The 57,671-nt window shown below is 66.5% G+C and carries 48 protein-coding genes (2 of these 48 running past the window's edge); 34 read left to right on the top strand and 14 right to left on the bottom strand.

Features of this window, described 5'->3' with window-relative positions; genetic code table 11:
• The 3 genes in view from betA to betI are tightly spaced (at most 32 nt apart) and all read right to left on the bottom strand, a layout consistent with a single transcriptional unit that may run on beyond the window.
• Positions 1 to 797: the 5' end (the start) of a choline dehydrogenase gene (gene betA, locus LGM71_RS09745; protein WP_059600265.1), read on the bottom strand. It extends 904 nt beyond the left edge of the window; 797 of the gene's 1,701 nt are visible here — the first part of the coding sequence; it begins with the start codon at positions 795 to 797; the stop codon falls past the left edge of the window.
• Positions 798 to 822: 25 nt separating this feature from the next.
• Complete coding sequence (gene betB, locus LGM71_RS09740) at positions 823 to 2,292, bottom strand: betaine-aldehyde dehydrogenase (RefSeq protein ID WP_124622160.1); 1,470 nt, start codon at positions 2,290 to 2,292, stop codon at positions 823 to 825.
• A 32-nt stretch (positions 2,293 to 2,324) separates the two neighbouring features.
• The gene (gene betI, locus LGM71_RS09735; RefSeq protein ID WP_059534154.1) at positions 2,325 to 2,909 is read right to left on the bottom strand and encodes a transcriptional regulator BetI; all 585 of its coding nucleotides are present in this window, start codon (positions 2,907 to 2,909) and stop codon (positions 2,325 to 2,327) included.
• A 721-nt stretch (positions 2,910 to 3,630) separates the two neighbouring features.
• Between betI and LGM71_RS09730 the strand changes: the two genes are divergently transcribed.
• The 8 genes from LGM71_RS09730 to fdhA all read left to right on the top strand — a co-directional run bounded on the left by LGM71_RS09730 (position 3,631) and on the right by fdhA (position 13,524).
• A complete protein-coding gene (locus LGM71_RS09730; protein ID WP_124622158.1) occupies positions 3,631 to 4,533 on the top strand; it encodes an alpha/beta fold hydrolase in 903 nt (300 codons plus the stop codon).
• A gap of 67 nt (positions 4,534 to 4,600) precedes the next feature.
• Positions 4,601 to 5,170, top strand: a complete 570-nt coding sequence (locus LGM71_RS09725) for a methyltransferase family protein (RefSeq protein ID WP_059685557.1) — start codon at positions 4,601 to 4,603, stop codon at positions 5,168 to 5,170.
• Between the two features lie 16 nt (positions 5,171 to 5,186).
• Positions 5,187 to 6,470, top strand: coding sequence for a glycosyltransferase (locus tag LGM71_RS09720; RefSeq protein ID WP_226114733.1), 1,284 nt, complete (start codon positions 5,187 to 5,189; stop codon positions 6,468 to 6,470).
• Positions 6,467 to 8,053, top strand: coding sequence for a DHA2 family efflux MFS transporter permease subunit (locus LGM71_RS09715; RefSeq protein WP_059600260.1), 1,587 nt, complete (start codon positions 6,467 to 6,469; stop codon positions 8,051 to 8,053). Before LGM71_RS09720 ends, LGM71_RS09715 begins: the two co-directional genes overlap by 4 nt.
• 10 nt (positions 8,054 to 8,063) lie before the next feature.
• A complete protein-coding gene (locus LGM71_RS09710; RefSeq protein ID WP_226114732.1) occupies positions 8,064 to 9,002 on the top strand; it encodes a glycosyltransferase family 2 protein in 939 nt (312 codons plus the stop codon).
• 8 nt (positions 9,003 to 9,010) lie between these two features.
• Positions 9,011 to 10,870, top strand: coding sequence for an efflux transporter outer membrane subunit (locus tag LGM71_RS09705; RefSeq protein ID WP_226114731.1), 1,860 nt, complete (start codon positions 9,011 to 9,013; stop codon positions 10,868 to 10,870).
• The gene (locus LGM71_RS09700; protein ID WP_226114730.1) at positions 10,870 to 12,060 is read left to right on the top strand and encodes an efflux RND transporter periplasmic adaptor subunit; all 1,191 of its coding nucleotides are present in this window, start codon (positions 10,870 to 10,872) and stop codon (positions 12,058 to 12,060) included. The genes LGM71_RS09705 and LGM71_RS09700 overlap by 1 nt, the downstream gene beginning before the upstream one ends.
• A gap of 267 nt (positions 12,061 to 12,327) precedes the next feature.
• The gene (gene fdhA, locus LGM71_RS09695) at positions 12,328 to 13,524 is read left to right on the top strand and encodes a formaldehyde dehydrogenase, glutathione-independent (protein WP_059600256.1); all 1,197 of its coding nucleotides are present in this window, start codon (positions 12,328 to 12,330) and stop codon (positions 13,522 to 13,524) included.
• A gap of 93 nt (positions 13,525 to 13,617) precedes the next feature.
• On the opposite strand, the gene LGM71_RS09690 is transcribed toward fdhA, so the two are convergent.
• Both LGM71_RS09690 and LGM71_RS09685 read right to left on the bottom strand, forming a co-directional pair.
• Positions 13,618 to 14,457 carry an ATP-dependent serine protease gene (locus tag LGM71_RS09690; RefSeq protein WP_226114729.1) on the bottom strand — a complete coding sequence of 280 codons (840 nt, stop codon included), beginning with the start codon at positions 14,455 to 14,457 and terminating at the stop codon, positions 13,618 to 13,620.
• An 8-nt stretch (positions 14,458 to 14,465) separates the two neighbouring features.
• Complete coding sequence (locus tag LGM71_RS09685; protein WP_124622143.1) at positions 14,466 to 15,887, bottom strand: PLP-dependent aminotransferase family protein; 1,422 nt, start codon at positions 15,885 to 15,887, stop codon at positions 14,466 to 14,468.
• 284 nt (positions 15,888 to 16,171) lie between these two features.
• Between LGM71_RS09685 and LGM71_RS09680 the strand changes: the two genes are divergently transcribed.
• Positions 16,172 to 17,584 carry a discoidin domain-containing protein gene (locus tag LGM71_RS09680; RefSeq protein WP_174906558.1) on the top strand — a complete coding sequence of 471 codons (1,413 nt, stop codon included), beginning with the start codon at positions 16,172 to 16,174 and terminating at the stop codon, positions 17,582 to 17,584.
• Between the two features lie 55 nt (positions 17,585 to 17,639).
• On the opposite strand, the gene LGM71_RS09675 is transcribed toward LGM71_RS09680, so the two are convergent.
• Positions 17,640 to 18,665: a GlxA family transcriptional regulator gene (locus tag LGM71_RS09675; RefSeq protein WP_226114728.1), complete on the bottom strand. Its 1,026-nt coding sequence runs from the start codon at positions 18,663 to 18,665 to the stop codon at positions 17,640 to 17,642.
• Between the two features lie 449 nt (positions 18,666 to 19,114).
• On the opposite strand from LGM71_RS09675, the gene LGM71_RS09670 reads away from it, so the two are divergent.
• From LGM71_RS09670 to LGM71_RS09620, 11 genes are all read left to right on the top strand, one after another.
• On the top strand, positions 19,115 to 20,389 hold the full coding sequence (locus LGM71_RS09670; RefSeq protein ID WP_059600252.1) for a serine hydroxymethyltransferase: 1,275 nt from the start codon (positions 19,115 to 19,117) through the stop codon (positions 20,387 to 20,389).
• Between the two features lie 43 nt (positions 20,390 to 20,432).
• Complete coding sequence (locus tag LGM71_RS09665; protein WP_034186088.1) at positions 20,433 to 21,404, top strand: dipeptidase; 972 nt, start codon at positions 20,433 to 20,435, stop codon at positions 21,402 to 21,404.
• 139 nt (positions 21,405 to 21,543) lie between these two features.
• A complete protein-coding gene (locus LGM71_RS09660; RefSeq protein WP_006488993.1) occupies positions 21,544 to 22,077 on the top strand; it encodes a DUF5943 domain-containing protein in 534 nt (177 codons plus the stop codon).
• Between the two features lie 74 nt (positions 22,078 to 22,151).
• Positions 22,152 to 24,215, top strand: a complete 2,064-nt coding sequence (locus LGM71_RS09655; protein ID WP_059600250.1) for an NADH:flavin oxidoreductase — start codon at positions 22,152 to 22,154, stop codon at positions 24,213 to 24,215.
• A 2-nt stretch (positions 24,216 to 24,217) separates the two neighbouring features.
• Entirely contained in the window at positions 24,218 to 26,143 is a 1,926-nt protein-coding gene (locus LGM71_RS09650; protein ID WP_124622137.1) for a (Fe-S)-binding protein, read from the top strand.
• A gap of 4 nt (positions 26,144 to 26,147) precedes the next feature.
• On the top strand, positions 26,148 to 27,317 hold the full coding sequence (locus tag LGM71_RS09645; RefSeq protein WP_175816071.1) for an electron transfer flavoprotein subunit alpha/FixB family protein: 1,170 nt from the start codon (positions 26,148 to 26,150) through the stop codon (positions 27,315 to 27,317).
• On the top strand, positions 27,314 to 28,099 hold the full coding sequence (locus LGM71_RS09640; RefSeq protein WP_226114727.1) for an electron transfer flavoprotein subunit beta/FixA family protein: 786 nt from the start codon (positions 27,314 to 27,316) through the stop codon (positions 28,097 to 28,099). The genes LGM71_RS09645 and LGM71_RS09640 overlap by 4 nt, the downstream gene beginning before the upstream one ends.
• 52 nt (positions 28,100 to 28,151) lie before the next feature.
• A complete protein-coding gene (locus LGM71_RS09635; protein ID WP_226114726.1) occupies positions 28,152 to 29,393 on the top strand; it encodes an aromatic ring-hydroxylating oxygenase subunit alpha in 1,242 nt (413 codons plus the stop codon).
• Between the two features lie 30 nt (positions 29,394 to 29,423).
• Complete coding sequence (locus LGM71_RS09630) at positions 29,424 to 30,572, top strand: hybrid-cluster NAD(P)-dependent oxidoreductase (RefSeq protein ID WP_226114725.1); 1,149 nt, start codon at positions 29,424 to 29,426, stop codon at positions 30,570 to 30,572.
• Positions 30,573 to 30,712: 140 nt separating this feature from the next.
• The gene (locus tag LGM71_RS09625; RefSeq protein WP_059692033.1) at positions 30,713 to 31,576 is read left to right on the top strand and encodes a glycine betaine ABC transporter substrate-binding protein; all 864 of its coding nucleotides are present in this window, start codon (positions 30,713 to 30,715) and stop codon (positions 31,574 to 31,576) included.
• A 225-nt stretch (positions 31,577 to 31,801) separates the two neighbouring features.
• Entirely contained in the window at positions 31,802 to 33,457 is a 1,656-nt protein-coding gene (locus LGM71_RS09620; protein WP_174906551.1) for an APC family permease, read from the top strand.
• Positions 33,458 to 33,607: 150 nt separating this feature from the next.
• Here LGM71_RS09620 and purU read toward each other — a convergent pair whose 3' ends face one another.
• Both purU and LGM71_RS09610 read right to left on the bottom strand, forming a co-directional pair.
• Positions 33,608 to 34,495, bottom strand: a complete 888-nt coding sequence (purU, locus tag LGM71_RS09615; protein WP_059685599.1) for a formyltetrahydrofolate deformylase — start codon at positions 34,493 to 34,495, stop codon at positions 33,608 to 33,610.
• A 262-nt stretch (positions 34,496 to 34,757) separates the two neighbouring features.
• On the bottom strand, positions 34,758 to 35,684 hold the full coding sequence (locus tag LGM71_RS09610) for a choline sulfate utilization transcriptional regulator (protein WP_124622127.1): 927 nt from the start codon (positions 35,682 to 35,684) through the stop codon (positions 34,758 to 34,760).
• Between the two features lie 202 nt (positions 35,685 to 35,886).
• On the opposite strand from LGM71_RS09610, the gene betC reads away from it, so the two are divergent.
• From betC to LGM71_RS09590, 4 genes are all read left to right on the top strand, one after another.
• Complete coding sequence (betC, locus tag LGM71_RS09605; RefSeq protein WP_226114724.1) at positions 35,887 to 37,422, top strand: choline-sulfatase; 1,536 nt, start codon at positions 35,887 to 35,889, stop codon at positions 37,420 to 37,422.
• 45 nt (positions 37,423 to 37,467) lie between these two features.
• Positions 37,468 to 38,436, top strand: a complete 969-nt coding sequence (gene choX / locus LGM71_RS09600) for a choline ABC transporter substrate-binding protein (protein ID WP_226114723.1) — start codon at positions 37,468 to 37,470, stop codon at positions 38,434 to 38,436.
• A gap of 256 nt (positions 38,437 to 38,692) precedes the next feature.
• Entirely contained in the window at positions 38,693 to 39,832 is a 1,140-nt protein-coding gene (locus LGM71_RS09595) for a porin (protein ID WP_059534205.1), read from the top strand.
• A gap of 196 nt (positions 39,833 to 40,028) precedes the next feature.
• Positions 40,029 to 41,252 carry an MFS transporter gene (locus LGM71_RS09590; RefSeq protein ID WP_124622122.1) on the top strand — a complete coding sequence of 408 codons (1,224 nt, stop codon included), beginning with the start codon at positions 40,029 to 40,031 and terminating at the stop codon, positions 41,250 to 41,252.
• A 6-nt stretch (positions 41,253 to 41,258) separates the two neighbouring features.
• Here the strand turns inward: LGM71_RS09590 and LGM71_RS09585 are convergent, their stop codons facing one another.
• The 5 genes from LGM71_RS09585 to LGM71_RS09565 all read right to left on the bottom strand — a co-directional run bounded on the left by LGM71_RS09585 (position 41,259) and on the right by LGM71_RS09565 (position 47,318).
• On the bottom strand, positions 41,259 to 41,621 hold the full coding sequence (locus tag LGM71_RS09585; protein ID WP_059600237.1) for a YbjQ family protein: 363 nt from the start codon (positions 41,619 to 41,621) through the stop codon (positions 41,259 to 41,261).
• 117 nt (positions 41,622 to 41,738) lie between these two features.
• Positions 41,739 to 42,992, bottom strand: coding sequence for a M20/M25/M40 family metallo-hydrolase (locus LGM71_RS09580; protein WP_226114722.1), 1,254 nt, complete (start codon positions 42,990 to 42,992; stop codon positions 41,739 to 41,741).
• Between the two features lie 80 nt (positions 42,993 to 43,072).
• Positions 43,073 to 44,785 (bottom strand): M36 family metallopeptidase, encoded by a 1,713-nt coding sequence (locus tag LGM71_RS09575; protein ID WP_226114721.1) that lies wholly within the window; start codon positions 44,783 to 44,785, stop codon positions 43,073 to 43,075.
• A gap of 483 nt (positions 44,786 to 45,268) precedes the next feature.
• On the bottom strand, positions 45,269 to 46,213 hold the full coding sequence (locus LGM71_RS09570) for a GlxA family transcriptional regulator (protein ID WP_151047593.1): 945 nt from the start codon (positions 46,211 to 46,213) through the stop codon (positions 45,269 to 45,271).
• A gap of 142 nt (positions 46,214 to 46,355) precedes the next feature.
• Complete coding sequence (locus LGM71_RS09565; protein WP_226114720.1) at positions 46,356 to 47,318, bottom strand: helix-turn-helix domain-containing protein; 963 nt, start codon at positions 47,316 to 47,318, stop codon at positions 46,356 to 46,358.
• 241 nt (positions 47,319 to 47,559) lie between these two features.
• On the opposite strand from LGM71_RS09565, the gene LGM71_RS09560 reads away from it, so the two are divergent.
• The 9 genes from LGM71_RS09560 (at position 47,560) to LGM71_RS09520 (ending at position 54,346) form a co-directional block, all read left to right on the top strand.
• A complete protein-coding gene (locus LGM71_RS09560; RefSeq protein ID WP_226114719.1) occupies positions 47,560 to 48,717 on the top strand; it encodes an amine dehydrogenase large subunit in 1,158 nt (385 codons plus the stop codon).
• 7 nt (positions 48,718 to 48,724) lie between these two features.
• Positions 48,725 to 49,279, top strand: coding sequence for a MauE/DoxX family redox-associated membrane protein (locus LGM71_RS09555; protein ID WP_059600231.1), 555 nt, complete (start codon positions 48,725 to 48,727; stop codon positions 49,277 to 49,279).
• On the top strand, positions 49,276 to 49,911 hold the full coding sequence (gene mauD / locus LGM71_RS09550) for a methylamine dehydrogenase accessory protein MauD (protein WP_226114718.1): 636 nt from the start codon (positions 49,276 to 49,278) through the stop codon (positions 49,909 to 49,911). Before LGM71_RS09555 ends, mauD begins: the two co-directional genes overlap by 4 nt.
• Positions 49,912 to 49,950: 39 nt before the next feature.
• Positions 49,951 to 50,496, top strand: a complete 546-nt coding sequence (locus tag LGM71_RS09545) for a methylamine dehydrogenase light chain (RefSeq protein WP_059534225.1) — start codon at positions 49,951 to 49,953, stop codon at positions 50,494 to 50,496.
• Entirely contained in the window at positions 50,493 to 50,993 is a 501-nt protein-coding gene (locus tag LGM71_RS09540) for a c-type cytochrome (RefSeq protein WP_226114717.1), read from the top strand. The genes LGM71_RS09545 and LGM71_RS09540 overlap by 4 nt, the downstream gene beginning before the upstream one ends.
• Positions 50,994 to 51,052: 59 nt before the next feature.
• Entirely contained in the window at positions 51,053 to 51,517 is a 465-nt protein-coding gene (locus tag LGM71_RS09535) for a c-type cytochrome (RefSeq protein WP_226114716.1), read from the top strand.
• Positions 51,518 to 51,781: 264 nt separating this feature from the next.
• Positions 51,782 to 52,159 carry a RidA family protein gene (locus LGM71_RS09530; protein WP_226114715.1) on the top strand — a complete coding sequence of 126 codons (378 nt, stop codon included), beginning with the start codon at positions 51,782 to 51,784 and terminating at the stop codon, positions 52,157 to 52,159.
• 249 nt (positions 52,160 to 52,408) lie between these two features.
• Entirely contained in the window at positions 52,409 to 53,536 is a 1,128-nt protein-coding gene (locus LGM71_RS09525) for an aminotransferase class V-fold PLP-dependent enzyme (RefSeq protein WP_226114714.1), read from the top strand.
• A 240-nt stretch (positions 53,537 to 53,776) separates the two neighbouring features.
• Positions 53,777 to 54,346, top strand: a complete 570-nt coding sequence (locus tag LGM71_RS09520) for a YdeI/OmpD-associated family protein (protein ID WP_226114713.1) — start codon at positions 53,777 to 53,779, stop codon at positions 54,344 to 54,346.
• Positions 54,347 to 54,613: 267 nt separating this feature from the next.
• On the opposite strand, the gene LGM71_RS09515 is transcribed toward LGM71_RS09520, so the two are convergent.
• Complete coding sequence (locus LGM71_RS09515) at positions 54,614 to 56,914, bottom strand: NADP-dependent malic enzyme (RefSeq protein WP_059600336.1); 2,301 nt, start codon at positions 56,912 to 56,914, stop codon at positions 54,614 to 54,616.
• Between the two features lie 135 nt (positions 56,915 to 57,049).
• Here LGM71_RS09515 and LGM71_RS09510 point away from each other — a divergent pair, with 135 nt between their 5' ends.
• Positions 57,050 to 57,671 carry the 5' portion of a LysR substrate-binding domain-containing protein gene (locus LGM71_RS09510; RefSeq protein ID WP_226114712.1) on the top strand. It continues 350 nt past the right edge of the window, so 622 of the gene's 972 nt are visible here — the first part of the coding sequence; it begins with the start codon at positions 57,050 to 57,052; the stop codon falls past the right edge of the window.

Genomic DNA, 57,671 nt, shown 5'->3' with positions numbered 1-57,671 from the left:
TGCGGCGACGCGATCGCGCCGCTGCACACGAGCACTTCGCGGCGCGCATGCGCGGTCGCGCGCTCGCTGCCGCGCAGGTACGTGACGCCCGATGCGCGCTTGCCGTCGAACAGGATGCGGTCGGCGAGCGCGTGCGTGACGATCTCGAGGTTCGGCCGCACCTTCGCCTGGTCGAGATAGCCGCGCGCGGTGCTCGCGCGGCGGCCCTTCGGCGTGACGGTGCGGTCCATCGGGCCGAAGCCTTCCTGCTGATAGCCGTTCAGGTCGTCGGTGCGCGGATAGCCGGCCTGCACGCCCGCATCGACCATCGCCTCGAACAGCGGGTTCACGCCCGGCTTGCTGGTCGTGACCGACACGGGGCCGTCGCCGCCGTGATAGTCGTTCGGGCCGACGTCGCGCGTCTCGGCCTTCTTGAAGTACGGCAGGCAGTCGAGATACGTCCAGTTCTCGAGCCCCTTGTGCGTCGACCAGTTGTCGTAGTCGAGCGCGTTGCCGCGGATGTAGCACATCCCGTTGATCAGCGACGAGCCGCCGAGCCCCTTGCCGCGGCCGCATTCCATCCGGCGGTTGTCCATGTGCGGCTCGGGGTCGGTCTCGTAGGCCCAGTTGTAGCGACGGCCCTGCAGCGGATAGGCGAGTGCCGCCGGCATCTGCGTACGGAAGTCGAAGCGGTAGTCGGGGCCGCCCGCTTCGAGCAGCAGCACCGTGACGTTCGGATCTTCCGTCAGGCGCGTCGCGAGCACGTTGCCCGCGGAACCGGCGCCGCAGATGATGTAGTCGTATTCGCGTGTCGTCATGACGGTCAGTCTCCTTTCGTGATCCTTAAAACACCGGGTTGTAGCGGCCGAGCTCGACCTGCACCGACTTGATTCGAGTGTAGTGCTCGAGCGTCGTGATGCCGTTCTCGCGTCCGACACCGGATTGCTTGTATCCGCCAACCGGCATCTCGGCCGGCGATTCGCCCCACGTGTTGATCCAGCAGATGCCGGCTTCGAGGCGGTGGATCGTGCGATGCGCGCGCGACAGGTTCTCGGTCACGACACCGGCCGCGAGGCCGTAGTGCGTGTCGTTCGCGCGGGCAATCACTTCGTCTTCCGATGCGAAATCGAGGATGCTCATCACCGGCCCGAAAATCTCTTCGCGGACGATCTTCATGTCGTCGCGGCAGTCGCCGAACACGGTCGGCGCGACGTACTGGCCGCTGCCGAAGTGGCCGTCGGTCAGGCGCGTGCCGCCCGCGAGCAACTTCGCGCCTTCGGCCTTGCCGCTCTCGATGAAGCCGAGCACCTTGTCGAGCTGCGCGGCCGACACGAGCGGGCCGAAGTTGGTGTCGGCGTCGGTCGGCTTGCCGACGCGAATGCGCTTCACGCGTTCAAGCACCTTCTGCGTGAACGTGTCCTTCACCGAGCCGTGCACGAACACGCGCGTGCCGTTGGTGCAGACCTGGCCCGAGCTGAAGAAGTTGGCGGTGACCGCGATGTCGGCGGCGCGGTCGAGGTCGGCATCCTCGAACACGATCAGCGGCGACTTGCCGCCGAGCTCCATCGTCACTTCCTTCAGCGACGATGCGCCGGCGAGCGACATCACTTTCTTGCCGGTCTCGACGCCGCCGGTGAACGACACCTTCGCGATGTCCGGATGGCCCGTCAGCAGCGCACCGACCGAACCGTCACCCTGCACGACGTTGAACACGCCGGCCGGCACGCCGGCTTCCGTATAGATTTCCGCGAGCTTCAGCGCGGTGAGCGGCGTGACTTCGCTCGGCTTGAACACCATCGCGTTGCCGGCCGCGAGCGCGGGCGCCGTCTTCCAGCACGCGATCTGGATCGGGTAGTTCCATGCACCGATGCCCGCGCACACGCCGAGCGGTTCGCGGCGCGTATACACGAACGACTCGGCGCGCAGCGGCACCTGCAGCCCCTCGATCGCGGTCGCGAGGCCCGCGTAGTATTCGATCACGTCCGCGCCCGTGACGATGTCGACCGCGAGCGTCTCGCCGATCGGCTTGCCGGTGTCGCGCGTCTCGATCGCCGCGAGTTCGTCGTTGCGTTCGCGCAGCAGGTCGACCGCGCGGCGCAGGATGCGCGAGCGCTGCATCGCGGTCATCGCGGCCCATTCGCGCTGGCCTTCCTGTGCCGATGCGACCGCGCGGTCGACGTCGGCCGCGCTTGCCTGCTGCACCTGTGCGAGCAGTTCGCCGGTGGCGGGGTCGAAGGTGTCGAAAGTCTTGCCGCTGGTGGCGTCGACGTAACCGCCGCCGATGTAGAGGCGCTGCAAACCGTATACGGACATGAGGATCTCCTTGAGGGCGACTGCGTGACGCGTCAGTCTGACGCGAGGAGCAGGTCGATGTAATTGTGGGCGAGCTTCAGTGCAGCCCGTGTGTCGATCGGGCCGCCGGCGAGCGCACCGCGCAGCCACAGGCCGTCGATCAGCGCGGCGAGGCCGCTGGCGGCTTCCCGTGCCTTCGCGCGCGGCAACGCCTTGGCGAATTCCGCGCACAGGTTCGAATGGAGGCGCCGCGTGTTGACGTGCTGCAGGCGCTTGAGCATCGCGTCGTGCATGCTCTGCGACCAGAACGCGAGCCAGGTCTTCATCACGGGTGCGCTGACCTGCGTGTCGTCGAAGTTCGCGGCGACGATCGCGCGCAGCCGGGACCGCGGGTCCTTGCGTGCCGCGACGCGGCGGCGCGTGGTGGCCGCCCACAGATCGCGCAGCACGTGCCGCATCGTGGCTTCGAGCAGGCCGTCCTTGTCGCCGAAGTAATGGCTGACGATACCCGTCGAGATGTTCGCGCGCTGCGCGACCGATGCGAGCGTCGTGCCGGGGAGGCCGGCCTCGTCGATCGAGCGCAGCGTCGCGTCGATCAACTGCGCGCGACGAATCTCCCGCATTCCGACCTTCGGCATTGCGATCCCCTTCGCCCGGACGGGCCGTTCCTGGAAGTCGACAGCTTATCGGTTTTTTATTGACCGTTCAATCAACAAAAAAACAGGGTCCGACGGTGAATCGAGCGATCGGTTGGGCGAGCAGACGCTGCCGGCGTGATTGTGCAGGTGCGGAAAAACGCGTTGAAAGAAGGTTAAATAACTTGAAGTTTGTTTAAAACGATTTCCGAAAAGATGGCGCAATGGTTGCGAAAGTTAATTGAATCGATTTATTACATGTCGAAAGAATGTCGAGCTATGTGAGATTTTCGGAAAACCGAAAATTCGAGTCTCGGGTTTCGTCGTGGGTAATTTTCCGGAATTCGTTTCAATCATCCGATTGAAACTTGATATCGTGTTGAAATTAAAGGAAATAGTTTTGATGATCGATTGTCTGTCGGGCTCGATCGCAAACGATTACTGTCAACTCGGGGCCGTGTCCGTCTACCATAAAAAATGCAAAATATATTTGAATCTGGCGTATTTCCGGGCGGAGTAGAGGGGATCGTTGGAATGACTTGAGTAAGTAATATTGCCCGTATTAGTATGGCGCCGAACCAAAAGGAATGAATCGGCGCCGCGGGTTTTTCCCGCGGTGCGTCGGCAATGGGCGCGGCCAACGACCGCGACAGGGCCGGCGCCCGCCATTGCGCACCTGCAGCATGCCGCGACGCCGAGACGCCGCATCCACCGGAGAACGACGATGCCGACCGAAAAACACGTGGTCCCGCTACCGAATGGTCTGAAGGTCTACGTCGAACGGAACGTGTTCGATCCGTCGTTCGACACGGCGATGCTCGTCAACGGCGCGCTCGCGACGACCGCATCGTTCGGGCAGACCGTCCAGTATCTCGGCGAGCGGATGAACACGATCTGCTTCGACCTGCCGTATGCGGGGCAGTCGCGCCAGCACAACCCCGGCTGCTTCATTCTGACCAAGGACGACGAGGCCGCGATTCTCCAGCATCTGGTCGAACGCTTCGCGCCGGCGTTCCTCGTATCGGTGTCGTGGGGCGGTGTCGCGTCGCTGTTCGCGCTCGCGCGCGGCTGCCCGAGCGTGCGGCGCGCGGCGATCTGCTCGTTCTCGCCGTTCCTGAACGACGCGATGGTCGACTACGTGACGCGCGCCCGCGACCACATCGCGGCAGGCGAGAACCTGAAGGCCGCGCAGCTGCTGAACGATACGGTCGGCCGCTACCTGCCGCGCATCATGAAGCTCTACAACTACCGCTATCTGACGCGCTTGCCGCGCGACGAGCAGGACCAGGTCGCGTTCCACGTCGACCAGATCCTGTCGCTGCAGCCGGAGCGCTACCTGAGCGAGTTTTCCAACATCGGCTGCGAGTTGCTGTTCCTGAACGGCGAGCGCGACGAATACACGACGCCGGCCGATGTCCGCCAGCTCGCCACGCACGTGCCGCGCGCGCGCTTCGCGACGATTCCCGACGCCGGCCATTTCCTCGACATCGAAGGCCGCGCGCAGCGCGAAACCACGCGCGCGGCGCTGCTCGACTTCTTCTGCGACTCGCCCCCCGTCGCCGCGGGCATCGCGCTCGGCGCCGCACACGCATGCGTGTCCGCGCCGATGCCGGCGCTGTCGTCATGACGCAGCACGTCGCGCACCGGGCACACCGGGCGCATCCGAATTCTTTTTCACACGAGGCAGGCCAGCCGTGAATATCGTTCAGACCATCGCCATCGTCGTTCCCTGGGCCGCGTGGCTCGCCTACTGGATCGCGACGTCGCAGGCCGTGAAGACGACCGTGCGCAAGGAGGCGTCGCGCTCGCGCACGCTGCAGTCGATTCCGCTGATCGTCGGCGGCGCGCTGATCATCCTGCCCGATCCGTCGTGGCAGGCACTCGTGCCCGACTGGCAGCGCTTCGGCCTGCAGGCGCAATGCGGGCTCGCGGTGCTCGTCGCGGGGCTGCTGTTCTCCGTATGGGCGCGGCTGCATCTCGGCACGAACTGGAGCGTGTCGGTCACGCTGAAGGAAGACCACGAACTCGTCCGCACCGGGCCGTACGCGCTCGTGCGTCACCCGATCTATACGGGCTGCCTGATCGCGCTCGTCGGCGCCGCGCTGATCGGCGGCGAGTGGCGCGGCGCGCTTGGCGTCGCGCTCGTGTTCGCGTCGCTCGCGTACAAGGTACGTGTCGAGGAAAGCTGGCTGACCGGGTATTTCGGGCCGGCGTACGCGCAATACCGCCGCGAGGTCGCGGCGCTGATCCCCGGCTTCTATTGACCCCGCGAGGCGCGCGATGGCGAAGGTGATCGTGACCGCGATCGGGTCGGCGGGCGACGTGCATCCTCTGCTCGGCGTCGCGCGTGCGCTCGCGCTGCGCGGCCACGACGTCGTGTTTTGCACGCACGCGCCGTTCGAGGCGATCGTGCGCCGTTGCGGGTTCGCGTTCGTGCCGATCGGCACCGCGGCCGAATACGAGGCCGCGATGGCGAACCCCGCGCTGTGGGATTCGCGCACGTCGTTTCGCACGCTGTGGCAGGTGATCGCGCCGACGCTGCGCCCGCACTACGACGCGCTGCGCGCACTGGCTGATGGCGATACGGTGCTCGTCGGCACGCTGTGGGCGTTCTCCGCGCGCTTCATGCAGGAACTGCACGGCACGCCGTACGTATCGGTGCAGGTGTCGCCGTCGACGCTGCTGTCCGCACATGCCCCGCCGACGCACCCGCGCCTGACGATTCCCGCACGCTGGCCGCTGCCGGTGAAGGCGGCGCTGATGACGCTGATCGAGCGCCAGGTGCTCGATCGCACCTGCGGCCCGGCGCTCAACGCGGTGCGCCGCGAACTCGGGCTCGCGCCCGCGCGGCGCGTGCTGGGCCGCTGGCTGCATTCGACCGACGGCGTGCTGTGCCTGTTTCCCGGCTGGTTCGCGCCGCCGCAGCCGGACTGGCCGTCGAATCACCTGCAAAGCGGTTTCCCGTTGTTCAACGATATTGCGACACCCGACGAAGATGTGGCACTCGATGCGTATCTCGCGGCCGGTGAACCCCCGGTCGTGTTCACGGCCGGTTCGACACGCGTCGATCACGCGGCGTATGCGCGCGCGGTGGCGGATGCGCTGCGCGCGAACGGCGCGCGCGGGATCCTGCTGAGCCCGCACGATGCGGCGCCGGACGGCGATCGGCTGCTCGTGCGCCGCTTCGTGCCGATGCGCACGCTGCTGCCGCGTTGCCGCGCGCTCGTGCATCACGGCGGGATCGGCACGGCGGCGCTCGCGTTCGAAGCCGGAATTCCGCAGGTCGTGACACCGTTCGCGCACGACCAGTTCGACAACGCGCAGCGCGTCGCGGCAAGCGGCGCCGGCTTGCGCGTCGACGGTGCGGTCGACGGCGTGCGTCTCGGTGCGGCGCTCGCGCGCGTGCTGGATGAACCCGAATTGTCCTTGCATGCGGAACGCACGCGTGCGCTGATCAACGCGGCGCCGGACGGCTGCGAAACGGCTGCCGATTACATCGAGCGCTTCGTGCCGAGCCGCGGACGCGCGATCTCGCCGCCCGTTGTCGCGTTGGCGGGCGCATGAGCACGGCATCGCCGCTTCAGGACACGCCCGCCGCCTTCGACGCGAGCGAACCCGCACCCGTTGCGCCGCCGGTGCGCGGCGCCCGGCTCGCGCTGCTGACGTTCGCGCTGTCGCTCGCGACCTTCATCGAAGTGCTCGACTCGACCGTCACCAACGTCGCGGTGCCCGCGATCTCGGGCAGTCTCGGCGTCTCGAACAGCCAGGGTACGTGGGTGATCAGCTCGTATTCGGTCGCGGCCGCGATCGCGGTGCCGCTGACCGGCTGGCTCGCGCGGCGCGTCGGCGAGCTGCGGCTGTTCGTCGGCGCGGTGCTGCTGTTCACGCTGACGTCGCTGCTGTGCGGCCTCGCGCGCGACCTGCACGTGCTGGTGGTCTGCCGCGCGCTGCAGGGGCTGTGCTCGGGGCCGATGGTGCCGCTGTCGCAGACGATCCTGCTGCGCACGTTCCCGCCGGACAGGCGCACCGTCGCGCTCGCGCTATGGGCGATGACGGTGCTGCTCGCGCCGATCTTCGGGCCGGTGGTCGGCGGCTGGATCGTCGACAGCTTCTCGTGGCCGTGGATCTTCCTGATCAATTTGCCGATCGGGCTGTTCTCGTTCGCGGTCTGCACCGCGATGCTGCGCCCCGACGCGCAGCGTGGCGCGGCCGGCCCGATCGACGTGCCGGGCATCGTGCTGCTCGTGATCGGCGTCGGTTCGCTGCAGGCGATGCTCGATCTCGGCCACGACAAGGGCTGGTTCGATTCGCCGCTGATCGTCACGCTCGCGGTGGTCGCGGGGCTCGCGATCGTGTCGCTGCTGATCTGGGAGGCGGGCGAGGCCCATCCGGTCGTCGACCTGAGCCTGTTTCGCGATCGCACGTTCTCGTTCTGCGTGCTGATCATCTCGCTCGGGATGATGAGCTTCTCGGTGGTGGGTGTCGTGTTCCCGCTGTGGATGCAGGCGGTGATGGGCTACAACGCATTCCACGCGGGGCTCGCCACCGCGTCGCTCGGCGTGCTCGCGCTCGTGTTCTCGATTCTCGTCGGCCTGCACGCGCACCGTTTCGACGCGCGCGTGCTCGCGACCTTCGGCTTCCTCGTGTTCGCGGCCGTGCTCGCATGGGATGCGCATTTCACGCTGAAGATGACGTTCGCGCAGATCGCCGCGCCCGGGCTGATCCAGGGGATCGGGCTGCCGTGTTTCTTCATTCCGCTGACCGCCGCGACGTTGTCGCGCATTCCGGACGACCGGCTCGCGGCGGCGTCGAGCCTGTCGAACTTCCTGCGCACGCTGTCGGCCGCGTTCGGCACCGCAATGAGCGTGACGCTGTGGGACAACCGTGCGACCTATCACTACGACGTCGTGTCGCAATCGGTCACGCACGCGTCGGCGAACACGCAGCGCTTCGTGCACACGCTGAACGCGATGGGCGTGGACGGCGTGCGCGAGCTATCCACGCTGCACCAGGTCGTGATGCAACAGGCGTACATGATGGCGACGGGCGACATGTTCTGGATGGCGAGCATGACCTGCCTCGTGCTCGCCGCGATGATGTGGCTCACGCGGCCGAAGCGCGGCGCGGCAGCTTCGTTCGGACATTGAGGAGAGCGGCATGACGACACTCGGCGCACTCGTGATCCTGTATCACCCGACCGACGCGCAGCTCGCGGCGCTCGGCACGTGGCGGCACGCGTGCGACGCGCTGCTCGTCGTCGACAACACGCCGCAGCCCGATCCGCGCGCAAGCGAACTGTGCGCGCGCGACGGCATCGCGCTGCTGCATCACGGCAATCGCGGAGGAGTCGCGGGCGCGTACAACGCGGGGCTCGCGGCGCTGTTTCGCGACAACGTCGATGCGGTCGCGCTGTTCGACCAGGATTCGTCCGTGCCGGCCGGTTACTTTGCGACGATGCGCGACGCCTGCGCGGGGCTCGCGGGGCGCGCATTCCTTGCCGGCCCGCGCATCTTCGACGAGAACGCGCGCAGCTTCCTGCCCGAGCTGGCGACCAACGGGATCGCGTTACGCCGGCTGCGCGTCGATCCCGATGCGCAATTGCAGCGCTGTGCGTTCCTGATCTCGTCGGGCTGCGTCGTGTCGCGCGCCGCGTTCGACGTGCTCGGCCGCTTCGACGAGACGCTGTTCATCGATCACGTCGATACCGAATACAGCTTCCGCGCGCTCGCGCGCAACGTGCCGCTCTACGTCGTGCCGTCGCTGGTGCTGCCGCACCGGATCGGCGCGAAGCAGCGTCACGCATTCGGCCCTTTCGAAATGACGTCGATGAATCACTCGTGGCAACGGCGCTACTACAGCGCACGCAATGCGGTGCAGCTCGGGATGCAGTACGGGCTGCGCTTTCCGGTGGCGATCGTGCCGAACCTGCTGACCATGTGGCAGGTCGTGCAGATCGCGCTCGTCGAGCGCGACAAGCGCGACAAGCTCGCCGGCATCCTGTTCGGTATCGCGGACGGCCTGTTCGGCCGGCTCGGTCCGCTCGAACGCACGCGGCCGCGTCTGGCCGCGCGCGCGCAGCGCGTCCAGCAGGGATGAGGGAAACGATGCGGCGTGTGAAAGAAAATGCGGCAGCGCTGGCGCGTGGCGTGAAGGGCGGTGCGTTGATCGGCGCCGCGGCGGCGGCGATGGCATTGGGCGGATGCGTGCCGACGGGCTTCCTGCCGTCGCTGTCGTTGCGCGCGCCGGCCGACGATGCGCTCGCGCACACGGCCGGCCCCGGCGTGAACGGTGCGTGGCCCGCACCCGACTGGGTGAAGCAACTGCAGGATCCGCAGCTCGACGCGCTGGTCGCCGAGGCATCGCAAAACAATCCCGACCTGCAGGTTGCTCAGGCGCGATTGCGGATCGCGCAGGCGCAGCTTCAGCAGTTCGATTCGTTGACGGGGCTGACGGGCACGGCCGGCGCAACGGTCAGCCGCGCGCGGATGCCGAAGCCGGGCGACGACGTCGCCAACGTTTCGGTCGGCGGCTATCGCGTGCCCGTCGAGATATTTGGCGATCCGAACGTATCGCCGTCGTCGGTGTTCGTCGGGCTCAACTACCAGCTCGACCTGTGGGGCAAGAACCGCGCGGCGACGAAGAGCCTGATGTCGCTGCGTGAAGCGGCGCGGGTCGAAGCCGAGCAGGTGCGGCTCACGCTGGCGGTCGCGATCGTCACCGTGTACTGCCAGCTCGACCAGGCGTACGCGACGCAGGATCTGCTGCAGCAGAAGCTGAAGGTCAGTCAGCGCGTGACGGCCGTGCTGCGCGAGCGAACCGCGCGCGGGCTCGACAACGCGTACGACGCGAGCGACGCATCGATCAAGCGCAGCAAACTGCTCGCGCAGATCGCGCTGAACGACGAGCAGATCAAGCTCGCGCAACTGCAGCTCGGTGTGCTGTCGGGCCGCGGCCCGGAGCGCGGGCTCGCGCTGCAGCGGCCGCGCGTCGGCGCATTGGCCGGCGGCGCGCTGCCCGCGCGGCTGCCGGCCGATCTGCTGGGCCGGCGGCCCGACATCGTCGCCGCGCGGCTGCGTGTCGAGGCCGCGTTCGCGAATGCCGATTCGACACGCGCGCAGTTCTATCCGGACGTGAATCTCGTCGCGCTCGGCGGCGTGTTCGCGCTGACGCCCGCGTCGCTGTTCTCGCGCGACGCGCTTGGCGGCTCCGTCGGCCCGGCGATCTCGCTGCCGGTGTTCGATCGCGGCCGGCTGAAGGCGAAGCTCGGCGCGGACGTCGCGCAGGCCGACGTCGCGATCGGCCTGTACAACAAGACCGTCGACGACGCGCTCGGTCAGGTCGCGCAGATCGTCACGTCTCTGCGTACGTCGCAGACGCTCGTCGCGCAGCAGCAGGACGCGGTCGCGGCCGCGCAAAAGATCGTGGAGATTGCGACTGACCGTCATCGGCGCGGCGTGCTGATGCAGAAGGACGTCGATGTCGCGGATCTCACGTTGATCGACGAGCGCGCACAGATGATCGCGTTGCTCGGCCGGCAGCGGACGCTGCGTGTCGGGTTGATCGGTGCGCTGGGCGGCGGGTTCGACGCGGGCGCGACGGTTGCGCAGGCGCCGACCGTGCATCGGGCGCGCGGCGGGCCTGCGAAGCGCGGCACTTCTATCGCCGCATCCGCAGCGCCCGCCGCGGCCGCTGCGCCCGCCGCCGCGACCACCAGCCAGTCGGTGGCGGGGCCGTCGGCCGATGCGCGTGCGCGGAGCGTGGCCGTCCCGCAGGTCGTCGCAGCGTCGAATGCGGCGGCTGCACGACGCGACGACGCGGCCCGCACGCCGGCCGGCGGCGCGACGCCCCGCGGCGCCCCCGTTTCCGCGCGCACGGCGGCAGTGAATCCAGCGCCGGGCCCGTCGGCCATGCCGCCGATCCCCTTGTTCCAGCATGACCGCCTGATCGTTACGCAAAGCGACTGATGCACCACGACAACCTTCATACCGCCGCGCTGCCGGCTGCCCTGAACGATCCCGCACTCGACGCGCGCCGGGCGACGCGCCGCAAGCGCTTCACGCTGTTCTTCGCGGTCGTGCTGCTGGCCGCGCTCGTCTGGATCGCGTTCTGGCTGTTGCATGACCGCTATTACGAAGACACCGACGACGCGTACGTCGCGGGCAGCATCGTGCAGGTCGCGGCGCAGATTCCGGGCACCGTGACCGACGTGCTGGTCGCCGATACGCAGGCCGTGCGTGCCGGGCAGACGCTGGTGCGGCTCGACGACACCGAGGCGTCCGTCGCGTTCGCGCAGGCGAAGGCGCAACTCGTGCAGGCCGTGCGGCAGGTCGCGAACGCGAAGATCTCGAACACGATGTACGTCGAAGCCGTGACCGCGCGCCAGGCCGACCTGTCGCTCGCGCAGCGCGCGCTCGCCGCGCGCTCGGGCGCGTCGGTCGAGATCGTCGCGCCGGAGGAACTGGCGCGCGCGCGCGCGGCGGTCGCCGGTGCGCAGGCCAATCTCGCGGCCGCACAGGCGCAGCTCGATGCGGCGCGCGCGCTCGGCACCCGGTTGCCCGTCGACGAAAGCCCGGCCGTCGTGCAGGCGGCCGCGCAGTTCAAGCTCGCGTACCGGAACCTGAAGCGCACGACGATCGTCGCGCCGGTCGACGGCACGATCGGTCAACGTTCGGTGCAGGTCGGCCAGCAGGTCGGGCCCGGCGTGCCGCTGATGTCGATCGTGCAGCTCAGTCAGTTGTGGATCGAGGCAAATTTCAAGGAAGGGCAGATCCGCCACATGCGCATCGGGCAGCCGGTCGAGATCGTGTCGGATCTCTACGGCTCGCGCGTGACCTATCGCGGCCGCGTGCAGGGCTTCTCGGCCGGCACCGGCAGCGCGTTCTCGATGCTGCCCTCGCAGAACGCGGCCGGCAACTGGATCAAGGTCGTGCAACGCGTGCCGGTCGTGATCGCGATCGATCCCCGCGATCTGGCTGCGCATCCGCTGCGGGTCGGGCTGTCGATGCGTGCGACGGTCGATACGCGCAACCGCGACGGCCATGCGCTCGACAGCGAGCCGCCGACGCCGGCCGTCAGTACGCGCGTGCACGACGGGGTGGCGAGCGACGCGGAAGCGGCGGCCGCCGCGATCGTTCGCGAGAATCAGGGCGGGTAACGCGCGCCCGACCGACGGGGCGGCCCGCTCGCGCCGATCGGCCGGGCGCGCGCTCACGCGTTCCGTGCCTTGCACGATCGCGCTCTCCGGCCGTCTTTCCTGACCCGACTTTCGTGTTTCCGCCATGGATGTCGGCACCGTTCAAACGCATGTCGCGTTTGAGACATCGGGGCCCCCACCTCCGGGACTACTCTCGAACAGCACGTTGCGTAGCGCCGCATCCGTCGGCGCGCGGCAGCGCCATCAACGAGACATGGAGACAATACGATGAGCAGCAATCGAGGTGTCGTCTATCTTGGGCCGGGCAAGGTCGAAGTGCAGAAGATCGATTATCCGAAAATGGTCGATCCGACCGGCCGCGCGATCGGCCACGGTGTCATCCTGAAAGTGGTGAGCACGAACATCTGCGGCTCCGACCAGCACATGGTGCGCGGCCGCACGACCGCTCCGGTCGGCCTCGTGCTCGGTCACGAGATCACGGGCGAAGTGGTCGAGGTGGGCCCGGACGTCGAGACGCTGAAGATCGGTGATCTCGTGTCGGTGCCGTTCAACGTCGCATGCGGCCGCTGCGCGATGTGCAAGGACACGCATACGGGTGTGTGCCTGAACGTGAACCCGTCGCGTGCCGGCGGTGCTTACGGCTACGTCGACATGGGCGGCTGGATCGGCGGCCAGGCCGAGTACGTGCTCGTGCCGTACGCGGACTTCAACCTGCTGAAATTCCCCGACCGCGACCAGGCGATGGCGAAGATTCGCGATCTGACCTGCCTGTCCGACATTCTTCCGACCGGCTATCACGGCGCGGTAAGCGCGGGCGTGAAGCCGGGCTCGACGGTCTACATTGCGGGTGCGGGCCCGGTCGGCATGGCGGCGGCCGCGTCGGCGCGCCTGCTCGGCGCGGCGGTGACGATCGTCGGCGACATGAACGCGGAACGCCTCGCGCACGCGCGGGCGATGGGCTTCGAGACGGTCGACCTGTCGAAGGACGCGTCGCTCGGCGAGCAGATCGAGCAGATCCTCGGCGTGCCGGAGATCGATTGCGCGGTCGACTGCGTCGGCTTCGAGGCGCACGGCCACGGTTCGTCGGGCCATTCCGAGGAAGCGCCCGCGACGGTGCTGAACTCGCTGATGGAAATCACGCGGCCGGCCGGCGCGATCGGCATCCCGGGCCTGTACGTGACGGACGATCCGGGCGCGAAGGACAAGGCCGCGCAGCACGGCAGCCTGAGCATCCGCTTCGGCCTCGGCTGGGCGAAGTCGCACTCGTTCTTCACGGGCCAGACGCCGGTGCTCAAGTACAACCGCAACCTGATGCAGGCAATCCTGTTCGACCGTCTGCCGATCGCGAAGATCGTCAACGTCGAAGTGATCTCGCTCGACCAGGCGCCGGAAGGCTACAAGAAGTTCGACGGCGGCGCGCCGCGCAAATTCGTGATCGATCCGCACGGCTTGCTGGCGGCCTGACGCACGAACGACGGGCACGAAGCGGGCGGCACCGGAGACGGTGCCGCCCGTTTTTCCTTGTGGGCGTGGCTGCGGTCGCCGTGCGCCGCGCGCTCAATGCCCGCGATAGATCATCGCCGTTTCGGCCCCGCTCGCCATCGCGCGCCGACCATGACGCGTATGCAGGGTCACGCGGCGTATCGCGTGCCCGCGTCGCGTCGCGGTGGCACCGCCTTTCCAGTCGGCGACGCGAATGCCGCCGCCGCGCGCGCTGTCCGGTCCGTGAACCGGCGGCGCGTGCCGCGCGAGCGTCGTCATCGGGCGTCCTGCCACGTGTCGGGGCGTGCCCGCATTGCCGGGCTGAGCGGCCTTGCTCGACCGATCGGCGTCGGTGTCGACATTGGCGTCGGCGAGCCGATCGGCGTCGACTGCCGCGCGCTCGGCCGGATGCATTGCCTGGACGGGTGCGGGCGCGGGCCCGACCGGCAACGTCGGCGCGTCAGCCGCATGCAGACTGGCGTAAGCCGTCACCGGGCGCGACGCGCCCGGTCCGCGACAGACGGGATCCACCCGGCACGTCCGGTCATACGTCACATAGCCGCCGACCAGCATCACGAGGGTCAGGATGCTCAGCAGCGGCGCGCTCGACGCGCGCGGCCGCTGGACCGCCGCGCCGCGCACCGCGGCTGCGACGCGCGACGACCACGTCGGGACGGGCTGCGCCTCGTGCGGAGGCGTGGCCTGCGCGGCGGGCGCATCGTCGTTCGATCGGCGCAGCGGCGCGAACGGCCAGCCTCCCTGTCCGCAGACGGGGCACTGCTCGCTGGCGCGGAACGCCATGAAGCCGCACTGCCGGCAGCGCTGGCTGACGGTGGCGCGCGGCTCGGCACGCAGGTTCAGTGCGCCGCGCAGCGTGTCGCGCGTGCGGACTTTCCGGTTGGGCAGGACTTGCATGATCGTTGCTACCTCGTCTGCTGTTGCCGCCCCGCGAGCCTTCCGATGGTGCGCATCGCGTCCTCGACGGCAGGGGTCCACGGTCGGCCATAGTTCAGCCGGACGTAGCGGTGAAAGGCGCCCGTCATCGAAAAGATCGGCCCGGGCGCGAGGCTGACCCCATTCTCCATCGCGTCGCCGAACAACTGCATCGCATCCACGTGCGGCGGCAATTCGATCCACAGGAAATATCCGCCGCGCGGGGCATACACCTCGGTGTCGGCCGGGAAGTACGCGCGAACGGCCGCGAGCATCTGCGCCTGGTGGGCCGCGAGGTTGAGCCGGAGCCTGCGCAGGAAGCGGTCGTACGCGCCGTTGCGCAGATAGCTGGACACGGCCATCTGCGCGGGCACGTCCGCCGCCGGCGCGCTCGCGTTCTTCACCTGCCTGATCTGCTTCACGTAACGTCCGGCGGCGACCCAGCCGACCCGGAAACCGGGGGCGAGGCACTTCGAGAACGAACCGCAATGCAGCACGAGCCCGTTGTCGTCATACAGTTTCGCGGGGCGCGTGGGCGTCGGGCCGAAATGTAGTTCTCCGAACACGTCGTCCTCGATCAGCGGCACCTGGTGCGATGCGAGCAGTTCGATCAGCCGGCGCTTGCGCTCGTCTGGCAGCGTCGCGCCGGTCGGGTTGTGGAACGAGGTCATGAACCAGCACGCGCGCACCGGATGCGTGTCGAGCACGTCGGCGAGCGCGTCGAGATCGAGGCCGGTGCGCGGATCAACCGGAATCTCGATGGCCTTCAGATGCAGCCGCTGCACGGCTTGCAGCACCGCGGGGAAGGCAGGGCGTTCGATCGCGACCAGGTCGCCAGGGCGCGTGAGCGCCTGCAGGCTCAGCGTCAGCGCTTCCGCCGCGCCGGTCGTGATGACGATTTCTTCCATCGGCAACGACGCGCCCGCGTTCAGGTACCGCAACGCAATCTGGCGGCGCAGCGCCTCGTTGCCGGGCGGCAGGCCGGCCAGCAGTTTCTCGCGGTCCATGTTGCGGGCGGCCGTCGCCGCATATCGCCACAGGCTGCTCATCGGAAACAGTGAATAGCTGGCGAACGCGGAACCCAGCGGCACGATGTCGTCGCGTTTGAGCGAGTCGATCAGCTGGAACAGCGCATCGTCGCCGCCGGTCTGCGATGCAGCCGGTTTGCGCGGTGTGTCGCGACCCGCGCGCACTCGCTTGTCATCGAGGTTCGCAACGAAATAACCGCAACGCGCGCGCGCGACGATCAAGCCCTCGCTTTCGAGCGCGTAGTACGCGCGAAATACGGTGGAAGGACTGACACGATAGGCGCTGCATGCCGAGCGCACGGTCGGAATGCGTGCGCCTGCCGGCAGGTCGCCGCGCCGGATCGAATCGGCAATCGTCTGTGCGAGCACCGCATATCGCTTCATGCCTGGCCTCCGGCCGATCGCGGCCGTCGCTGAAAAAAGAGTAGCACGGCGTCCGCCGCGTTCAATCCCGCCCCCAATCGTTCATCCGCAACCCGCTGATACGCACGTTTTCGGCCGACTCTGATCCTTTTCTTCAGACCAGCGAACCGGCATTCTTCGCAAGCCTTATTCCCGATGCGTGATCGATACGGTCTTCACGCCCCCTGACGGCGGATCCGTGACGACCGCGCACCATGTGCGGGACCGGGTGCGCAACGTCCTTACCTTACCCGGAAGCAATCAGCGTGAAATCGAAGTTCCTCGTCGCGGGCCTCGTCGCCGGCCTCGCGCTCAACCTGCTCGGCGGCGCCGCCGAAGCGGCCTGCATCAACAATCCCCCGACCCAATCCAATGCGTCGTTTCCCGCCGCACTGACCGGCAAGCTCGTCTATCACAGCTACGTCAAGTACGGCGACGGCACGAGCCAGCTGTTCCTGTACGACTTTTCGGCCCGCACGCTCACGCAGTTGAGCAAGAGCAGCTGGGGCATCACCGATCCGATGAACGGCGTGTTCAGCCCCGACGGCAAGTGGCTTGCGTTCATGGGCATCAGCAATGGCGCCTGGAACGTGTTCATGCTGCAGCTCGGCGCCGGCACGCCGCCGGTCAACCTGACGAACAGCACGGGCGCGACGCGCAACGAGGATCCGAAGTTCAGCGCCGACGGCAAGACGCTCGTGTTCAAGCAGAACGGCGACGTGAAGCAGGGCACGCTGTCGTACACGAGCACGGGCCCGGTGTTCACGTCGGTCGTGAGCCTGACCAACGCACCGGCGGGCGCCGAATACTCGATGCCGTTCCTCGCGCCGGACGCGAGCGCCGTCTACTACGCGACGGGCACCGGCTCGAACATGGGACTGATGAAGCGCACGATCACGACCGGCACGACGGCGGTGTTCGATCATCCGGCCGGTCTGCAGACCTACTATCCGATCGTACGCGGCGACGGCATGGTGTTCTACGCGCGCTGGAAGGACACGGGCGGTGCCGACCAGATCTATGCGAAGACCGCGGACCCGGCGTCGACGCCGAACGCGCTGCCGATCAGCGACTGCATGAGCAACAACTCCGATCCGGCGCCGGTGAGCGGCACGAACTACGTGTTCTTCTCGTCGACGACGGCGGGCGGCTACCAGCTCTATGTGGGCGACGTGACCACCGGCCAGCGCTGGAGTCTGTCGCAGTTCGGCGTGAATGCGGACACGACCAAGGCGAAGCTCGGCTCGAGCTACTACGGTGGCCCGGCCGCCGCGCAGCCGATGCTGCTGTCGCAAGGTCGTCCGGCTGCTGCGTCGGCGAGCTACAACGCATCGCTGACGGCGGACAAGGCGTTCGACGGCAACACGACGAGCACGCGCTGGGATTCGCCGGAAGGCGCGGGCGTCGATCCGCAATGGATCTCCGTCGATCTCGGCGCGGTGAAGAAGATCAGCAGCGTCGATCTCTACTGGGACGCGGGCGCGCTCGTCTACCAGATCCAGACGTCGACCGACAACGCGAACTGGACGACGGTCTACTCGACGAACAACGGCGTGTCGTACGGTCACGTCACGCTGCCGAACCTGAACGCGCAGGGCCGCTACGTGCGGATGCTCGGCACGAAGCGGGCGACGCAGTGGGGTTACTCGCTCGACGAAATGCAGGTGTGGGGATCGTAAGCACCAGCAAAAAGGCGGCCCTCGAGGCCGCCTTTTTTATCGCGCCGCGCCCGTGTCACGCGTGAATCACATGCGCCGGAAACGCCGGTCCGGCAGCCGCCGCGCCCTGCGCGAGCGGCGCGACCTGCTTGCGGCGCTCGCGCGTTGGCGCGACGCCGAACGCATCGCGATAGCTCTTGCTGAAGTGGCAGGCCGACTGGAAGCCGCACGCCATCGTGATGTGCATGATCGACATGTCGGTCTGCAGCAGCAACTCGCGCGCGCGGCGCAGCCGCAGCGTCAGGTAATAGTGCGTGGGCGTCATCCCGAGATGCTCGCGGAACAGGCGCTGCAGCTGGCGCTGCGACATGTTCGCGAGTCGTGCGAGTTCCTCGCGCGACAGCGGCTCCTCGATGTTGTTTTCCATCAGCGAGATCACTTCGAACAGCGACTTGTTCGCCGAGCCGAGCCGCGCGACGAGCGGCATCCGCTGTTGCGCGCTCGTGTCGCGCACGTGTTCGACGATGAACTGCTCGGCGATCTGCGTGACGCGCGCGGTGCCCACGCGCGCGGCGATCAGGTTCAGCATCATGTCGAGCGGCGCGACGCCGCCCGTGCACGTGATGCGGTCGCGGTCGACCACGAACAGTTCCTTCAGAAAGCGCGTGTCCGGAAACTCTTCCTTCAGCGCCGACATGTTTTCCCAGTGGATCGCGCATGCATAGCCCGCGAGCAGCCCCGACTTCGCGAGCGCATAGGTGCCGGTGCACAGGCTGCCGAGCGGCAGTCCCATGCGCGCGAAGCGGCGCAGCGTCGACAGATGGGCGGGCGTGGTCGCGCGTTGCACGTCGACACCGCCGCACACGAATACGATATCCGGCTGCCCCACGCATTCGGCCGGGCCCGTGTCGACCGTGAGGCCGTTGCTCGCCGTGACCGGGCCGCCTTCCGGGCTGATGATCGACCAGCGATAGAGCGGCTGGCCGCTCAGGTAGTTCGCCATCCGAAGCACCTCGATCGCATTGGTGAACGCGATCATCGTGAAGTTCGGTAAAGGCATGAACGCGAAGTGGGACAGCGACGCTGTGCGGTCGGGCGACATGGGGGGCGTTCCTTGAATCTCTAATAGCTTTTGGCCCGAGAGGCACGGGTCGGGCTGCCGTATTGTGTGAGCGAGCGCAACAAGCGTGCCATACGGCTAAACCCTAGCTGCATACGTCGTAAGGGTGGAAGGCGGATGCTGCACTGCACCGTAAACGGGCTGCGCTGCACCCTTGACGCGCAGCTCAGGCACCGGCGAAGTGCCTGTCCGTGGACAAACCGCACACGCCGGTTTGCTTCGTCATCGGAAAAAGCACGACCGGTCACTTGTACAAAACGGACGCGCATGGCGGAAAAGGCAAAGAACGCGTCTAAATTCATCAATCCGCCGAAAATCCGAACGACAAGAATAGAGCCGTCGGCAGCCTTGCACTGGATGCGCTGGAAACCCAGGCATGGCGGGCCTCGAGCTTCGGTTGCACGCCCTTTATTCTTCGTCACGGACGCACTATGTCGAACACCCAGCCTTTCTTCTCGCAGCCCCTCGCCGAGCGCGACGCTCCGGTGCGCAGCGCCATCCTGAAGGAGCTCGAGCGCCAGCAGTCGCAAGTCGAGCTGATCGCGTCGGAAAACATCGTGTCGCGCGCGGTGCTGGAGGCGCAGGGTTCGGTGCTGACCAACAAGTATGCGGAAGGCTATCCGGGCAAGCGTTACTACGGCGGCTGCGAATTCGCGGACGAGGTGGAGGCGCTGGCGATCGAGCGCGTGAAGCAGATCTTCAACGCCGGCTACGCGAACGTGCAGCCGCACTCGGGCGCGCAGGCGAACGGGTCAGTGATGCTCGCGCTGGCGAAGCCGGGCGACACCGTGCTCGGCATGTCGCTGGACGCCGGCGGCCACCTGACGCACGGCGCCAAGCCGGCGCTGTCGGGCAAGTGGTTCAATGCCGTGCAATACGGCGTGAACCGCGACACGATGCGTATCGACTACGACCAGGTTGAAGCGCTCGCGCACGAGCACAAGCCGAACCTGATCATCGCCGGCTTCTCGGCGTACCCGCGCGCGCTGGACTTCGCGCGCTTCCGTGCGATCGCCGACAGCGTCGGCGCGAAGCTGATGGTCGACATGGCGCACATCGCGGGCGTGATCGCCGCCGGCCGCCATGCGAACCCGGTCGAGCATGCGCACGTCGTCACGTCGACCACGCACAAGACGCTGCGCGGTCCGCGCGGCGGCTTCGTGCTGACCAACGACGAAGAGATCGCGAAGAAGATCAACTCGGCCGTGTTCCCCGGCCTGCAAGGCGGCCCGCTGATGCACGTGATCGCCGGCAAGGCCGTCGCGTTCGGCGAAGTGCTGCACGCGGACTTCAAGACCTACATCGACAACGTGCTCGCGAACGCGCAGGCGCTTGGCGAAGTGCTGAAGGCGGGCGGCGTGGACCTCGTCACCGGCGGCACCGACAACCACCTGCTGCTGGTCGACCTGCGCCCGAAGGGCCTGAAGGGCGCGCCGGTCGAGCAGGCGCTGGAACGGGCGGGCATCACCTGCAACAAGAACGGCATTCCGTTCGACACCGAGAAGCCGACCGTCACGTCGGGCATCCGCCTCGGCACGCCGGCCGGCACGACGCGCGGCTTCGGCGTCGCGGAGTTCCGCGAGGTCGGCCGCCTGATTCTCGAAGTGTTCGACGCGCTGCGCGCGAACCCGGAAGGCGACCACGCGACCGAACAGCGCGTGCGCCGCGAGATTTTCGCGCTCTGCGAGCGCTTCCCGATTTACTGATCGACGACCCCCACAAAAGCAGAAACTGGAGCGAGAGGCAGATATGAGCACGCTGCATCAGGACAGCATCATCATCGACGGACTGAACATCTCGAAGTTCGAGAAGCCGGTGTTCGAGGACATGCGCAAGGGTGGCATCACGGCCGCGAACTGCACGGTGTCGGTGTGGGAGAACTTCACCAAGACCGTCGACAACATCGGCGTGATGAAGAAGAAGATCCGCGACAACGGCGAACTGCTGACGCTGGTGCGCACGACCGACGACATCTTCCGTGCGAAGAAGGAAGGCAAGACCGGCATCATCCTCGGCTTCCAGAACGCGCACGCATTCGAGGACAACCTCGGCTACATCGAGGCGTTCGCCGACATGGGCGTGCGCGTCGTGCAGCTTTGCTACAACACGCAGAACCTGGTCGGCACGGGCTGCTACGAGCGTGACGGCGGCCTGTCCGACTTCGGCCGCGAAGTGATCACCGAGATGAACCGCGTCGGCATCATGGTCGACCTGTCGCATGTGGGCGGCAACACGTCGTCGGAAGCGATCGCGTTCTCGAAGAAGCCGGTGTGCTACTCGCACTGCCTGCCGTCGGGCCTGAAGGAACATCCGCGCAACAAGAGCGACGCACAGCTGAAGGAAATCGCCGACGCCGGCGGCTTCGTCGGCGTGACGATGTTCGCGCCGTTCCTGAAGCGCGGGATCGAGGCGAACATCGACGACTACATCGAGGCGATCGACTACGTCGTGAACCTGATCGGCGAAGACGCGGTCGGCATCGGCACGGACTTCACGCAGGATTTCGCGAAGGAATTCTTCGACATGCTGACGCACGACAAGGGCCGCTATCGCCAGCTGACGAACTTCGGCAAGGTGATCAACCCGGACGGCATCCGCACGATCGGCGAATTCCCGAACCTGACCGCGGCGATGGAACGCCACGGCTGGAAGGAGTCGCGCATCCGCAAGATCATGGGCGAGAACTGGGTGCGCGTGTTCAAGGACGTGTGGGGCGCGTAAGCGCCCGCCGACCCGAACCGCCGCCCGCGATTCAACACAAGAACAATCGGGACGTGCCGGCGCTTGCAGCGCGGGCACGCGGACGATGTCGTGCCTGCGCCAGAACCGCGCGGCCTTTTTTCCTCACGGAGTCACCACGATGCAACCGCAACTGCCGATCAACGTCGATCCCGATACCGGCGTCTGGACCACCGACGCGCTGCCGATGCTGTACGTGCCGCGCCACTTCTTCACGAACAACCATGTCGCCGTCGAAGAAGCGCTCGGCGTCGAGGCGTATGCCGAGATCCTCTACAAGGCCGGCTACAAGTCCGCATACCACTGGTGCGACAAGGAAGCGAAGCTGCACGGGCTGACCGGCATGGCCGTGTTCGAGCACTACCTGAAGCGCCTGTCGCAACGCGGCTGGGGCCTGTTCTCGATCATCGAGGCCGATCCGGCCAGCGCGCGCGCGAAGATCGAGCTGCGCCACTCGTCGTTCGTGCTCCAGCAGCCGGGCAAGGAAGGCAAGCTCTGCTACATGTTCGCGGGCTGGTTCGCCGGCGCGATGGACTGGGTCAACGACACGACGCCGGAAGGCAAGGGCGCGCCGCGCGCGCAATCGAAGGAAGTGCAGTGTGCGGCCGAGCACCACGACCACTGCGTCTTCGAAGTGTCACCGATCGCGCACTGATGCGCTGACATCACGACACAGCAACACAACAACACCCGCAACACGAGACATTCGAACGCCAGAGGTCGCCTGCGATGCGTTATCCCCACCTGTTCAAACCCATGCAGCTGAACCAGCTGACGCTGCGCAACCGGATCGTCAGCACCGCGCACGCGGAGGTGTATGCCGAGCCGGGCGGCCTGCCGGGCGACCGCTACATCCGCTATTACGAAGAGAAGGCGAAGGGTGGCGTCGGCCTCGCGATCTGCGGCGGCTCGAGCCCCGTGTCGATCGACAGCCCGCAGGGCTGGTGGAAGTCGGTGAACTTGTCGAACGACAAGATCATCGACCCGCTTACACGTCTGGCCGACACGATGCACAAGCACGGCGCGAAGATCATGATCCAGGCGACGCACATGGGCCGCCGCTCGTCGTTCCATGGCGAGCACTGGCCGCATCTGATGTCGCCGTCGGGCGTGCGCGAGCCGGTGCACCGCGGCAACGCGAAGATCATCGAGATCGAGGAAATCCGCCGCATCATCGGCGACTTCGCGGCGGCCGCGAAGCGCGTGAAGGCAGCCGGCATGGACGGCATCGAGATCTCCGCCGCGCACCAGCACCTGATCGACCAGTTCTGGAGCAAGCGTTCGAACCATCGCACCGACGAATGGGGCGGCAGCCTCGAAAACCGTCTGCGCTTCGGCATCGAAGTGCTGACGGCCGTGCGCGAAGCGGTCGGCAAGGACTTCTGCGTCGGCCTGCGGATGTGCGGCGACGAATTCCACGAGGACGGTCTCGATCACGAGGCACTGAAGGAAATCGCGCAGGCGATGTCGGAGACCGGCCTGATCGACTACCTGAGCGTGGTCGGGTCGGGCGGCGACACGCACAACACGATCGCCAACTGCATGCCGCCGATGGCGCTGCCGCCGGAGCCGTTCGTGCACCTCGCGGCCGGCATCAAGTCGGTGGTGAAGATTCCCGTGATGCACGCGCAGAGCATCCGTGACGCGGGCCAGGCCGAGCGCCTGCTCGCCACCGGCATGATCGACCTGGTCGGCATGACGCGCGCGCAGATCGCCGATCCGCACATGGTGATCAAGATCCGCGACGGCCGGGAAGACGAAATCAAGCAGTGCGTCGGCGCGAACTACTGCATCGACCGCCAGTACAACGGCCTCGACGTGCTCTGCATCCAGAACGCCGCGACGTCGCGCGAAGCGACGATGCCGCACATCATCGAGAAGTCGCGCGGCCCGAAGCGCAAGGTGGTGGTGGTCGGCGCGGGCCCCGCGGGGCTCGAGGCCGCACGCGTCGCGAAGCTGCGCGGCCACGACGTGGTGCTGTTCGAGAAGAACACCGAAGTGGGCGGCCAGGTGATGATCGCCGCGAAGGCGCCGCAGCGCGAACAGATGTCCGGGATCATTCGCTGGTTCGACATGGAAACCAAGCGCCTGGGCGTTGATCGCCGCCTGGGCGTCGCCGCCGACGAGAAGATGATCATGGCCGAGAAGCCGGACATCGTCGTGCTCGCGACCGGCGGCTCGAGCTTCACGTGGCAGGTGCCGGCCTGGGGCGTGGCCGAAGGGCTGGCCGTCAGCTCGTGGGACATCCTGACCGGCAAGGTCGAGCCGAAGCAGAACGTGCTGCTGTTCGACGGCGTGAGCACGCATGCGGGCGCCGGCGTGGCGGACTTCATGGCCAGCCGCGGCTCGAAGGTCGAGGTCGTGACCCCCGACGTGAAGGTGGCCGACGATTGCGGCGGCACGACGTTCCCGATCTTCTATCGCCGCCTGTATGCGCTCGGCGTGATCCCGACGCCGAACACCATGCTCGATCGCGTGTACGAGGAAAACGGCAAGATGATCGCCGTGCTGCGCAACGAATACACCGAGGAACTGGAAGAGCGCGCGGTCGACCAGGTGGTGATCGAGAACGGTTCGTCGCCGAATGACGAGCTGTACTGGAAGCTCAAGCCGGAGTCGGTGAACCACGGCCAGATCGATCCGCACACGCTGTTCGCGGCCGAGCCGCAGCCGTGCCTGTCGGAAGAACTGGGCAACGGCCGCTTCCTGCTGTTCCGTGTCGGCGACTGCATCTCGATGCACAACGTCCACGGTGCGATCTACGACTCGCTGCGCCTCGTCAAGGATTTCTAAAGATGAATCCGGCTTTCCTCATTACCGCACTGCTGTGGCTGTCGGTGGCGGGGCTCGCGTTCGCGGTCGCGAAGCGCTCGTCCTACTGGCGTCTCGGGCGCGCGACGGCGCCCGGCTCGTTCGGCGTCGCGAACCTGTTCGCGATCCCGAAGCGCTATTTCGTCGACCTGCACCACGTGGTTGCCCGCGATCCGTACATCGCGAAGACCCACGTCGCGACCGCCGGCGGCGCGATCGCCGCGCTCGCGCTGGTGTTCGTCAACTACGGCCTGGCGATCTACTCGCCGTGGCTCGACAAGCTGATCTTCCTCGCGGCGCTCGCGATGCTCGTCGGCGTGGTGTTCGTCTGGCGCCGCCGCGCGGCCAAGGACGTGCCGGCCCGCCTGTCGCGCGGCCCGTGGAACGCGCTGCCCTGGCTGCTCGGCTCGTTCGCGCTCGGCCTCGTGCTGTTCATGGTCGTGCCGGCCGGCGCGATGTCGGGTGCGTTCGCGGTGCTCTGCGCGCTGCTGATCGGCGCCGGTGCATTCACGATGACCGTCGGCGCCGCGAAGGGCGGCCCGATGAAGCACGCGATCGCCGGCCTGCTGCACCTCGCATTCCACCCGCGCCAGGAACGATTCGCGGCCACCCGCGAATCGTTCACGGGCAACGGCACGGCCACGCCGCCGACCGCGCTGAAGCTGCCGGACATCGAGCACGAGGAGTATGGCGTCGCGAAGCCGGTCGAATTCCGCTGGAACCAGCTGCTGAGCTTCGACGCGTGCGTGCAGTGCGGCAAGTGCGAGGCCGCGTGCCCCGCGTTCGCATCGGGCCAGCCGCTGAACCCGAAGAAACTGATCCAGGATCTCGTCGTCGGCATGGCGGGCGGCACCGATGCCGCGTACGCCGGCAGCCCGACGCCGGGCCTCGCGGTCGGCCAGCATCGCGGCGAGCCGAACGGCCCGATCGTGTCCGGCCTGATCGAGGAGCAGACGCTCTGGTCGTGCACGACCTGCCGTGCCTGCGTGCAGGAGTGCCCGATGCTGATCGAGCACGTCGACGCGATCGTCGACATGCGCCGCAACCGCACCCTGGTGCACGGCACGGTGCCGGGCAAGGGCCAGGAAGTGCTCGCGAACCTGCGCGAGACCGGCACGATGGGCGGCTACGACACGGCTGCACGTTACGACTGGTCGGTCGACCTGAACGCACCCGTCGCGCAACCCGGCAAGCCGGTCGATGTGCTGTTCGTCGCCGGTGAAGGTGCGTTCGACATGCGTTACCAGCGTACGCTGCGCGCATTCGTGAAGGTGCTGAACAAGGCGGGCGTCGACTACGCGGTGCTCGGCGGGACCGAGACCGACACCGGCGACGTCGCACGTCGCCTCGGCGACGAAGCGACGTTCCAGCAGATGGCGAAGCGCCTGATCGGCACGCTCGGCTCGCTGTCGTACAAGCAGATCGTGACGGCCGACCCGCACGTGATGCACAGCCTGCGCAACGAATACCGCGCGCTCGGGCTGCGCGTGACGGTCAAGCATCACACGACTTACCTCGCGGAGCTGGCCGACAGCGGCAAGATCGCACCGAAGGCCGTCGAGGCGCTGCGCGAGAAGCGCACCACGTATCACGACCCGTGCTACCTCGGCCGCTACAACGGCGAGACGGAATCGCCGCGCAAGCTGCTGAAGACGATCGGCATCCAGGTCGTCGAGATGGAGCGCAACGGCATGCGCGGCCGCTGCTGCGGCGGTGGCGGCGGCGCGCCGCTGACCGACATCCCGGGCAAGCAGCGCATTCCCGACATCCGCATCGCCGACGCGCGCGCCATTGGCGCGGACGTGGTCGCGGTCGGATGCCCGAACTGCACGGCGATGCTCGAAGGCGTCGTGGGCCCGCGCCCCGACGTGCTCGACGTGGCCGAACTCGTTGCCGCCTCGCTGGAGTGAATCGATGAACACGATCAAACGAATCGATCCGCGCCGGCCGTTCATCATCACGGCCGCGGGCCTGAAGCGCATCACGCTGGGCGAGGAAGGCAGCGCCGACGCGAGCGCCACGCAGTGGTCCGCGCACGGTCACGGCGCCGCGGCCGCGAAGCCGCGCCGCGCGGTGCAGGACCCGAAGCACGTGATGCTGGTGGTGGCGCACACCGAGCGCGGCGCGCTCGACGACCATGCGCGGCAGGCGGTCGCCGCCGCCGCGGTACTCGCCGACGCGCAGACGGAAGTCGCGCTGCTGGCGTTCGGCGAACTGAAGGATGACGCAGCGGAGCTCGGCGTCGACAAGCTGATCGAGCTGGCCGACTTCGACCGTCGCGCCTTTGCGCCCGAAAGCGAATTGCAAGCGTTGCAGGCCTGCGCCGCGGCGCTCGCGCCGAAGCACGTGTTCGTGCCCGACAACGCGACCGGCGACGGCGACCTGGGCCGGCGTTACGCGGCGGCTGCCGGCGCGAGCGTCGCGACCCACGTGGTCGAAATCGACGCGAAGCACGTTGGCGCGTATGCGCAGGCCGGCCGTGCGTTCGCGACGCGCGGCTTGCCCGACGTGATCCTGCTTGCGCAGAACGCGGTCGAAGCAAAACTGCCGTTCGTCGGTGCCGGCGAGCGCCTGGCCGCCGACTTCATCCGCCCGGCCGGCGACGCGGCGCAACCGTACCGCGATCTCGGCCTCGAGGAAATCGACGCGGCGCAGGTCGCGCTGGAGGAAGCCGACTTCATCGTGTCGGCCGGCAACGGCGTGTCCGACATCGGCGCGTTCGAGCGGCTCGCCGGCGCATTCGGCGCGGCGATCGGCGCGAGCCGCGTCGCGGTCGACAACGGTCACTTCACGCGCGACAAGCAGGTGGGCGCGACCGGCAAGACGGTCGAGGCCAGCGTGTACATCGCGTTCGGCATCTCGGGCGCGGTGCAGCACTTGCAGGGGATCAAGGACTGCCGCCACGTGATCGCGGTCAACCTCGACGGCAGCGCGCCGATCGCCAAGCGCGCGAACCTGACGGTGGTGGGCGACGCGCAGGCGACGATCGCCGCGCTGATCGAACAGGTGCAGGCCGCGCGCGCGTCGCGCGGACAATCGCCGACCGCGGTCGGCGCCCGTGAATCCGAAGGAGTCGCAGCATGAACGCCCCCCGCCAGTTGCAACGCATCGCGGTGCTCGTCTCCGTGGGCCGGCACCCGGTCAGCGGCACCGCGCGCTACAGCCGCAACGACGCGGCCGCGCTCGAGGTCGGCCGTCAGCTCGCGGAGCGGCATCGCGCCCAGCTCGACGTGCTCCATGCGGGAGACCCCGCGAATGAAGCGCTTGCTGAATACCTCGCGCTCGGTGCGCGGCAGGTCGAGGTGCTGGCCTGCCACGACGGCGACGATGCCGCGCATGCGCTCGCCGCGCGCGTCGAAGGCTACGACCTCGTGCTGACCGGCACCCGCGCCGAGGGCGCGTACGACACCGGGATGCTGCCGTATCGCGTCGCCGCGACGCTCGGCTATCCGCTCGTCGGCGCGGCCGTCGACGTGACCGTCGACGGCGGCCGCGCGGCGGTCCGGCAATTCTTGCCGAAAGGGTTGCGGCGGCGCGTCGACGCGGCGCTGCCTGCCGTCGTCGCGGTCCATCCGCTCGCCAACGTGGCGCCGCGCTACGCGTATGCGCGGCTGCGGGCCGGGGCGATCCGCCCGGCGCTGACGTCGACCGGCGCGGATGCAGATGCCAGCGCGTGGAAGGTTGGCCCGATCGAGCGTAAACCCGTAAAGCTGGTCGCCGCCGAGAAGCGCTCCGGGCATGCCCGGATGCTGTCGGCGACGACGACCGAAAGCCGCGGCGGCAACGTCGTAAATGAAGGGAGTTCAGTCGAAAAAGCACAAGTGATCCTCGCGTATTTGCGCGAGCATCAGCTCATCGACTACTGATTTTGATGCCTGTCGGCAACCACACTGGGACGCAAGGAATCCGGAGCAAACGATGAAAGTATCGGCAGACATTCGTGCACTGATCGAGCGACGCAAGGAAGGTTACAGCCTCGAAGCGCCGTTCTATACGAGCGAGGAAATCTTCGCCCTCGACATGGAGGCGATTTTCCGCCAGCACTGGATCCAGGTTGCGGTCGAACCGGACATTCCCGAGCCGGGCGACTACCTGACCGTGGAACTGGGCAGCGACTCGATCCTGATCGTGCGCGACGACGACATGGAAATCCGCGCGTTCCACAACGTGTGCCGCCACCGCGGCGCGCGCCTGTGCAACGAGGATAAAGGCTCGGTCGGCAACATCGTGTGCCCGTACCACAGCTGGACCTACAACCTGACGGGCCAGCTGATGTTCGCCGAGCACATGGGCGAGCAGTTCGATCGCTGCAAGCACAGCCTGAAGTCGGTGCACGTGCAGAACCTCGCGGGGCTGATCTTCATCTGCCTCGCCGAGGAGCCGCCGGTCGATTTCGCGCAGCTGCGCGCCCAGATGGAGCCGTATCTGCTGCCGCACGATCTGCCGAGCACGAAGATCGCCGCACAGATCGACATCATCGAGGAAGGCAACTGGAAGCTCACGATGGAGAACAACCGCGAGTGCTATCACTGCGTCGCGAACCATCCCGAGCTGACGATCTCGCTGTACGAATACGGCTTCGGCTACCAGCGCTCCGACGCGAACGCCGAAGGCATGGACGCATTCGCGGAAACCTGCGTGCGCCGTGGCAAGGAGTGGGCCGAGATGGGCCTGCCGTCCGCCGAAATCGAAAAGCTGAGCGACGTGACGGGCTTCCGCACGCAGCGCCTGCCGCTCGACCGCCACGGCGAATCGCAGACGCTCGACGCGAAGGTCGCGTCGAAGAAGCTGCTCGGCAAGTTCGAACAGGCCGACCTCGGTGGCCTGTCGTTCTGGACGCAGCCGAACTCGTGGCACCACTTCATGAGCGATCACATCGTGACGTTCTCGGTGATTCCGCTGTCGGCCGGCAAGACGCTCGTGCGTACCAAGTGGCTCGTGCACAAGGACGCGAAGGAAGGCATCGACTACGACGTGAAGAACCTGACGGCCGTGTGGAACGCGACCAACGACCAGGATCGCGCGCTCGTCGAGTTCTCGCAGCGCGGCGCGACCAGCAGCGCGTACGAGCCGGGCCCGTATTCGCCGTACACGGAAGGTCTCGTCGAAAAATTCTCGGCCTGGTACATCGGCCGGCTCGCCGAAAAGACCGGCGCGTAGTAGTCAGCGGAACAGCAAGCGGAGTTACACATGATGCGAGATGCGGCCAATTTCGAGCCGGCGGACAGCCGGGTTACACACCCGGCGTTCTGGAACGCGCTCCCCGAGCGCTGGACGAGCGACGTCGAGGAAACGCTGGTGTGCTGCCACGTGCGGCAGGAAACCCACGACGTGAAGAGCTTCTTCTTCCGTTCGCCGCAGGGCCGTGCGTTCTCGTTCGAGCCCGGGCAGTTCATCACGCTCGAGCTCGACATCGAAGGCGAGACGATCAACCGGTGCTACACGATCTCGTCGTCGCCGGCGCGGCCGCACACGATCTCGATCACCGTCAAGCGCGTGCCGGGCGGCAAGGTGTCGAACTGGCTGCACGACAACCTGCAGCCGGGCGCGTCGGTGCGTGTGCTCGGCCCGGCCGGCGAATTCACGTGCGCGCGGCATCCGGCGCGCAAGTATTTGTTCCTGTCGGCCGGTTCGGGCGTCACGCCGCTGATGTCGATGAGCCGCGCGCACCATGATCTTGCAGAGGATCGCGACATCCTGTTCGTGCACAGCGCACGCACGCCGGACGACATCATCTTCGCGCGCGAACTCGATCTGATCGCGTCGAACCATACGAATTTCCGCACGTCGTTCGTCGTCGAGCGTGTCGGTGCACGCACCAACTGGCCGGGCGTCACGGGCTTCCTGACGCTGCCGCTGCTGAAACTGATCGCACCGGACTTCATGGAGCGCGAGATCTTCACGTGCGGCCCCGCGCCATACATGAAGGCCGTGCGCGACCTGCTCGACGAAGCCGGCTTCGATCGCAAGCAGTATCACGAGGAAAGCTTCTCGTTCGAAACGCTCGCGCAGACCGCGAGCGACGACGTGCTCGCCGAACTCGTGCCGGCCGCCGACGGCGCCGATGCCGCGACGAAGCAGTACACGGTCAGCTTCGCGAAGAGCAACCGCGAGATCTCGTGCGGCTCCGAGCAGCACGTGCTCGACGCGGCGCGCCAGTCGGGCGTGCGGCTGCCGGCGTCGTGCACGCAGGGCATGTGCGGCACCTGCAAGGTGAAGCTCGTGTCGGGGCAGGTCGAGATGAAGCACAACGGCGGCATCCGCCAGCGCGAGATCGATCAGGGGATGGTGCTGCTGTGCTGCAGCAAGCCGCTGTCGGATCTTGTGATCGACAAATAGTCAAAAAAAAGCCATTGCATGTCCGGGGGCGTCGCGTCGCGCCCGGACAAGCATCCGTCGGAAAACAACGATACCGCGGAATTGTGGTTGAAGAACCTAGAGAGACAACGCGCACGGTGCGCATTTCAAGGAGATCGACCATGAAGTTGTTCGGAAAACTGTTGTGGACCGGCGCACTGTCGGCGATGGTGGCACTGAGCGCGTCGGCGCTCGCCGATACGAAGCCCACGCTGAAGATCGGCTACGTCGAGGGCTGGGACGACAGCGTCGCGACGTCGAACGTCGCGGCTCGCGTGATCGAGAAGAAGCTCGGCTACCAGGTCCAGCTCGTACCGGTCGCTGCCGGGATCATGTGGCAGGGCGTGGCACGCGGCGACCTCGACGCGACGCTGTCCGCGTGGCTGCCCGTCACGCACGGTTCCTACTGGGGCGAATACAAGGCGAAGGTTGTCGATCTCGGCGCGAACTTCCCCGACGCGAAGATCGGCCTGATCGTCCCCGACTACGTGAAGGCGAAGAGCATTGACGACCTGAATGCCGAGAAAAGCAGCTTCGGCGGCCGGATCGTCGGCATCGACGCGGGCGCGGGCGTGATGCGCAAGACCGACGAAGCGATCAAGAGCTACGGCCTGAACTACACGCTGATGCCGAGCTCGGGCAGTGCGATGACGGCCGAGCTGTCGCGCTCCGTCGGCGCGAACAAGCCGGTGATCGTGACCGGCTGGGCGCCGCACTGGATGTTCGCGAAGTGGAAGCTGCGCTTCCTCGAGGATCCGAAGAAGGTGTTCGGCGGCGCGGAGCACGTCGACAGCGTCGTGAACCCGCAGCTCGAAACGAAGGCCAAGCCGGTCGTCGCGTTCCTGAAGAAGTTCCAGTGGAAGCCGGGCGAGATCGACAGCGTGATGCTCGCGATCCAGAACGGCTCGAAGCCGGAAGCGGCCGCCGATGCATGGATTGCGGCGCATGCGGATCGCGTGAATTCGTGGACTGAAGGCGCACAGTAAGACCGCGGCGATTCGTCGCGCGAAATCATAAAACAACACGCCGGGAGTGGCCCGCAGGAATCCGAAATAATCGTGAATTCATGCGGCCATATCCCGGTTTTCTATTTCCGATTCTGCAAAAATGCGCGTAAGTTGTTACACTAGCGCCCTTGTGCGGAATCATCTGCTTTGCATCGGACCGGAGTAAGCGCTGAAGCGCTCACGCTGATCGAGAGGAGGAATTGGATGAATCAGGCAGGACTGCGTGCTAATCGCACCAGTGGTGTTGAGGCAACCATCTCACATGATTCGACGGGCCACACGCTGCACCGTGGCCTGACTTGGAAAGACGCATTCTGGGTAACGAGCGGTGTGCCGGCAGGCGTGCTGTTCACGATCGGCGGCGTATGCGCGACGATCGGCCAGCCCGCGTGGGCGATCTGGATCGCCGCGATCACGATGGGGCTGATTCAAAGCGCGACTTATGCGGAAATATCGGGGCTATTTCCCCATAAATCGGGCGGCGCGTCGGTGTATGGCGCGATCGGCTGGGTTCGATACAGCAAGCTGATTGCCCCGGTTTCCGTGTGGTGCAACTGGCTCGCGTGGTCGCCGATGCTCGCGCTCGGCTGCGGCCTCGCGGCGAGCTATGCGCTCACGAGTCTCTTTCCCGCCGATGCGGCGGTGCTGCACTGGCAGCTCAAGGTTGCGGACCTCGGGTTCATCAAGCCGGGTCTTTCCCTTCGGATCAACGCGACATTCATCATCGCGACGATTCTGCTTCTCATCACGTTCAAACTGCAGCACAGCGGCGCGTCGAAGGCGGCGCGCACGCAGCGCATCCTCGGCATCGCGTCGCTCACGCCGCTCTTGATCGTCGGCATCGTGCCGTTCGTCACCGGCGACGTGCCGATGTCGAACCTGCTTCCGCTGCTGCCGCTCGGTCATGATGCGCAAGGCAACCTCACGACCGCGACCTTCGGGTCGTGGAACGGGCAGGGCGTCACGATGGCGCTCGGCGCGATGTTCATGGCCGGCTGGGCGTCGTACGGCTTCGAGACGGCCGTCTGCTATACGCGTGAATTCCGTGATCCGCGTCGCGACACCGCGAAAGCGATCTTCTGGTCGGGCGCGCTGTGTCTCGTCGTGATGACGCTCGTGCCGATGGCGTTCCAGGGCGCACTCGGCACGCAGGCGATGCTCGATCCGTCGATCGGCGACGGCACCGGCGTCGCGGCCGCGATGGCGAAGATCGTCGGCGGCGGCGCATGGGTCGCGAATGCGGTCGTCGTGATGCTGATGCTGTCGATCCTGCTGATCGTGATGACGTCGATGATGGGCTCGTCGCGCACGCTGTACCAGGCATCGGTCGACGGCTGGCTGCCGAAGTATCTGTCGCACGTGAACGAGCACGGCTCGCCCACGCGGGCGATGTGGACCGATCTCGGCTTCAACCTCGTGTTGCTGATGATGTCGGACTACATGACGGTGCTGTCGATCTCGAACGTCTGCTACATGCTGTTCGTATTCCTGAACCTTCAGTCCGGCTGGATCCACCGGATGGATCGCGGCAACTGGGATCGGCCGTTCCGCTGCCCGACCTGGCTGCTCGTCGCCGGTTCGATCTGCGGCTACGCGAACCTCGTCTATGTCGGCGCGGGTGCGAACCTGCAAGGCGAAGGCACGCTGCGCAACGGGCTGATCGCGATGCTGCTGATCGTGCCGGTGTTTCTCTATCGCCACTACTGGCAGGATCGCGGCCGTTTCCCCGCGCAGATGCAGCGCGACATGGAGCTCGAGGTGCCGAAGCGCGCGATGTGGCTGAACCTGATGCCGTATGCGGCGCTGGTCGGCGCGGGCCTCACGATCTGGCTGTCGTACCACTTCGCGTGGGTGAAGTGAGCACCTGACCACGGCACGCGCGGCGCGTGACGAATCCGGACACCGCACCCGGAGCCGTCGCGCGAAGCGTCGAACGTCAGGCGATGAAAAACCCGACCGGTTGTTGCTGCCGGTCGGGTTTTTTGTTGGCTGCGCGCCGAATATATGTGCTTACGGAAACACCACCGTCCGGTCGCCGTTCAGGAACACGCGGCGCTCGATGAACGCCTTCACCGCGCGTGCAAGCGTGATGCATTCGACGTCGCGGCCGACCGCGAGCAGTTGCTCGGGACGCAATGCGTGATCGACGCGTTCGACCACCTGCTCGATGATCGGACCTTCATCGAGATCGTCGGTCACGAAGTGCGCGGTCGCGCCGATCAGCTTCACGCCGCGTGCATGCGCCTGGTGATACGGCTTCGCGCCCTTGAAGCCGGGCAGGAACGAGTGATGGATGTTGATTGCGCGGTTCGCGAGCTTCGCGCTGGTTTCCTGCGACAGCACCTGCATGTAGCGCGCGAGGATCACGAGTTCGGCACCGCTCGATTCGAAGAAGTCGAGCCACTGCGCTTCCTGCTGCGCCTTGGTGTCGGCCGTGATCGGGAAGTGGCGGAACGGCAGCCCGTGCTGCGCGGCGAGCGGCTCGAAATCCGGATGGTTCGACACGATGCCGACGATGTCCATCTTCAGCTCGCCCATCCGCCAGCGGAACAGCAGGTCCGCGAGGCAGTGCTCGAGCTTCGACACCATGATCAGCACTTTCGGGCGCGCGTTGACGTCGTGGATCGCCCATTGCGTGTCGCCTTCACCGCCGCCGCCGAGCCCGGTCGCGATCGGCCCGAACTCCTGGCGCAACGCGTCGATCTGTAGCGTCTCATCCGTCGGATGAAACACGCAGCGCACGAAGAAGTGGTTGCTGAGATCGTCGTCGAACACGTTCAGCGCATCGACGTAGCAGCGATGGCGCTCGAGAAAGCCGACGACGGCGGCGACCTGGCCGGCCGCGCTCGGGCACGACAGCGTCAGGACGAATTGATCGGGGCGTGAGTCGGCGGTCATGAAATTCCTCGGAGTCATGGGTCGCGAACCCGCGCGGCGGCGCACCGGGGCGCCAGGCTACGCGGGTAGCGGGAGACTCAAGTAAATCAGGACGTTTTCGGCGCGGATAGAACCAACCCGCCGTGTGGCTGGTATCGGCGCGCCAGCGCGGCCGGGCGGGGGCGGCGCTTCATGTGCGGGCTCGCCGGCGGGCGTCGGGCGACGGGGCGCAGCCGGTACGGCCCGCGTCGGGCGCGTATCCTCCGGCCGGCTGGACGATCGTTCAGGCAGGTGCGCACGCATCCAGCAGCCAGCGCCGGAACACGTGGGTCGCGTCCGGCTCGGGGCGCTGCGGTGGACGCACGAGGAAGTAGCCGCGCGACGTGACGACGGGCGCGTCGACGAGCTTCACGAGCTGCCCGGACGCGACGAGCTCGTCGACGAGCGGCGACCAGCCGAGCGCGACACCCTCGCCGAGCAGCGCAGCATGGATCACGAGCGCATAGCTGTTGAAGGTCACGCCGCGCGCGGCGGCCGGCGCGTCCTGGCCGTGCGCGTCGAACCAGCCGGCCCACGACAGCCAGCGTTCGGGGCGCGTCGGCTGCACGTGCAGCAGCGGCAGCGCATGCAGGTGGTCGGGCCGGGCGACGTGCGGGTGCGCGGCGCGGAACGCGGGCGAGCAGACCGGGGTGACGGATTCCGGAAAGAGCCGCGCGGCCGTGCACGACGGCCAGTGGCCATCGCCGAACAGGATCGCGATGTCGGCGTGGTCGCGCTGCGCGTCGAAGTCCTGTGACGTGACGACCCGCACGTCGACGTCCGGCATCACGCGTTTCAGGCCCGCGAGGCGCGGCATCAGCCAGTAGGTCGCGAAACCGAAATCCGTGACGATCGTGAGTGCGCCATGCTCGCGGCGCGCGCGCAGCGTCGCGGTGGCGCCGCGCAGCGTGTCGAGGCTCACCCGCACGGCTTCGTACAGGCACTGGCCGTCGCTCGTCAGCGTGACGCCGCGCGGGCTGCGCTCGAACAGCGGCACGCCGAGTTCCGCCTCGAGCTGGAACACCTGCTGGCTCACGGCCGGCTGCGTCGAGCCGAGCTCGCGCGCGGCGGCCGTGAAGCTCTGGAGACGGGCGGCCGATTCGAACGCGCGCAGCGCCTGCATCGACGGTAACGGTTCGGATTTCGACATAAGTCTCTCTAATGGCCTCATAAGGGCCGGACGCCTTCCCGCGCGAATTCGGGCGGGGGATAGTGCTTCGGACGGCACGGCACCGTGCCGATCCTTCCGCGATTCTAGCCAGTCGCGGCCGGTGCGCGCGGCACTTTCTTCACGCTGCGTCCGTCATGCTGGCTGCGCCGCTGCCCAGGCGTCGCACCGTTCCGTTCGAACACCGATTTCCCCACGACCGCCGATGACGAACCCGACTCCCAACATCCTGATCCTGATGGCCGACCAGTTGACGCCGTTCGCGTTGCCGGCCTACGGCAATCGCGTCGCACGCACGCCGACGCTCGACCGGCTGGCCTCGCAAGGCGTGGTGTTCGATGCCGCGTATTGCGCGAGCCCGCTGTGCGCGCCATCGCGCTTCTCGCTGCTGACCGGCAAGCTGCCGTCGGGTATTGGCGCTTACGATAACGCCGCCGAACTGCCGGCGCAAACGCTGACCTTCGCGCACTACCTGCGCGCGGGCGGCTACCGCACGATGCTGTCCGGCAAGATGCATTTCTGCGGCCCCGACCAGCTGCACGGCTTCGAGGAGCGGTTGACGACCGACATCTATCCCGCCGACTTCGGCTGGGTGCCCGACTGGGACCGCCCGACCGAGCGGCCGAGCTGGTATCACAACATGAGCTCGGTGCTCGAGGCCGGCCCGTGCGTGCGCACGAACCAGCTCGACTTCGACGACGAAGTCACGTTCGCGGCGAAGCAGAAGCTCTATGATGTCGCGCGCGAGCGTGCGGCCCTGCACGACGAGCGGCCGTTCTGCATGGTCGTCTCGCTGACGCATCCGCACGATCCGTACGCGATCACGCGCGAATACTGGGATCTGTACAGCGATGACGAGATCGACATGCCGGCCGTGCGGCTCGATGCGGCCGAGAGCGATCCGCATTCGCAGCGGCTGCGCTTCGTCTGCGAAAACGACCGCACGCCGCCGACCGACGCGCAGATCCGCGCCGCGCGCCGCGCGTACTATGGCGCGACGTCCTACGTCGACGCGCAGTTCGGCAGCGTGCTGGCCGCGCTCGACCAATGCGGGTTCGCAGACGACACGATCGTGATCGTCACGTCCGACCACGGCGACATGCTCGGCGAGCGCGGACTCTGGTACAAGATGACGTTCTTCGAGGGCGGGTGCCGCGTGCCGTTGATCGTGCATGCGCCGGGCCGCTTCGACGCCGCGCGCGTGCGCGGACCGGTATCGCACGTCGACCTGCTGCCGACGCTCGTCGACCTGGCTGGCGCGGCGCCGGCCGGCGGCTGGCCCGACGCGATCGACGGCGCGAGCCTCGTGCCGCATCTGCGGGGCGCGAGCGCGCACGACGTCGCGCTGGGCGAATACCTTGCGGAAGGGGCGGTCGCGCCGGTCGTGATGATCCGCCGCGGCGACTGGAAGTACGTGCATTGCCCGGCCGACCCCGACCAGCTCTACAACCTCGCCGACGATCCGCGCGAGCGTACGAATCTGGCCGGTCTGCCCGAAGCTGCCGACGTGCTCGCCGCATTCCGTGCGGAGGCGGCGCGGCGCTGGAACCTGCCGGAACTCGACGCCCAGGTGCGCGCGAGCCAGCGGCGGCGCCGGTTCCATTACGCGGCGACGACGCAGGGCCGCATCCAGGCATGGGACTGGCAGCCGTTCTCCGACGCGAGCCAGCGCTACATGCGCAATCACATCGAACTCGACACGCTCGAAGCGATGGCGCGCTTTCCGCGCGTCGGGCGCTGAACGTACCGCATCGCGGTCATTGACGAACGACGGAGGAAGCGAATCATGAAACGGCAATGCAATGCAGCAATCCGGAGGCTCGGCACGGCGCTGGCCGCGGCCGGGTGCGTGGTGGCGATGCAGTCCGCACACGCCGCCGATCCGCAGACGTGTCGCGACGTGAAGATGGCGGCGCCCGGCTGGACCGACATCGACGCGACGAACGCGATGGCCGGCGTCGTGCTGAAGGCGCTCGGCTACCGGCAGGACGTCGCGAACCTGTCGGTGCCGATCACATACCAGGGCTTGAAGAAAGGGCAGGTCGACGTGTTCCTCGGCAACTGGATGCCCGCGCAGGCGCCGCTCGTGAAGCCGTTCGTCGACGAGAAGTCGATCGACGTGTTGCACGCGAACCTGAGCGGCGCGAAGTTCACGCTGGCCGTGCCCGACTACGTCGCGGCGGCTGGCGTGCACACGTTCGCCGATCTCGCGCGCTACGCGGACCGCTTCGGCGACAAGATCTACGGGATCGAGCCCGGCGCGCCCGCGAACCAGAACATCAAGCGGATGCTGTCCGATCATGCGCTCGGGTCCGCGAACTGGTCGCTCGTCGAATCGAGCGAGACGGGGATGCTCACGCAGGTCGAGCGCGCGGTGCGGGACAAGCGCTGGATCGTCTTTCTCGCGTGGGAGCCGCACCTGATGAACACGAAGTTCCACTTGACCTACCTGTCGGGCGGCGACGCGTATTTCGGCCCGAACTATGGCGGTGCGACCGTCAACACGGTGACGCGCCCGGGCTTTGCCGGCCAGTGCGCGAACCTGGCGCGGCTGTTCCGGCAGATGACGTTCTCCGTGGACGTCGAGAACCGCATGATCGCAGACATGCTCGACCACAAAACGTCGCCCGCGCTCGCGGCGCAGCATGTGCTGAAGGCCGACCCGGCGCTCGTCGAGGGCTGGCTGGACGGCGTGACGACCGCATCCGGCACGCCGGCCCTGCCGGCCGTGCGCGCGGCGCTCGACGCCCGCTGACCTGCCTCCGGGCGGCCGGTTTTTGCCGTGCCGCCCGTCTCGGTGTTTTCCCGACCAGTCGCATCAAGACCATTTGGTGTCGCCTTCAGACTGGTGACCTGAAATATGGGTTTGTATTTTTCGCCAATGGCTCCGTTATTGCGGAAAACGAAATGCCGAAGCCAGCGGACGTAACGAATTCGAATCAGCCGGCGTATTGCTGCGCGCGCCAGGCCACGGTTCTTTCCATCGAAGGGTTCAGGGAGGGTGGTCGACAATGAAGCAAAAGAAAGTTGCCGTAGCCGCCGCGCTGGCATGCGCGGCCTGTATTCCCGCCATCGGCCACGCGCAGAGCAGCGTGACGCTATACGGGATTCTCGATGCGGGCATTACGTACGTTAACAACACGGGCGGTTCGCACGTGGTCAAGTTCGATGACGGCGTTTCCTACGGGAACCGCTTCGGCCTGAAGGGCACGGAAGATCTCGGCGGCGGCCTGAAGGCCGTGTTCGCGCTCGAGAGCGGGTTCCACCTCGGCAACGGCCAGCTCGGCTTCGGCGGGGCGGAGTTCGGGCGGCAGGCTTATGTCGGTCTCCAGAACGACTGGGGCACGCTGTCGTTCGGCAACCAGCTGGACATCACCAACGAGCTCGTGTCGATCTACAACATCTCGGCATGGGGCAGCGGCTACGCGATCCACCAGGGCGACTTCGACCGTTTCAATGGCGACCGCCTGCCGAACTCGGTCAAGTTCCTGTCGAACGACCTGAGCGGCTTCAAGTTCGGCGCGATGTACTCGTTCGGCAACGTCGCCGGCAACTTCCATCGCAACAGCGCATGGAGCGCGGGCGCAAGCTACACGAAGGGCGACTTCTCGATCGGCGCCGCTTACACGCGCCTGAACAACCCGAACGGCATCTATGCGTTCGACCCGTACGCGATGATCGGCACGCATACGTTCCTCGGCCAGCAGACCGTGACCGTCGATCCGGCGACCGGCGCCCGCACCGACCTGTTCGCGAACACCGCGATGGACGTCGACAGCCAGGGCACGTTCGGCATCGGCACGAGCTACACGATCGGCAAGCTGTCGCTCGACGCGAACTTCTCGTACACGACGATCAAGGGCTTCGGCCAGTCGTCGCACATGCAGGTGTACGAAGGTGGCGGCCTGTACCAGTTCACGCCGGCGCTGAGCTTCATCGCGGGCTACCAGCACACGCGCTTCGAAGGCCACCACTGGAACCAGGGCACGGCCGGCCTGCACTACCTGCTGTCGAAGCGCACCGACGTGTACATCTCCGGCGATTACCTGCGTGCGTCGCAGGGTGTCGATGCCGTGATCGGGTACAGCTTCACGCCGTCGACGACGCAGACGCAGGCCGATGTGCGGATCGGGATGCGGCATTCGTTCTGAGCGGGGTGGGGTAGTTCATTCGACGTCTTCAGCGAGGTCTCTCTTTGGCGCGAACCGCGGTTCGCGCTTTTTTTTTGTACGGTGTGGTGCCGCGCGTGGCGGACGTGCACGAGACGAGGTTTCGGCGGTTGGCGATATCATCGCGGTTTGACGCGCCCCGTGTCTCGCCGATCGCCCGCTTCCACACATCCCTCCGATGACCGCACCGTTACCCGCCAACCTGTTCCGCCACGCACCGTTCCAGCGCTTTTGGGGCACGCGCGTGATGTCGTCGCTCGCGTTCCAGATCCTGTCGGTCGCGATCGGCTGGTACGTCTATGCGCTCACGCACAGCGCGTTCGCGCTCGGTCTCGTCGGGCTCGCGCAGTTCGTGCCGATGTTCGCGCTGACGCTCGTCGTCGGGCAGGTGGCCGACCGTTACGATCGCCGGCGCATCGCGACGATCTGCCAGAGCGTCGAGGCGCTGGCCGCCGGCGTATTCCTGCTCGGCACCGCGAAAGGGGGGCTCACCGCACCGGGCGTGTATGCGCTTGCGGCGATCGTCGGCACCGCGCGCGCGTTCGAATCGCCGTCGGTGTCGTCGCTGCTGCCGGCCGTCGTGCCGCGCGGCGACCTGCCGCGCGCGACCGCGCTATCGACGTCCGCGAACCAGGCCGCGCAGATCCTCGGGCCGGCGTTCGGCGGGCTGCTGTATGGCGTCGGCGCGCCCGCCGCGTTCGGCACGAGCGTCGTCGCGTTCGCGATCGCGGCGGTGCTGAGCGGCACGATTCCGCTGCGCAGCGCGCCCCCCGCGCGCGAGCCGGTCACGCTGCGCTCGGTGTTTTCCGGTATCGCGTTCATCCGGCGCGAACCGGCGATCCTCGGTGCGTTGTCGCTCGACCTGTTCGCGGTGCTGTTCGGCGGCGCGACCGCGCTGCTGCCGATCTATGCGCGCGACATTCTGCAGGTCGGGCCGTGGGGGCTGGGCGCGTTGCGCGCGGCGCCCGCGGTCGGCGCACTCGCGGGCACGCTGTGGCTTACGCGTTTTCCGTTGAAGGGGCGGCCCGGCCGCGCGATGTTCGGCGGCGTGATCGCGTTCGGCATCGCAACCATCGTGTTCGGGCTGTCGAGGCATTTCGCGGTGTCGCTCGTCGCGCTGGCGGCGTTGGGTGCGTCGGACGTCGTGAGCGTCGTCGTGCGCCTGTCGCTCGTGCAACTGCGTACGCCCGACGACATGCTCGGCCGCGTGAGCGCGGTCAACTCGCTGTTCATCGGTACGTCGAACCAGCTCGGCGAATTCGAATCGGGTGTGACGGCGGCGTGGTGGGGCGCGCCGGCCGCGATCGTCGTCGGCGGCGCGGCGACGATCGCCGTCGCGCTGACATGGATGAAACTGTTTCCTCAGCTGACCAACATGAAGTCGCTCGAACGCGACGCATGACGCGCGTCACGCATCCTGCGTCACGCGCACGGCCGTGCCGTAGCAGATGACTTCCGTCACGCCCGACCCGATCTCGGTCGAGTCGTAGCGCATCGCGACGATCGCATTCGCGCCGAGCTTGCGCGCGTCGGCGAGCATCTTGTCGAATGCCTGCTCGCGCGCCTTCTCGCACAGCGACGTATAGAGCGTGATGTTGCCGCCGAAGATGGTCTGCAGCGCCGCACCGAACGAGCCGACGATCGAGCGCGAACGCACGATGATGCCCTGCGCGACGCCGAGCGAACGGACGGTCGTGTGGCCGGGCAGGTCGAACGCGGTCGTGACGCGCTCGGGCGAGAGATCGTCGGCGGAGCGGGGGAGGTCGGTCATGGATGTGCACCGTGTTGCGGAAGTGATCGAACGACGATTCTATCCGGAACGGGAAACGCGCTCGAATGGGCGCGCACGACGCGCGCGCCCGGTGCGGCTCGAGGCGGCGAGGTCGCGTCAGCGTTTTACGGTTGCGCTGCCGTCACCGCCGAGATCGACTGCATACGCGAGCGCCAGCTTGCCGAACTTCAGCGCGTGGTTCGCCTGCCGGTCCGAATTCTCCAGCGTGTCGTTCACGGTATGGATGTACGGACTGTCGTTCTGGTCGGCCTCGAACGGGAACGACGCCGGATAACCCTGCGCATTCCAGGACGCGTGGTCCGAACAGGCATATCCGCATTGCGACGTGCCGATCGCGAGTTCGGGCAGGTAGGTCTTCGCCAGGTTCGTCAGGTAGATGTTCTGCGCGGCGCTCGTGTAGTCGGTGATCAGGTAGATGTCTTTCGGATCGCCCTTGTAGTTCGTCATGTCCAACTGCAGCACGCCAACCACGTTCGCATTCTGCGTGCGGAACTGCTTGGCGATCGCCTTCGATCCGAGCAGCCCGGCTTCCTCGGCCGCGTAGCCGACGAACTTGATCGTTCGCTTCGGCCGGTAGTCGTTCGCGAGCAGCACGCGCAGCGCTTCTGTCAGGCTGGCAATGCCGGACGCATCGTCGTCGGCGCCGGGCGAGCGCGTGTTTTCCGTCGTGCGGCCGACCGTCGAATCGAGGTGGCCGCCCAGCACGACCGTGCCCGCGGCGGGATCGCTGCCGCGAATCGTTAGGATCACGGATTTCTGCGGGAAGCCCGTATGCGCGAACTGCTCGACGGCGATGTCGGTGCGCGAGCCGGCCAGTTGCTTCCACTGCAGCGCGAGCCAGTCCGATGCGGCGACGCCGTGCGACGTCGTGTAGTAGCGGTTGGTGAAGCCGGACATCGATGCGATCGTGCCGACGATGTTACTGGCCTGCAGTTGCTGCACCCAGGTTTTGATCTGCGGCGCGTTCGACACCGTGTAAGCGGTCGCGGCCACCTGTTTCGCGAGCGCCGCGGGTACCGGCTGCAACGCCAGGCGTGCGTCGTCGAACGAGTCGTGCACGATGTAGCCGGGCCCGTGGCCGCGCGCATGGTGTACCGCATGGGCGAGTTCGCCGAGCCGCGCGTCGTCGATCTCGACGACGTGCACGGTTTCGCGGCGCGCGGCGCCGTCGGCCGTCTTGCCGGCGTCGAGCGTGGTGCTGTATTGCGCGGTCGCGCTCGCATCGATGCGTTGAAGCTGGCGGAAAGCGGTGTCGCCGAGCGTGATCCACACCGGCGTGGCGTGCGCGGCGGCGGTCAGCAGCATGCCGCCCAGCGCGGCGCTCAGGCGGGTCAATGTCAGAGTAGGCATGTTCGATCTCGTGAGGATGGCGATGTCGAGGAAGAGGGCGCGCCGCAGGTCGTGCGACGCCCCCCCCGCCTGCTACGGAATTACGACTTCTGCGGCACGGTCACGCCGTACGTGCAACTCTTGTTGTACGCATTGCCGATCGCCGTGAGCTGCGCGCTGCTGTAGCCGAGTGCGGCGGCGGCTGTCAGCACCGCTTGCGCGGCGGCCTTCTGGTTCGTCGAGCTGTTGGTCATCGACAGGCCCTTCAGGAACGCCTTGTCCATCGCCTGCGCGCCGATCGCGTCGCGCGCGACGAGGTTGCACGACGCCCAGTACTGGCCGGCCGTGTGGATCTCGGCGCCGCGTGCCTGCGCGTAGGTGCGCCCGACGTTCCAGTTCGTCACGCGGCCGCCCCAGTATTCGTTGTGGCCGTCCCAGTTGTAGACCCAGTGATACTGCGCGTCGGACGGGCTCCACTGGTTGAAGTCGCGGCTGTACGCGGCGGCGAGATAGTCGCCGGTGCCTTCCGACAGGCCTTCCTGCTGTGACAGGCCGCCGTTGGTCACCCAGTCGTGGATGCCGTGGCCGAGCTCGTGGATCACGACGTCCGCATCTTCCGCATCGTCGACGCCGCCCTGGCCGAAGGTGAGCCGGCCGCTGCTCGACGAGTACGACGAGTTGTCGTCGCCCGATTCGCCGTGCGGGTCGTACTGCACGCCGCCCGTGTACTGGTACGGCATCGCCTTGATGCCGAGCGTCTGATTCACGTAACGAAGGAACGTGTCGATGTGGTAGTACGTGTTCACCGCCTCGAAGTACAGGTTGCCGCGCGTGAACTCGAATGCGGGCGTGGCCTGTGCCGGGCAGGCGTTGTCGCGCGGCGCATCGAAATCGACGCACGACGCATACGGGCCCGACAGCACGTAGCGTGAATTCGACTGCGCGAGATCCTTCAGCGTCACGCGTACGCGCGAGGCCGTGAGCTGCGTGGAATCCGCATCGTTGTTGTCCTTGTAGCCCGTGCTGCCGTAGCTGCTCTTCGTCGACGAAAGCGGATCCGGCCGGAACACGAAACCGGTGCCGTCGGTCGCATAGAACGCCTTGTCCTCGGCGCGCAGCACTTCGCCGCTGCCCGCGTCGATCAGCAGTTCCCAGTCGCCCTTCGGGCCGTCCTGCGGGCGGCCGCGCACCTTCCATGCGGTATGCGTGCCGGCCTTGTCGACGAACGCGACGAGCTGCGCGTCGAGGTTCGTGAAGCCGCCGACGCCGAGATACGCGCGCGCGCGGTCAAGCGCCTGCTGCTGGTCGACGGCCTGCGCCTTGCGCGCGGTGGCGACCACGCCGTTGATCGTGTTGCTCGCGACGTACAGGATGCGGCCGTCCTTCGCGACCGTCACCGCGATCTCGCTGCCGTATACGGGCAGCCCGGCCGCCTGCTGCTGGAAGCGCACGACGGTGAAATCGGCGTCGTCGCGCTCCGACGTCACCGCGAGGCTCGCGAGCGCGGCTGGGTCGAGCCCGAGCTGCGTCGCCTGCGATGCGACGAAATCGCGCGCGGTGGCGGCGGGCGTGGCGGCCGCCTTCTTTGCGCGATACGCGGGGTTGTACAGCGTGACGGCGACGCCGTCCGCGCGGAACTGACCCGCGGCCGTATCGGCCTTGGTCGCGGCCGGTGCCACGCCGCGCGTCAGGCTTTCGCGCAGGCTCGACGCCTGCGGGTTCGCGACCTTGGTATCGGCCGCGCTGCCGCCGACGATGCCGAAGCCGAGCGCGAGACCCAGGGCGATCGGCAATGCTTTGCGTGATGTCTGCATACGTGATCCTCATCTCAACGGTTGAACACGCCCGCGCGCTCGTGGCGAGCAGGCACGACACGGCCCACGCGCCGGCTCGATGGAACCGGTGCGAGAAAGCGGTGCAGGGAGATTCGACTGACTGAGGACGACTAAGCGTCAGGTCGAAACGAATTGAAGCGGAAAGGCGGCGGGGAAGCGAACGGAAGGCAGGTGCGGCGACGGCGAAGCGAGCATCGTCATGTCATACCCCTCGGATCGGCATTGATGGCGGTTTGGCAGCCTGCGTGGCGCGACGTGTGTCAGGCCCGGGCTCTCATCTCCTTAGGGCTGCCTATCTAATTAATTGCGAGGTATGTTACAGAATATTTTCGGCGACATTGCAATTTATTTTCGAAGGCCGCTTCGGTCCGTCGATCAATCGGCGGCATTGTTCATCGAATGACGTGAAACGCTGTCGAAGCGCGCAATAGCGCGCCGGATTGTACGTAAAGGCGGCGCTGCTCAGCGCGTCGCGCGGCGGTCGCTGCGCGGGCTCACGCCGAAACGCGAGCGATACGCGCGCGAGAAATGAGACGGCGATTCGAAGCCGCATGCGACGCAGACCGACGTGATGCTCATGTCGGTCTGCTGCAGCAGCTCGCGGGCGCGATCGAGGCGCAGGTTGAGGTAGAAGTGTGTCGGCGTGTCGTTCAGCGTCGCGCTGAACAGCCGTTCGAGCTGGCGCCGCGTGATCGACACGTCCTGCGCGAGCGCGTCCGAGCCGAGCGGGCTCTCCATATGCCGCTGCATCATGTCGATCACCTGGATCAGCTTGCGGTTGTGCACGCCGTAGCGCGCGGCGATCTCGAGCCGCTGGCTGTCCGAGCGTTGCCGGATGCGGCTGACGACGAACTGCTCGGAGATCGCCGCCGCGAGATCGGCGCCGTGCCGTCTCCCGATCAGGTCGAGCATCATGTCGATCGACGCGGTGCCGCCCGCGCAAGTGATGCGCCGGTCGTCGATCTCGAACAGTTCCTGCGTCGCGTTCAGGCCGGGATAGCGTTCGCGGAACGCGGCAAGCGCTTCCCAGTGCAGCGTGAGCGTTTGCGATGCGTCGAACAGCCCGGCTTCCGCGAGCACGAAGCTGCCGGTGTCGATGCCGCCGAGCGTCGCGCCGTGCCGGTTCTGGCGGCGCAGCCAGTCGCCGAGTGCGCGGTCGTAGCACACCAGCGGATCGAAGCCGGCGACGACGAACACCGTCTCGACCTGCGCGACGTCCGCGTACGCGGCTTCGGCGGCGACCGGGATGCCGTTGCTCGCGGCGACGGGCGCGCCGTCCGCGCTGATCACGTGCCAGCGGTACAGCTCGGTGCGAAAGCGGTTCGCGACGCGCAGCGGTTCGACCGCAGACATGAAGCCGAGCGCTGAGAAGCCGGGCAGCAACAGAAAGTGGAAATCCTCGGGCATCGGGGCGTGGGGTGGAATCGGGTGGTCGTCACGTACGGGCGCGACGCAACGTGGCACGGCGAGCGGGCAGGCACGCGCATGCCGCGCCCGGCTCGCGCAAGCCGAACGTTCAACGCACGATTATCGCGGGTTTTGCAGGTGCTCAGCGCGTTTTTGCGCCGCGCACCGCGCGGCGCGCTGTCGTCGAAGGCAGTTCGCCGAACTGGGCCTTGTACGCGTTCGCAAAATGCCCGAGGTGGATGAAGCCCCAGCGCGCGGCCGCTTCGCTGATCGGCAGGTCGGACTGCCGCGTGTCGAGCAGCAGACGTCGCACCTGCGCGAGGCGTAGCGAGCGCGTGTAGTTCAGCGGGCCGGTTTGCGCGACCGACTGGAAGCTGTTCTGCATCGTGCGCCGGCTCACGCGCAGTTGCGTGCACAGGCTCAGGATGTCGACGGGCGCCTCCGGGTGCTCGATCACGTAGTCGTGCACGCGCCGCACGATGTCGGCATGGCACGCATGCGTCAGACGATTCGACGGCTCGGGCATGCGATACGTGAGCAGATCGACGAGCACGTTCGCGACATCGCCGCGCAGCCCGGACTGCGCACGCGCTGTATCGAACGTATCGGGCGCCGACAGCACGCGTTCGAGCAGCGTCGCGAGCTGCACGCTCGCGCGTTCGCGTGCGGCGACCGGCACATCGGCGACGCCGCGCCGCAACGCGCGCTCGTCGAGCCGGACATCGGCGGCATCCTCGATTTGCTGCATCAGCTCGGAATCGACGACCACGCCGATCAGCGACATGTCGTCGGGCGAATGGAGTTCGAAAGGCGAGCCGCCGCGCGCCAGTACGATCGTGCCGCGCTCGATGCGCGCATCGCCGAATGCGAAGGTTCCCGAGCCGGTGAGCGGCATGCCGAGCACCGTATGGCCGGGCGGCAGGCGTCCGCGCTGGATGATGCGCACGTTCGCCGCTTCCTGGAACAGTTGCACGCCGTCGAACTCCGCGTGCTTGACCGCGCTGCGATACGAGCCGGAGCCGATCTGGTCATAGCGCTGATCCCAACCGCGCAGCGCCTCGGCATGCCGGTCCGCGTCGTCGAACATCTGATGAAACACGAGCATGGCGCCTCCGGCGGTCGTTCGGACCGCGCAAGATTAAACCGACCGCACGGTCGGTGCAATACGGATGAGCGCTATTTCCGTGGGGGTTTTGGAGGGGGCGGAAGGTGTCGACCACGGGTGCCTTTCAGGCGGTTTTCCAATATCCCGAATCGGCACGCACGCGTTGCCGGTCCGGGTGCTGAACGGATTTATTGTCGAACTACAGTCGCCCCACATAACGTGAATCCCAACTGGAGGCGACATGAGAACAAGGCGACGCACCGCGGCTTTCGCGGCGACGCTGGCGTTCGCGGCGGCGTGGGCCGGCAGCGCATACGCGACAGAAAAGCCCGAGGAACTGGTCGTGCAGAAGATGCCGCCGTGGCATCCGCACGAGGTGTACGTTGTCGATATCGCAATGCCGACGATGACCGACGGGCGCATCTTCGTGTACGACGCCGACGCAAAGAAGCTGCTCGGCCAGATCGATGGCGGCTTCGCGCCCGGCCTCGCGATCTCGCCCGACCACAAGACGAGCTTCATCGCGACGACCTATTTCTCGCGCGGCTCGCACGGCACGCGCACCGACGTCGTCGAGATGACCGACAACACGACACTCGATCACACCGGCGAGATCGTGATTCCGGCGAAGCACGGGCAGCACGTGCCGTCGCCGTACAACACCGCGTTCAGCGCCGACGGCAAGCGGTTGTACGTCGCGAACATCACGCCGGCCGCGTCGGTGACGGTGATCGACGCGGTGTCGAGGGCGGTGCTGTCGGAGATCGATACCGCGGCATGCGTGCTTGCCTATCCGTCAGGGAACGACCGGTTCACCGCGCTGTGCGAGAGCGGCAAGGCGCTCACCGTCACGCTCGACGCGAACGGCAAGGAGGTGAAGCGCACGATGTCCGAGGCATTCATCGACGTCGACAATGATCCGGCCTTCATCAACGCGTCGCGCTACCACGGTGGCTATCTGTTCACGACGTACCACGGCAACGTGCGCAGCGCCGACTTCAGCGGCGACAAGCCGGCGTTCGGCAAGTCGTGGTCGTTGCTGACCGACGCCGAGCGAGCCGAAGGCTGGCGCCCGGGTGGCATGCAGCAGACGGCCGTGCAGGTGAAGCAGAACCGCTACTACGTGCTGATGCACAAGGGCGGCGACGGCACACACAAGGATCCCGGCACGCAGGTCTGGGTGTACGACCTGAAGTCGAAGCAGCGTGTCGCGCGCTGGGACCTCGCGCAGCTGAAGGTCGATCCGCTCGTGTCGATCCAGGTCAGCGAGGACGACAAGCCGCTGTTCTACGGGCTGACGGGCACGTCCGATCTTGCCGTGATGGACGCGCAAACGGGCAAGCCGCAGCACGTCGAGAAGCAGATCGGCAGTACGTCGACGCTGCTCGTGAACCCGTGAGGCCGCGATGACGCTCGATCCCGTACTTGCCACCAGCGCGCAGGCTGGCGCTGCCGTCGTCGTGCTGCTCGGCGCCTTCGCCAAGATCCGCCGGCCCGCGGCGTTCCGGCAGGCGCTCGCCGGCTATCGCCTGCTGCCTGAGGTACTCAACGCGCCCGCCGCGTTCGCGATTCCGCTCGCGGAAGCCGTCTGCGCCGCAGCGCTGCTGTTTCCCGATACGCGCACGACCGGCGCGCTCGGCCTGATCGCATTGCTGCTCGTCTTCGCGGCCGGCATGACGATCAACATCCTGCGCGGCCATACCGACATCGACTGCGGCTGCTCCGGTTTTGCCGCGGCGCGCGCGGACGCGCCGCGCGGCATCGGCTGGCTGCATGTCGCGCGCGTGCTGCTGCTCGTCGTGCTGGCCGCGATCGCGTTCGTCGAACCGGGCAGCCGCGCGATCGTGTGGTTCGACTACCTGACGCTGTTCTCTTCCGTGCTTCTGATCGTCTGCGCGCTGCTCACCGTCGACGTGCTGCTCGCCAACGTACCGCGCCTTTCCCACCTGAGGAATTCATGATGCAAACCGCTCTCACCGTTTCCACCGCCTTGCTGTGGGTCGCCGTTCTCGCGCTCGGCGCGATCTGTCTCGCGCTCGTGCGTCAGATCGGCATCCTGTACGAACGGATCATGCCGGCCGGCGCGTTGATGATCGACAAGGGGCCGGCGGTCGGCGCGATCGCGCCGACGTTCGAGCTGACCGACATTCGCGGCTCGCAGGTGAAGGTCGGCGGTATCGATGCATCGGGCAAGGCGACGCTGCTGTTCTTCCTGTCGCCGACGTGCCCGGTCTGCAAGAAGCTGCTGCCGCTGTTGCCGTCGCTGCAGGCGAGCGAATCGACGCCGGTGAACATCGTGCTCGCGAGCGACGGCGATCTCGACGACCACACGCGCTTCGCACAGAAGCACGACCTCGCGCGTTTCCCTTACGTGCTGTCGCAGGAGCTGGGCCTCGCGTATCAGATCGGCAAGCTGCCGTACGCGGTGCTGCTCGACGACACCGGTACCGTGCGCGCAAAGGGTCTCGTCAACACCCGCGAGCATCTCGAGAGCCTGTTCGAAGCGAAGGAGCGCGGCGTTGCATCGCTGCAGCAGTTCGTGCACGGCAATCTCGACCATGGCGGTCACGAAGGGCACGCGCAGCACGCGTGATCGGCCGGCTCTCTTTCAACGTCAACGGAGAACAACCACATGGGGCTGTTTGATTCATGGTTCGAGCGGTCGGCGCGTGGCGTCGCGCAGCATAGTTCGCGGCGCAGCGCGATGGCGAAGCTCGGCAAGGTGCTGGTCGGATCGGCGATGCTGCCGCTCTTGCCCGTCGATCGCACCGCATATGCAGCGGATGCAGCGTCGGGCGCGTCGGCGGCTTCGGGTGCTGCCGCGCCGGGCGCGAGCGACGATCCGATGAGCTGCGATTACTGGAAATACTGCGCCATCGACGGCTGGCTGTGCAGCTGCTGCGGCGGTACGTCGAGCAGTTGCCCGCCGGGCACGACGCCGTCGCCGATCACGTGGATCGGCACGTGCCGCAACCCGCACGACGGTTCGGACTACATCGTGTCGTACAACGATTGCTGCGGAAAGACGTCGTGCGGCAAGTGCTTCTGCAACCGCAATGAGCGCGAGAAGCCGCTGTACAAGCTGTCGCTGAACAACGACATCAACTGGTGCATGGCGAACGGCAATTCGAATTACCACTGTTCGGTTTCGGTCCTGCTGGGGGCGGCGAAGCAATGAAAATGAAGCAAGCTGGAACGATGGTTGTCGCGTGCGTGGTGGCTGTTGCGGGTTTTGCGTGGCCGGGTCTCGCCGGTGCGCAGCAGGCTGTCCACTACCCGGCGGGCAAGAGCCTGTTCGATGCGCAGTGCGCGGTGTGTCACCAGGCGGGCGGCAAGGGGCAGGACGGCCTCGCGCCGCCGCTGACCGAGTACCCGGGCAGGTATGCAACGGCCGATGCGGGCCGTGCGCAGCTTGTCGCGACGCTGTTGCACGGGATGTTCGGCGAAATCACGGTGCACGACAAGCGCTACAACTTCAAGATGCCGTCGTTCGCGAGTGCGAGCGATGACGATATTGCGAACGTGCTCAACTATGTCGTATTCGATCTCAACGACGAGCACGGCGACGCGAAGCCGTTCACGGCGGCCGACATTCGCGCGGCACGCGCGAAGGAGATGGACGGCACGGCCGTTCATGCGCAACGTGCGGTCGTGACGAAGGGGCTGGGGCTTTGAATGCCGTGCGCATTCGTGGTCGCGGCCGGCGTGTGGCGGCGTCGCGGATCGGAGCGTTCATGGCACGCCGTCTGTCTTCGATGCTGGCGGTCGCTGCCGCGGCATTTGCGATTGCCGTACCCGCACATGCCGACGGCGTGGCCGACGCCACACTCGCGCGACAACACTGGGTGCTCAATTGCATGGGCTGCCACACGGCGACAGGCGGCGGCATTCCGGGCAAGGTGCCGCCACTCGCGAATTCGCTCGGTTATTTCACGCATCTGCCGGCGGGGCGCGAGTACGTGATGCGCGTGCCCGGCGCGTCGAACTCGGCGCTGTCCGACGAGGAACTCGCCGACGTGCTCAACTGGGTGCTCACGACGATGAACCGCGATGCGCTGCCGCGTGGCTTCAGGCCTTATACCGCCGCCGAAGTCGCCTCGCACCGACGGCCGGCGTTTTCGGATGTCGCGACGGTACGTGCCGGGCTGGTTCGTGCACTGCACGAGCGCGGGATCGACGGTGTGTCGGATCGGTACTGATCGGCTTCGCTGATGGAGATTCGGCACCGGGCACGGCGGGTTGCCGGTATTCGTGGCGGCGCGGTATCCCCGCGCCGTCACGCGCGGACCAACTCGACGCCGAGGATCGGGCACGCCGCGCAGGCGATGCGCATTGCGTTGACCGGATGCTGCGGCGCGTAGCGGCTTCCCGACCGAGAATACCGAATTGGCAGCGCGCCATTTCCGCGTTACGCTCGTTTTCGTTAGCCAACACCGGCGCCGGATGGATCGTGGGAGGCTCAAATGGCGATCGAATACTTTGCAGAGCGCAATCCGGTCACACGAAACCTGCCCCGATCGTTGGCGACCAAGGCCGGCGATCTGGTGTTCGTATCCGGTCAGGTGGCGAGAAACGAAGACGGGAGCCTCCTCGCGGGCGGAATCGAAGCGCAGACGCGTCAGACATTGAAGAACGTCGCCCACGTACTCTCGCTGGCGGGATGCACACTCGGCGACGTGGTGAAAACCACCGTCTGGCTCGAGGACGCGCGCGACTTCGCCGAATTCAATCGTGTCTATGGGGAGTTCTTCCCGGGGAACAAGCCGTCACGATCGACCTTGCAGGCGACGAACATGGTGGGCACCAAGATCGAGATCGAGGCGATTGCCTGCAGGCCTTGAGCGCGGGAAATGCCGGAAAACCGACGAGAGCCGGTCTTGCAAGCGACGCGGTCGGATGCGCTGAGACATGCGCCACATGATGGCTTCGTGCGTGCACCGCACAAAACACGCAAATCCCCAACGTCAGACTGCATTCGTTAGAATCGTTCGTCGTCAAGGCAATCATGCAGATTTGCATGGGCGCAGCGGTAGCCACTCACGAATACCGCGCCCCCTCATCCCATGCTTCATCCTTTACCGGAGGCGAACGTGCCAGGATTACTTCCCGATGTCGACCGCGACGGGCTTCTCGAATATTCGGTGGTGTACACCGACCGGTCGATCAATCACATGTCGCAGCGCTTTCAGGGCGTCATGCGCGATATTTCCGCCGCGCTGAAGAAGGTCTACAACGCGAAGGCGGCCGTCATCGTCCCGGGCAGCGGGACGTTCGGCATGGAAGCCGTGGCCCGGCAGTTCGCGACGAACAAGAAGTGTCTGGTCATCCGCAACGGCTGGTTCAGCTTCCGCTGGTCGCAGATTTTCGACATGGGCAGCATTCCGTCCGAATCGATCGTGTTGAAGGCGCGTCCTGTCGAATCAGGCAGGCAGGCGGCGTTTGCGCCGGCCCCGATCGAAGAAGTCGTCGCCGCGATTCAGGAACACAAACCGGACATGGTGTTCGCTCCGCACGTCGAAACCGCCTCCGGGATGATGTTGCCCGATGCGTATCTGCGCGCGGTGGCCGACGCCGTGCATGCGGTCGGCGGCATGTTCGTGCTGGATTGCATCGCGTCCGGCACGATCTGGGTCGATATGGAGAAGAGCGGTGTCGACGTGCTGATCAGCGCGCCGCAAAAGGGCTGGAGTGCGTCGCCGGGTTGCGCACTGGTCATGCTCAGCCCGCTCGCTCGCGAGCGCATCGATGCGACGACCAGCACCAGTTTTGCCTGCGATCTGCGCAAGTGGCTGCAGATCATGGAAGCCTACGAGAACGGTGGCTTCGCGTACCACGCGACGATGCCCACGGACAGCCTTGCGACGCTGCGCGATGTGATCAAGGAAACGGACGCATACGGCTTCGACAAGGTGCGGGCGGAACAGCTCGAACTCGGCACGCGGATTCGCGCGTTGCTGGCCGAGAAGGGTTTCAGGAGCGTGGCGGCGCCAGGGTTTGAGGCGCCTGGCGTCGTGGTCAGCTACACCGACGATGACGACATCCGGTCCGGCAAGAAGTTCGTCGATGTCGGCATGCAGATCGCGGCCGGTGTGCCGCTGCAATGCGATGAGCCGGCGGATTTCAAGACGTTCCGCATTGGCTTGTTCGGTCTCGACAAGCTGCATGACGTCGATGCCGCGGTCCGTAGGTTTGCTAGCGCGTTGGAACGGATTCTGTAGGGCGCGTTTTTGATCCAAGGGTGGGGCGCATGGTGCGCTCGACATGATCGAGGCCATCCGAACGATCGACCGAGGTTGGAAGCCGCCAGACTCGGCGGCGGCTTCCGACCCAAATGAGCCGACGGATAGTGGCGACTGCACGCCCGCATTGGATCGCACCACGGACGCTGCTATTCGTATAAGCACTGTTGGACTGCGGACAGTTTCCCACGCCCGTACTCAACCATTCAGGACAGTGACATGACCGAATGCGCGCTGACATTTGCCAGTCAGACCGAATGGGAAAGCTGGTTAGCGCAAAATGGCGGCACGTCGAGCGGAGTATGGCTGCGTCTGGCGAAAAAGGGCGCCACGCAGCGAACCGTCACCTATGGTCAAGCGTTGGAAAGCGCGCTCTGCTATGGCTGGATCGATGGCCAAAAGCAGGCCGAGAGCGAGACGCACTGGCTACAACGCTTCACTCCACGGTCCGCAAAAAGCATCTGGTCCAAGCTCAACAAAGACCGGGCCGAAGCGCTGATCGCCGCGGGCAGAATGCGCGCGCCGGGCATGCGCGAGATCGAGAGGGCGCGGCACGACGGCCGATGGAAGGCTGCTTATACGTCGGCCGGCAACTCGACCGTGCCGGACGACCTGCAGGTGGCGTTGAATGCAAATTCGCAAGCCAAGGCGTTCTTTGAAACACTGAATAGCCGCAACCGCTACGCCATCCTGTTCCGGATACAGAATGCGAAAAAACCGGAAACACGGGCGCGTAAAATTGCGGAATTCGTCGACATGCTGAACCGCGGTGAAACCCTCCATCCGTAGATATCGTGCGTCTGATGGAGATCTTGCGAAACGCGGGCACCGAACCGGTCATGGCCGATTCGTTTCTGCAGCGGTCCAGCCAGATGGCGGTTCGTCGATGTACGCAGCCGTTACCTGCATCGCCATGTCTCGCGAACAGGGGCGGCTGCCGAAGCTGGCGCCGCTTGCCGACGATCCTGATACCTGAATCGCGGATATCGTTTTTTTCAGCGGACCACGGCCCGATGACCGACGGGGTCGGCCGTAGCCGACCCGCATCAACTGCAATTACACGGCCGCGTTGCGATTCGCCTCGATCACCGTCAACGCCGTCATGTTCACGATCCGTCGCACGGTCGCACTGGACGTGAGAATGTTCACCGGCCCATTGACCCCCAGCAGGAACGGCCCGACCGCAACGTTACTGCCGGCCTCGGTCTTGAGCAGGTTATAGGCGATATTCCCCGCATCCACGTTCGGACACACGAGCAGGTTCGCCGCACCCTTCAGCGGCGACATCGGCAGCAGCCGCGACCGCAGCGCCTCGTCGAGCGCACAGTCGCCGTGCATTTCGCCATCCGCCTCGATATCCGGTGCATGCGCGCGAATGATTTCGAGCGCTCGGCGCATCTTCACGCCCGAGGCCGCGCTCCCCGACCCGAAGTTCGACCGCGACAGCAACGCAGCCTTCGGCGAGAGATTCAGCCACTCCATCTGCCGCGCGGCCGCGATCGTGAATTCCGCGATCTGCTCCGCATCCGGGTTGTCGTTGACATGCGTATCGACCAGCGCGACCGTCCGCTGATTGAGCAGCAGGATGTTCATTGCGGCGTAGGTCGACGCACCGGGCTTCTTGCCGATGACTTCGTCCACGAACCGCAGGTGATTGTGATACTCGCCGACCGTCCCGCAGATCATCCCGTCCGCATCGCCGAGCCGTACCATCATCGCGCCGATCAGCGTCAGGCGGCGCCGCATTTCGACGCGCGCCATTTCCTTCGAGATGCCGTCGCGGCAGCGCAATTCCCAATACGTCGTCCAGTATTGCGGGAAACGTTCGTCATATTCCGGATTGGTCACTTCGACATCCTGACCGAGACGCAGGCGCAGGCCGAATCGCTCGATACGCGCGAGCAGCACCTCCGGACGCCCGACCAGGATCGGACGCGCGAGCTTCTCGTCGACGATCACCTGCACCGCGCGCAGCACGCGCTCGTCTTCGCCCTCGGTGAACACGATGCGTGCCTTGCCGCCGTCACGCACGAGCTGACGCGCGGTCGCGAACAGCGGCTTCATGAACGCGCCCGAGTGATAGACGAATTGCTGCAACTGCTCGACATACGCGTCGAGATCGGCGAGCGGGCGCGTCGCCACACCGCCTTCGATCGCGGCCCTGGCCACGGCCGGCGCAATACGCACGATCAGGCGCGGATCGAACGGCTTGGGAATCAGGTATTGCGGACCGAAGGACACTTCATCGCCGCCATAGGCTGCCGCGACGATGTCGTTCTGCTCTTCCTGCGCGAGGCCGGCAATCGCGTGAACCGCGGCAATTTCCATTTCGCGGGTGATCGTCGTTGCGCCCACATCCAGTGCGCCGCGGAAAATGTACGGGAAGCAGAGAACGTTGTTGACCTGGTTCGGGAAATCCGAACGGCCCGTCGCGATCACAACGTCGTCGCGCGTCGCATGCGCGAGTTCAGGGAAGATTTCCGGCGTCGGATTGGCGAGCGCGAGAATCAGCGGACGCGCGGCCATCGCCTTCAGCATCTCGGGCTTCAGAATGCCGCCGACCGACAGCCCGAGGAACACGTCGGCGCCGCCGATCACTTCGGACAGCGTGCGCGCGTCGGTTTCCTGCGCGAAGCGTTCCTTGGCGGGATCCATCAGCGTGGTGCGGCCGCGATAGACGACGCCTTCGATATCCGTCGCCCAGATGTTCGCGACCGGCAGCCCGAGGTCGACGAGCAGGTCCAGGCAGGCCAGCGCCGCGGCACCGGCGCCCGACGTCACGACCTTCACCTCGGAAATCGACTTCCCGACCACCTTCAGCCCGTTGATGAACGCGGCGGCCACGGTAATGGCGGTGCCGTGCTGGTCGTCGTGGAAGACGGGAATCTTCATGCGCTCGCGCAGCTTGCGCTCGACCGTGAAGCATTCCGGCGCCTTGATGTCCTCGAGGTTGATCCCGCCGAAGGTGGGCTCGAGGCCGGCGATGATGTCGACGAGCTTGTCCGGATCGGTCTCGTTGATCTCGATGTCGAACACGTCGATCCCGGCGAACTTCTTGAACAGCACGGCCTTGCCTTCCATGACCGGCTTCGACGCGAGCGCGCCGATGTTGCCCAGACCCAGCACGGCGGTGCCGTTGGTGATGACGCCCACCAGATTCCCGCGGCTCGTGAAGCGATGCGCGTTCAGCGGCTCGGCGGCGATCGACTCGCACACGCTGGCGACGCCGGGCGTGTAGGCGAGCGCGAGATCGCGCTGCGTCACGAGCGGCTTGCTGGCCACGACGGAGATCTTCCCCGGGGTCGGAAACTCGTGATAGTCGTACGCGGCCTGCTGCTGAGTCTCTGTCTGTTTCATGTTTTTGGGTCCGGGCGTGCGCGCCAGGCCAGTCCCGACGCGATCCATGAGGTGATTCTAGGGATCGGCCATAAGGAGATGATTCTGTTTTAATATCGGTCCATCACTTTTTCATGATGATGTGGCGGTCCGGCAATGACATTCGACGCGAACGACGTGGTGAGGCGGCTCGGTGCGCGCCTGAAGATGCGGCACCTGATGCTGCTGCTGCAGATCCAGCAGCACGGGTCGCTGACGCGCGTCGCGGAGCACATGGCGAGCAGCCAGCCCGCCGTGACGAACGCGCTGTCCGAGCTGGAAAGCATGTTCGGCACGCCGCTGTTCGAGCGCTCGTCGCGCGGGATGCGGCCGACCGCGCTCGGTTCGGTCGTGCTCGAGCGCGCCAGGGCGATGCTGAAGGACCTCGACCATCTCGCCCGCGAGATGGAGGCGGTCGCCGCCGGCCACGCCGCCCACCTGCATATCGGCGTGATTCCGTTTATCTCGGGCCAGATGCTGTCGGCGGCGCTCAAGCGGCTGCAATCCCGGATGGAGCGGCGCCTGACCGTGACGATCCACGAAGGCACCAGCGACCAGCTGCTGCTCCAGCTCAAGGACCACAGCGTCGATCTCGTCATCGGGCGGGCGTCGTCGGCGGTCGATCTGGGACAGGTTTCCTTCGAAGTCCTGTACCAGCAGCAGCCCCGGATGATCGCGAGCCGGCGCCTTGCCGCGAAACTGGCCCGCATGAAGCTCGACTGGGAGAAGCTGCACGAGC

This window comes from Burkholderia sp. AU33545, from assembly GCF_020419685.1.
Classification (GTDB): domain Bacteria; phylum Pseudomonadota; class Gammaproteobacteria; order Burkholderiales; family Burkholderiaceae; genus Burkholderia; species Burkholderia diffusa.
The sequence above is the reverse complement of the archived record's forward strand: the minus strand, read 5'-3'. Positions and strand labels throughout refer to the sequence as shown.

Bases quoted from the DNA above. Each gene is read 5' to 3' on its own strand.
- betB (WP_124622160.1), bottom strand. From the start codon at position 2,292: ATGTCCGTATACGGTTTGCAGCGCCTCTACATCGGCGGCGGTTACGTC.
- betI (WP_059534154.1), bottom strand. From the start codon at position 2,909: ATGCCGAAGGTCGGAATGCGGGAGATTCGTCGCGCGCAGTTGATCGAC.
- LGM71_RS09730 (WP_124622158.1), top strand. From the start codon at position 3,631: ATGCCGACCGAAAAACACGTGGTCCCGCTACCGAATGGTCTGAAGGTC.
- LGM71_RS09720 (WP_226114733.1), top strand. From the start codon at position 5,187: ATGGCGAAGGTGATCGTGACCGCGATCGGGTCGGCGGGCGACGTGCAT.
- LGM71_RS09715 (WP_059600260.1), top strand. From the start codon at position 6,467: ATGAGCACGGCATCGCCGCTTCAGGACACGCCCGCCGCCTTCGACGCG.
- LGM71_RS09710 (WP_226114732.1), top strand. From the start codon at position 8,064: ATGACGACACTCGGCGCACTCGTGATCCTGTATCACCCGACCGACGCG.
- LGM71_RS09705 (WP_226114731.1), top strand. From the start codon at position 9,011: ATGCGGCGTGTGAAAGAAAATGCGGCAGCGCTGGCGCGTGGCGTGAAG.
- LGM71_RS09700 (WP_226114730.1), top strand. From the start codon at position 10,870: ATGCACCACGACAACCTTCATACCGCCGCGCTGCCGGCTGCCCTGAAC.
- fdhA (WP_059600256.1), top strand. From the start codon at position 12,328: ATGAGCAGCAATCGAGGTGTCGTCTATCTTGGGCCGGGCAAGGTCGAA.
- LGM71_RS09690 (WP_226114729.1), bottom strand. From the start codon at position 14,457: ATGCAAGTCCTGCCCAACCGGAAAGTCCGCACGCGCGACACGCTGCGC.
- LGM71_RS09685 (WP_124622143.1), bottom strand. From the start codon at position 15,887: ATGAAGCGATATGCGGTGCTCGCACAGACGATTGCCGATTCGATCCGG.
- LGM71_RS09675 (WP_226114728.1), bottom strand. From the start codon at position 18,665: ATGTCGCCCGACCGCACAGCGTCGCTGTCCCACTTCGCGTTCATGCCT.
- LGM71_RS09670 (WP_059600252.1), top strand. From the start codon at position 19,115: ATGTCGAACACCCAGCCTTTCTTCTCGCAGCCCCTCGCCGAGCGCGAC.
- LGM71_RS09665 (WP_034186088.1), top strand. From the start codon at position 20,433: ATGAGCACGCTGCATCAGGACAGCATCATCATCGACGGACTGAACATC.
- LGM71_RS09660 (WP_006488993.1), top strand. From the start codon at position 21,544: ATGCAACCGCAACTGCCGATCAACGTCGATCCCGATACCGGCGTCTGG.
- LGM71_RS09655 (WP_059600250.1), top strand. From the start codon at position 22,152: ATGCGTTATCCCCACCTGTTCAAACCCATGCAGCTGAACCAGCTGACG.
- LGM71_RS09650 (WP_124622137.1), top strand. From the start codon at position 24,218: ATGAATCCGGCTTTCCTCATTACCGCACTGCTGTGGCTGTCGGTGGCG.
- LGM71_RS09645 (WP_175816071.1), top strand. From the start codon at position 26,148: ATGAACACGATCAAACGAATCGATCCGCGCCGGCCGTTCATCATCACG.
- LGM71_RS09640 (WP_226114727.1), top strand. From the start codon at position 27,314: ATGAACGCCCCCCGCCAGTTGCAACGCATCGCGGTGCTCGTCTCCGTG.
- LGM71_RS09635 (WP_226114726.1), top strand. From the start codon at position 28,152: ATGAAAGTATCGGCAGACATTCGTGCACTGATCGAGCGACGCAAGGAA.
- LGM71_RS09630 (WP_226114725.1), top strand. From the start codon at position 29,424: ATGATGCGAGATGCGGCCAATTTCGAGCCGGCGGACAGCCGGGTTACA.
- LGM71_RS09625 (WP_059692033.1), top strand. From the start codon at position 30,713: ATGAAGTTGTTCGGAAAACTGTTGTGGACCGGCGCACTGTCGGCGATG.
- LGM71_RS09620 (WP_174906551.1), top strand. From the start codon at position 31,802: ATGAATCAGGCAGGACTGCGTGCTAATCGCACCAGTGGTGTTGAGGCA.
- purU (WP_059685599.1), bottom strand. From the start codon at position 34,495: ATGACCGCCGACTCACGCCCCGATCAATTCGTCCTGACGCTGTCGTGC.
- LGM71_RS09610 (WP_124622127.1), bottom strand. From the start codon at position 35,684: ATGAGGCCATTAGAGAGACTTATGTCGAAATCCGAACCGTTACCGTCG.
- betC (WP_226114724.1), top strand. From the start codon at position 35,887: ATGACGAACCCGACTCCCAACATCCTGATCCTGATGGCCGACCAGTTG.
- choX (WP_226114723.1), top strand. From the start codon at position 37,468: ATGAAACGGCAATGCAATGCAGCAATCCGGAGGCTCGGCACGGCGCTG.
- LGM71_RS09595 (WP_059534205.1), top strand. From the start codon at position 38,693: ATGAAGCAAAAGAAAGTTGCCGTAGCCGCCGCGCTGGCATGCGCGGCC.
- LGM71_RS09590 (WP_124622122.1), top strand. From the start codon at position 40,029: ATGACCGCACCGTTACCCGCCAACCTGTTCCGCCACGCACCGTTCCAG.
- LGM71_RS09585 (WP_059600237.1), bottom strand. From the start codon at position 41,621: ATGACCGACCTCCCCCGCTCCGCCGACGATCTCTCGCCCGAGCGCGTC.
- LGM71_RS09580 (WP_226114722.1), bottom strand. From the start codon at position 42,992: ATGCCTACTCTGACATTGACCCGCCTGAGCGCCGCGCTGGGCGGCATG.
- LGM71_RS09575 (WP_226114721.1), bottom strand. From the start codon at position 44,785: ATGCAGACATCACGCAAAGCATTGCCGATCGCCCTGGGTCTCGCGCTC.
- LGM71_RS09570 (WP_151047593.1), bottom strand. From the start codon at position 46,213: ATGCCCGAGGATTTCCACTTTCTGTTGCTGCCCGGCTTCTCAGCGCTC.
- LGM71_RS09565 (WP_226114720.1), bottom strand. From the start codon at position 47,318: ATGCTCGTGTTTCATCAGATGTTCGACGACGCGGACCGGCATGCCGAG.
- LGM71_RS09560 (WP_226114719.1), top strand. From the start codon at position 47,560: ATGAGAACAAGGCGACGCACCGCGGCTTTCGCGGCGACGCTGGCGTTC.
- LGM71_RS09555 (WP_059600231.1), top strand. From the start codon at position 48,725: ATGACGCTCGATCCCGTACTTGCCACCAGCGCGCAGGCTGGCGCTGCC.
- mauD (WP_226114718.1), top strand. From the start codon at position 49,276: ATGATGCAAACCGCTCTCACCGTTTCCACCGCCTTGCTGTGGGTCGCC.
- LGM71_RS09545 (WP_059534225.1), top strand. From the start codon at position 49,951: ATGGGGCTGTTTGATTCATGGTTCGAGCGGTCGGCGCGTGGCGTCGCG.
- LGM71_RS09540 (WP_226114717.1), top strand. From the start codon at position 50,493: ATGAAAATGAAGCAAGCTGGAACGATGGTTGTCGCGTGCGTGGTGGCT.
- LGM71_RS09535 (WP_226114716.1), top strand. From the start codon at position 51,053: ATGGCACGCCGTCTGTCTTCGATGCTGGCGGTCGCTGCCGCGGCATTT.
- LGM71_RS09530 (WP_226114715.1), top strand. From the start codon at position 51,782: ATGGCGATCGAATACTTTGCAGAGCGCAATCCGGTCACACGAAACCTG.
- LGM71_RS09520 (WP_226114713.1), top strand. From the start codon at position 53,777: ATGACCGAATGCGCGCTGACATTTGCCAGTCAGACCGAATGGGAAAGC.
- LGM71_RS09515 (WP_059600336.1), bottom strand. From the start codon at position 56,914: ATGAAACAGACAGAGACTCAGCAGCAGGCCGCGTACGACTATCACGAG.